This window comes from Bradyrhizobium sp. LVM 105, assembly GCF_003957705.1.
Taxonomy (GTDB): domain Bacteria; phylum Pseudomonadota; class Alphaproteobacteria; order Rhizobiales; family Xanthobacteraceae; genus Bradyrhizobium; species Bradyrhizobium frederickii.
Genome location: NZ_QZMV01000002.1, coordinates 1 through 57,671, shown reverse-complemented (window position 1 = coordinate 57,671; position 57,671 = coordinate 1). Strand labels below are relative to the sequence as shown.

50 protein-coding genes (1 of these 50 running past the window's edge) are annotated in these 57,671 nt (G+C 65.2%); 43 read left to right on the top strand and 7 right to left on the bottom strand.

What is annotated here, in order from left to right:
- The 5 genes from D6B98_RS05620 to D6B98_RS05600 form a co-directional block, all read left to right on the top strand.
- On the top strand, positions 1-727 hold the 3' portion of the coding sequence (locus tag D6B98_RS05620; RefSeq protein WP_126255951.1) for a LysR family transcriptional regulator. Its footprint begins 197 nt before the window's first position; 727 of the gene's 924 nt are visible here — the last part of the coding sequence; its start codon lies off the left edge, out of view; the stop codon is at positions 725-727.
- Between the two features lie 13 nt (positions 728-740).
- Entirely contained in the window at positions 741-2,186 is a 1,446-nt protein-coding gene (gene xylB / locus D6B98_RS05615) for a xylulokinase (protein WP_126255950.1), read from the top strand.
- Positions 2,187-2,324: 138 nt separating this feature from the next.
- On the top strand, positions 2,325-3,848 hold the full coding sequence (locus tag D6B98_RS05610; protein WP_126255949.1) for a sugar ABC transporter ATP-binding protein: 1,524 nt from the start codon (positions 2,325-2,327) through the stop codon (positions 3,846-3,848).
- A complete protein-coding gene (locus D6B98_RS05605; protein WP_126255948.1) occupies positions 3,841-4,881 on the top strand; it encodes an ABC transporter permease subunit in 1,041 nt (346 codons plus the stop codon). The genes D6B98_RS05610 and D6B98_RS05605 overlap by 8 nt, the downstream gene beginning before the upstream one ends.
- Before the next feature lie 123 nt (positions 4,882-5,004).
- A complete protein-coding gene (locus D6B98_RS05600) occupies positions 5,005-5,952 on the top strand; it encodes an ABC transporter substrate-binding protein (protein WP_126255947.1) in 948 nt (315 codons plus the stop codon).
- 97 nt (positions 5,953-6,049) lie between these two features.
- Here D6B98_RS05600 and D6B98_RS05595 read toward each other — a convergent pair whose 3' ends face one another.
- The 3 genes from D6B98_RS05595 to D6B98_RS05585 form a co-directional block, all read right to left on the bottom strand.
- On the bottom strand, positions 6,050-7,585 hold the full coding sequence (locus tag D6B98_RS05595) for a glucosamine inositolphosphorylceramide transferase family protein (protein WP_126255946.1): 1,536 nt from the start codon (positions 7,583-7,585) through the stop codon (positions 6,050-6,052).
- 29 nt (positions 7,586-7,614) lie between these two features.
- Positions 7,615-8,790: a glycosyltransferase family 4 protein gene (locus D6B98_RS05590; protein ID WP_126255945.1), complete on the bottom strand. Its 1,176-nt coding sequence runs from the start codon at positions 8,788-8,790 to the stop codon at positions 7,615-7,617.
- A gap of 226 nt (positions 8,791-9,016) precedes the next feature.
- Positions 9,017-10,363, bottom strand: coding sequence for a lipopolysaccharide biosynthesis protein (locus tag D6B98_RS05585; protein WP_126255944.1), 1,347 nt, complete (start codon positions 10,361-10,363; stop codon positions 9,017-9,019).
- A gap of 420 nt (positions 10,364-10,783) precedes the next feature.
- On the opposite strand from D6B98_RS05585, the gene D6B98_RS05580 reads away from it, so the two are divergent.
- Positions 10,784-12,001 (top strand): FAD-dependent oxidoreductase, encoded by a 1,218-nt coding sequence (locus D6B98_RS05580; RefSeq protein ID WP_164718420.1) that lies wholly within the window; start codon positions 10,784-10,786, stop codon positions 11,999-12,001.
- A gap of 26 nt (positions 12,002-12,027) precedes the next feature.
- Here the strand turns inward: D6B98_RS05580 and D6B98_RS05575 are convergent, their stop codons facing one another.
- Positions 12,028-13,164, bottom strand: coding sequence for a GNAT family N-acetyltransferase (locus D6B98_RS05575; RefSeq protein ID WP_126255943.1), 1,137 nt, complete (start codon positions 13,162-13,164; stop codon positions 12,028-12,030).
- 242 nt (positions 13,165-13,406) lie between these two features.
- On the opposite strand from D6B98_RS05575, the gene D6B98_RS05570 reads away from it, so the two are divergent.
- Complete coding sequence (locus D6B98_RS05570; RefSeq protein ID WP_126255942.1) at positions 13,407-14,402, top strand: Bug family tripartite tricarboxylate transporter substrate binding protein; 996 nt, start codon at positions 13,407-13,409, stop codon at positions 14,400-14,402.
- Between the two features lie 749 nt (positions 14,403-15,151).
- Positions 15,152-16,414: a c-type cytochrome gene (locus D6B98_RS05565; RefSeq protein ID WP_245481264.1), complete on the top strand. Its 1,263-nt coding sequence runs from the start codon at positions 15,152-15,154 to the stop codon at positions 16,412-16,414.
- Between the two features lie 104 nt (positions 16,415-16,518).
- On the opposite strand, the gene D6B98_RS05560 is transcribed toward D6B98_RS05565, so the two are convergent.
- Both D6B98_RS05560 and D6B98_RS05555 read right to left on the bottom strand, forming a co-directional pair.
- Positions 16,519-16,818 carry a hypothetical protein gene (locus D6B98_RS05560; protein WP_245481262.1) on the bottom strand — a complete coding sequence of 100 codons (300 nt, stop codon included), beginning with the start codon at positions 16,816-16,818 and terminating at the stop codon, positions 16,519-16,521.
- 48 nt (positions 16,819-16,866) lie between these two features.
- Complete coding sequence (locus tag D6B98_RS05555) at positions 16,867-18,837, bottom strand: 4Fe-4S binding protein (RefSeq protein WP_126255940.1); 1,971 nt, start codon at positions 18,835-18,837, stop codon at positions 16,867-16,869.
- 164 nt (positions 18,838-19,001) lie between these two features.
- On the opposite strand from D6B98_RS05555, the gene D6B98_RS05550 reads away from it, so the two are divergent.
- The 10 genes from D6B98_RS05550 to D6B98_RS05500 all read left to right on the top strand — a co-directional run bounded on the left by D6B98_RS05550 (position 19,002) and on the right by D6B98_RS05500 (position 28,156).
- Positions 19,002-19,742 (top strand): biotin/lipoate--protein ligase family protein, encoded by a 741-nt coding sequence (locus D6B98_RS05550; protein ID WP_245481260.1) that lies wholly within the window; start codon positions 19,002-19,004, stop codon positions 19,740-19,742.
- Positions 19,739-20,278 carry a DUF6505 family protein gene (locus D6B98_RS05545; RefSeq protein WP_126255939.1) on the top strand — a complete coding sequence of 180 codons (540 nt, stop codon included), beginning with the start codon at positions 19,739-19,741 and terminating at the stop codon, positions 20,276-20,278. Before D6B98_RS05550 ends, D6B98_RS05545 begins: the two co-directional genes overlap by 4 nt.
- On the top strand, positions 20,275-21,282 hold the full coding sequence (locus tag D6B98_RS05540; protein ID WP_126255938.1) for a DUF6352 family protein: 1,008 nt from the start codon (positions 20,275-20,277) through the stop codon (positions 21,280-21,282). The genes D6B98_RS05545 and D6B98_RS05540 overlap by 4 nt, the downstream gene beginning before the upstream one ends.
- Complete coding sequence (locus D6B98_RS05535) at positions 21,279-21,794, top strand: DUF3305 domain-containing protein (protein WP_126255937.1); 516 nt, start codon at positions 21,279-21,281, stop codon at positions 21,792-21,794. The genes D6B98_RS05540 and D6B98_RS05535 overlap by 4 nt, the downstream gene beginning before the upstream one ends.
- Complete coding sequence (locus D6B98_RS05530; protein ID WP_126255936.1) at positions 21,791-22,396, top strand: DUF3306 domain-containing protein; 606 nt, start codon at positions 21,791-21,793, stop codon at positions 22,394-22,396. The genes D6B98_RS05535 and D6B98_RS05530 overlap by 4 nt, the downstream gene beginning before the upstream one ends.
- 132 nt (positions 22,397-22,528) lie before the next feature.
- Entirely contained in the window at positions 22,529-23,308 is a 780-nt protein-coding gene (locus D6B98_RS05525) for a molecular chaperone TorD family protein (RefSeq protein WP_126255935.1), read from the top strand.
- 29 nt (positions 23,309-23,337) lie between these two features.
- Positions 23,338-23,547 carry a twin-arginine translocation signal domain-containing protein gene (locus D6B98_RS05520; protein WP_008553089.1) on the top strand — a complete coding sequence of 70 codons (210 nt, stop codon included), beginning with the start codon at positions 23,338-23,340 and terminating at the stop codon, positions 23,545-23,547.
- A gap of 14 nt (positions 23,548-23,561) precedes the next feature.
- On the top strand, positions 23,562-26,504 hold the full coding sequence (locus D6B98_RS39720) for a formate dehydrogenase subunit alpha (RefSeq protein ID WP_164718419.1): 2,943 nt from the start codon (positions 23,562-23,564) through the stop codon (positions 26,502-26,504).
- A 13-nt stretch (positions 26,505-26,517) separates the two neighbouring features.
- The gene (gene fdh3B / locus D6B98_RS05505) at positions 26,518-27,114 is read left to right on the top strand and encodes a formate dehydrogenase FDH3 subunit beta (RefSeq protein ID WP_007592757.1); all 597 of its coding nucleotides are present in this window, start codon (positions 26,518-26,520) and stop codon (positions 27,112-27,114) included.
- 40 nt (positions 27,115-27,154) lie between these two features.
- On the top strand, positions 27,155-28,156 hold the full coding sequence (locus tag D6B98_RS05500) for a formate dehydrogenase subunit gamma (protein WP_126255933.1): 1,002 nt from the start codon (positions 27,155-27,157) through the stop codon (positions 28,154-28,156).
- Positions 28,157-28,184: 28 nt separating this feature from the next.
- Here D6B98_RS05500 and D6B98_RS05495 read toward each other — a convergent pair whose 3' ends face one another.
- Entirely contained in the window at positions 28,185-28,388 is a 204-nt protein-coding gene (locus D6B98_RS05495; RefSeq protein ID WP_235884665.1) for a hypothetical protein, read from the bottom strand.
- A 599-nt stretch (positions 28,389-28,987) separates the two neighbouring features.
- Here D6B98_RS05495 and D6B98_RS05490 point away from each other — a divergent pair.
- From D6B98_RS05490 to D6B98_RS05370, 25 genes are all read left to right on the top strand, one after another.
- A complete protein-coding gene (locus D6B98_RS05490; RefSeq protein ID WP_205680458.1) occupies positions 28,988-31,279 on the top strand; it encodes a TonB-dependent receptor in 2,292 nt (763 codons plus the stop codon).
- Between the two features lie 276 nt (positions 31,280-31,555).
- A complete protein-coding gene (locus tag D6B98_RS05485; protein WP_126255930.1) occupies positions 31,556-32,635 on the top strand; it encodes a HoxN/HupN/NixA family nickel/cobalt transporter in 1,080 nt (359 codons plus the stop codon).
- Positions 32,616-34,925 (top strand): TonB-dependent receptor, encoded by a 2,310-nt coding sequence (locus D6B98_RS05480; protein WP_126255929.1) that lies wholly within the window; start codon positions 32,616-32,618, stop codon positions 34,923-34,925. Before D6B98_RS05485 ends, D6B98_RS05480 begins: the two co-directional genes overlap by 20 nt.
- A gap of 108 nt (positions 34,926-35,033) precedes the next feature.
- Entirely contained in the window at positions 35,034-36,353 is a 1,320-nt protein-coding gene (locus tag D6B98_RS05475; RefSeq protein WP_126255928.1) for a DUF3422 domain-containing protein, read from the top strand.
- 66 nt (positions 36,354-36,419) lie between these two features.
- Positions 36,420-37,436 carry an NADH-quinone oxidoreductase subunit B family protein gene (locus tag D6B98_RS05470; RefSeq protein ID WP_126255927.1) on the top strand — a complete coding sequence of 339 codons (1,017 nt, stop codon included), beginning with the start codon at positions 36,420-36,422 and terminating at the stop codon, positions 37,434-37,436.
- Positions 37,433-38,872, top strand: a complete 1,440-nt coding sequence (locus tag D6B98_RS05465) for a nickel-dependent hydrogenase large subunit (protein ID WP_126255926.1) — start codon at positions 37,433-37,435, stop codon at positions 38,870-38,872. The genes D6B98_RS05470 and D6B98_RS05465 overlap by 4 nt, the downstream gene beginning before the upstream one ends.
- A 197-nt stretch (positions 38,873-39,069) precedes the next feature.
- The gene (locus tag D6B98_RS05460; protein WP_126255925.1) at positions 39,070-40,161 is read left to right on the top strand and encodes a hydrogenase small subunit; all 1,092 of its coding nucleotides are present in this window, start codon (positions 39,070-39,072) and stop codon (positions 40,159-40,161) included.
- Positions 40,162-40,190: 29 nt separating this feature from the next.
- Positions 40,191-41,981, top strand: coding sequence for a nickel-dependent hydrogenase large subunit (locus D6B98_RS05455; protein WP_126255924.1), 1,791 nt, complete (start codon positions 40,191-40,193; stop codon positions 41,979-41,981).
- A gap of 9 nt (positions 41,982-41,990) precedes the next feature.
- On the top strand, positions 41,991-42,734 hold the full coding sequence (gene cybH / locus D6B98_RS05450; RefSeq protein ID WP_126255923.1) for a Ni/Fe-hydrogenase, b-type cytochrome subunit: 744 nt from the start codon (positions 41,991-41,993) through the stop codon (positions 42,732-42,734).
- Between the two features lie 17 nt (positions 42,735-42,751).
- Positions 42,752-43,330: a HyaD/HybD family hydrogenase maturation endopeptidase gene (locus tag D6B98_RS05445; RefSeq protein ID WP_126255922.1), complete on the top strand. Its 579-nt coding sequence runs from the start codon at positions 42,752-42,754 to the stop codon at positions 43,328-43,330.
- Between the two features lie 27 nt (positions 43,331-43,357).
- Positions 43,358-43,654, top strand: coding sequence for a HypC/HybG/HupF family hydrogenase formation chaperone (locus D6B98_RS05440; protein ID WP_126255921.1), 297 nt, complete (start codon positions 43,358-43,360; stop codon positions 43,652-43,654).
- Positions 43,655-43,922: 268 nt separating this feature from the next.
- Positions 43,923-44,369, top strand: a complete 447-nt coding sequence (locus D6B98_RS05435) for a thioredoxin domain-containing protein (protein WP_126255920.1) — start codon at positions 43,923-43,925, stop codon at positions 44,367-44,369.
- Positions 44,366-45,229 (top strand): hydrogenase expression/formation protein, encoded by an 864-nt coding sequence (locus D6B98_RS05430; RefSeq protein ID WP_126255919.1) that lies wholly within the window; start codon positions 44,366-44,368, stop codon positions 45,227-45,229. Before D6B98_RS05435 ends, D6B98_RS05430 begins: the two co-directional genes overlap by 4 nt.
- A complete protein-coding gene (locus D6B98_RS05425; RefSeq protein WP_097659208.1) occupies positions 45,226-45,435 on the top strand; it encodes a rubredoxin in 210 nt (69 codons plus the stop codon). Before D6B98_RS05430 ends, D6B98_RS05425 begins: the two co-directional genes overlap by 4 nt.
- Positions 45,432-45,941, top strand: a complete 510-nt coding sequence (gene hybE, locus D6B98_RS05420; protein ID WP_126255918.1) for a [NiFe]-hydrogenase assembly chaperone HybE — start codon at positions 45,432-45,434, stop codon at positions 45,939-45,941. The genes D6B98_RS05425 and hybE overlap by 4 nt, the downstream gene beginning before the upstream one ends.
- Positions 45,938-47,026, top strand: coding sequence for a nickel-dependent hydrogenase large subunit (locus D6B98_RS05415; RefSeq protein ID WP_126255917.1), 1,089 nt, complete (start codon positions 45,938-45,940; stop codon positions 47,024-47,026). The genes hybE and D6B98_RS05415 overlap by 4 nt, the downstream gene beginning before the upstream one ends.
- Positions 47,019-47,360 (top strand): hydrogenase maturation nickel metallochaperone HypA, encoded by a 342-nt coding sequence (hypA, locus tag D6B98_RS05410; RefSeq protein WP_126255916.1) that lies wholly within the window; start codon positions 47,019-47,021, stop codon positions 47,358-47,360. Before D6B98_RS05415 ends, hypA begins: the two co-directional genes overlap by 8 nt.
- Positions 47,360-48,277 carry a hydrogenase nickel incorporation protein HypB gene (gene hypB / locus D6B98_RS05405; RefSeq protein ID WP_126255915.1) on the top strand — a complete coding sequence of 306 codons (918 nt, stop codon included), beginning with the start codon at positions 47,360-47,362 and terminating at the stop codon, positions 48,275-48,277. Before hypA ends, hypB begins: the two co-directional genes overlap by 1 nt.
- The gene (gene hypF / locus D6B98_RS05400; protein WP_126255914.1) at positions 48,274-50,535 is read left to right on the top strand and encodes a carbamoyltransferase HypF; all 2,262 of its coding nucleotides are present in this window, start codon (positions 48,274-48,276) and stop codon (positions 50,533-50,535) included. The genes hypB and hypF overlap by 4 nt, the downstream gene beginning before the upstream one ends.
- A complete protein-coding gene (locus D6B98_RS05395) occupies positions 50,535-50,771 on the top strand; it encodes a HypC/HybG/HupF family hydrogenase formation chaperone (protein WP_126255913.1) in 237 nt (78 codons plus the stop codon). Before hypF ends, D6B98_RS05395 begins: the two co-directional genes overlap by 1 nt.
- Positions 50,768-51,910: a hydrogenase formation protein HypD gene (gene hypD / locus D6B98_RS05390; RefSeq protein ID WP_126255912.1), complete on the top strand. Its 1,143-nt coding sequence runs from the start codon at positions 50,768-50,770 to the stop codon at positions 51,908-51,910. Before D6B98_RS05395 ends, hypD begins: the two co-directional genes overlap by 4 nt.
- On the top strand, positions 51,907-52,947 hold the full coding sequence (hypE, locus tag D6B98_RS05385; protein WP_126255911.1) for a hydrogenase expression/formation protein HypE: 1,041 nt from the start codon (positions 51,907-51,909) through the stop codon (positions 52,945-52,947). The genes hypD and hypE overlap by 4 nt, the downstream gene beginning before the upstream one ends.
- Before the next feature lie 9 nt (positions 52,948-52,956).
- The gene (locus D6B98_RS05380) at positions 52,957-54,657 is read left to right on the top strand and encodes a hydrogenase maturation protein (protein WP_126255910.1); all 1,701 of its coding nucleotides are present in this window, start codon (positions 52,957-52,959) and stop codon (positions 54,655-54,657) included.
- Positions 54,654-56,090 (top strand): sigma-54-dependent transcriptional regulator, encoded by a 1,437-nt coding sequence (locus D6B98_RS05375; protein WP_028135622.1) that lies wholly within the window; start codon positions 54,654-54,656, stop codon positions 56,088-56,090. The genes D6B98_RS05380 and D6B98_RS05375 overlap by 4 nt, the downstream gene beginning before the upstream one ends.
- Positions 56,083-57,450 (top strand): sensor histidine kinase, encoded by a 1,368-nt coding sequence (locus tag D6B98_RS05370; protein WP_126255909.1) that lies wholly within the window; start codon positions 56,083-56,085, stop codon positions 57,448-57,450. The genes D6B98_RS05375 and D6B98_RS05370 overlap by 8 nt, the downstream gene beginning before the upstream one ends.
- The last annotated feature ends 221 nt before the right edge of the window (positions 57,451-57,671 follow it).

Genomic DNA, 57,671 nt, shown 5'->3' with positions numbered 1-57,671 from the left:
GCAACGCTGCGGCCCGCTGCTGAACGAACTCGCCGAAGCCGAGGACGCCGTCTCCGACCGTGCGCTGTCGCCGAAGGGTATGCTGCGCGTCACCTCCTCGCTGTCCTTCGCGATGATCTACCTCGCACCGATGTTGCCCGCCTTCCGCGCGCTCTATCCCAATCTCAACGTGCAGATCATCAGCGCAAACCGCTATCCGGACTTCATCGAAGCCGGCATTGACGTCGCGATCCGCACGCGCGAGCACGAGCCGGATTCTAACATCATCGTCCGCCGCATCGGCCAGATGCACCGCGTGCTCGCGGCGGCGCCGTCCTATCTGGAGAAGCACGGCCGGCCCGAGCATCCCGCCGATCTCGCCCGTCACGACATGCTGGTCTACAATCTCGCCAACGATCCCTATTCGCTGCGGCTGAGCCAGGGCAGCACGACGCAGACGGTGCGGATCGCGCCGACGCTCGACAGCAATGACGGCCAGATCATTTGCGGCGCGGCGCGTGCAGGGCTCGGCATCCTGATCCAACCGCTCTATATCGTGCAGGGCGATATCGCGGCCGGCCGGCTGGTGCCGGTCCTGAGGGACTGGCAGCTGCCGCTGCTCACCATGAACATCGCCTACCAGAACCGCGTCAGGCTGCCGGCCAAGATCCGGGTCTTCTCGGACTTCCTGGTCAGCCACATCCGCGAGCATTCGGAGCCGGGGATCTGGATCGACGCGGCGAAGTGAGCGGGAAGCATCCATGTATCTCGGCATCGATCTCGGCACCTCCGCAGTCAAGACCGTTCTCGTCGACGACGCCCAGCGCGTGATTGCAAGCGCGAGCCGGCCGCTGACGATCGCCTCGCCGCGGCCGGGTCATTCCGAGCAGGATCCCGCGCAATGGATCGAGGCGACCTTCGCCACGCTGGATGCCCTGAAGGCGAGCCATGCCGGCGCGCTGGCGGCCGTCGAAGGCATCGGGCTGTCCGGCCAGATGCACGGCGCCACGCTGCTCGATGCGAGCCTAAGACCCTTGCGGCCTTGCATCCTCTGGAACGACGGCCGCGCCGCCGCGGAGTGCCGTATCCTGGAGCAGCGCTGGCCGGCCTTGCGTGCGACGACGGGCAACAAGGCGATGCCGGGATTCACCGCGCCAAAACTGCTCTGGATCGCGACGCACGAGCCCGACACCTTTGCGGCGACCAAGCTTGTGCTGCTGCCAAAGGCCTATCTGCGCCTGGTGCTATCGGGCGAGGCCGTCGAGGACGTCTCGGATGCATCGGGATCGCTGTGGCTCGACGCCGCGCGCCGGGACTGGTCGGACACCGCATTGGCCGCGACCGGCCTGACGCGCGAGCACATGCCGCGTCTGGTCGAGGGCTGCGCGCCCGCCGCAAGGCTGCGCGGTGAGCTCGTGCGGCGCTGGGGCATGACAAAGCAGCCGGTGATCGCGGGCGGTGCCGGCGACAATCCGGCGGGCGCCGTCGGCATCGGCGCGATCCAGCCGGGAACCGCGTTCGTATCTTTGGGGACGTCGGGTGCGCTGCTTGCACCGACCGCCACGATTGCCGCCAACCCGGACCGCGCGGTGCATACGTTCTGCCATGCCATTCCCGGCATGTGGATTCAGGCCGGCGCGATCCTGTCGGCCGCCTCGTGCCTGGCCTGGGCCGCGCGCCTGTTCGGCGTCGCCGAGGCCGAGTTGCTGGCACCGCTGGGATCGCGCCCGCAGGCACCGTCGCCCGTGAGCTTCCTGCCTTATCTCGCCGGCGAGCGGACGCCGCACGACGACCCCGCTGTGCGCGGCATGCTCGATGGCTTGAGCCATGGCACCGATCGCACCGCGATCGTGCAGGCGGTGCTCGAAGGCGTTGCCTTCGCGCTGGCCGATTGCCGCGACGCGCTCGCGGCTGCCGGCATTGCGATTGCGGAAGCCGACGCCATCGGCGGCGGATCGCGCTCGCCATTCTGGCTCTCGGTTCTCGCAAACGTGCTGAATGTTCCGATCCACCGCTTTGCCGGCGGCGAGACCGGCGCGGCGTTCGGTGCGGCGAGATTGGGGCGACTTGCTGTCACGGGTGAGGCGATCGCCGCCGTGTGCACGCGGCCGCAGCGCATCGAGACGTTCGAACCTGACGCCGGGCTGATCGAGGCCTACGCCCAGCGGCTTCCCGCCTGGCGCGAACTGTATCGGCCGCGCCACTAGCTGGCCCAATCTGGTTTGCATACTTCGGTATACTCGCCTTCGGTATTGCCCTGCGTCACCCGCTTTTGTTTAATGACCAAACCGCGCTGCCGAGAAACGAGACGCGGGTGGGAAACGCATTGTGCGCCGGGAGGCACGATGAACGATCCGATCCTCGAGATGCGCGGGGTCTCAAAATCCTTCTTTGGCATCAAGGCGCTGCGTGCCGTCGATCTCACCGTCTACGCCGGCGAGATTCACGCCTTGATGGGTGAGAACGGCGCCGGCAAGTCGACGCTGATGAAGATCCTGTCCGGCGCCTACAGGCCTGATCCCGGCGGCGAGATCCGCATCGAAGGACATCCGGTACGGATCGAAGGCCCGCTCGGCGGCCGCGCGGCGGGCATCTCCATCATCTATCAGGAGCTGTCGCTGGCGCCCAATCTCAGCGTGGCGGAGAATATTTATCTCGGACGGGAGATCTCGCGTTCAGGACTGCTGGCGCGCGGGGAGATGCGCGAGGGCGTCGGTCCCATTTTGAAGCGGCTGGGCGCAGACTTCCTGCCGTCGACGCTGGTGGCGCATCTGTCCATGGGCCAGCGGCAACTGGTCGAGATCGCGCGTGCGCTGCACGCCAGATCGAAAATCCTGATCATGGACGAGCCGACCACCGCGTTGTCGGCCGGCGAGAGTGCGCGGCTGTTCGCGCTGATCCGTCAGCTCAGGGCGGAGGGGCTTGCCATCATCTACATCTCGCATCGCATGGACGAGGTCTATGCGCTCGGCGACCGCGTCACCGTGCTGCGCGACGGCCGGCTGGTCGGCTCGCTCGACAAGCCCGAGATCCGTGCCGACACCATCGTGCGGCTGATGGTCGGGCGCGACGTCTCGTCGTTCTACAAGAAGGATCACGATCCCGATGCGGGGCGCGGACATCCCGTGCTCGCCGCGATCGACATGGCCGACGGCCAGCGCGTCAGGGGCTGCTCGCTCACCGTGCATGCGGGCGAAGTGGTTGGCATGGCCGGCCTGATCGGCGCCGGCCGCACCGAGCTTGCCCATCTCATCATCGGCGCGCTGCCAAAAACTTCCGGCCGGCTCGAGCTGGAGGGACGTCCGGTCGAGATCCGCAACCCCGGTGAGGCGCTCGAGGCCGGCATCGCCTATCTGACCGAGGACCGCAAGGCGCTCGGCCTGTTCCTGGACATGTCGTGTCTGGACAACATCAACCTCGCGGTGCTCGGCCGCGACGCAAAGCTCGGCTGGTTCCTGGATCGCGACAAGGCGCGCGAGCGCGCCGACAGGGCCTTCGCAGGCCTCAGCATCCGCGCCGCCAATGTCGGCGTTCCCGCCGGTGGACTGTCCGGCGGCAATCAGCAGAAGCTGCTCTTGTCGCGGCTTCTCGCCATCGGGCCAAAAGTGCTGATCCTCGACGAGCCGACGCGTGGCGTCGATGTCGGCGCCAAGTCCGAGATCTATTCGATCATCGACAATCTGGCCAAGGCCGGCACCGCCATCCTCGTCATTTCGTCCGATCTGCCCGAGATCATCGGCATTTGCGACCGTGTCGTCGTGATGCGGGCCGGCCATATCGCCGGCGAGGTGAGGCGCGGACCCAATTCGCCGCTGACACAAGAAGACATCATGGCGCTTGCCACGGGGATGGAGCATCTCGATGCCTGACAACGGTGCTGCGGAGGTTCAGTCCGCCCCGACGACGACCAACGGTGCTGCCGCTGAGACCAAGCGCCAGCGGGTGAGGATGCTGATCAGCGCGCTCGGCATGCTGCCGGTGCTGCTGATCCTCTGCATCGGCTTCCATTTCCTGTCCGAGGGACGCTTCTTCACCGGACAAAATCTCGGCATCGTGTTGCAGCAGGCCGCAGTGAACACCGTGCTGGCCGCAGGCATGACCTTCGTCATCCTCACCGGCGGCATCGATCTCTCGGTCGGCTCGATCCTGGCGGCCGCCGCGATGGCCGGGCTGACTTTGTCCAAGCTGCCGGAGCTTGGCGTGCTGTGGCTGCCGGCGGCGCTGCTCACCGGCCTTGTCTTCGGCGTCGTCAACGGCGCGCTGATCGCGCTGCTCCGCCTGCCGCCTTTCATCGTCACGCTCGGCTCTCTCACGGCGGTGCGCGGCCTTGCGCGACTGCTCGGGGCCGACACCACCGTGTTCAATCCGTCCATTCCCTATGCCTTCATCGGCAACGGCTCGCTGACGCTCGTTCCCGGCGTCGCGTCGATCCCGTGGCTCTCGGTGATCGCCTTGCTCGTCATCCTGGTCTCGTGGCTGGTGCTGCGCCGGACCGTGCTCGGCGTGCACATCTACGCGGTGGGCGGCAATGAGAGCGCGGCGCGGCTTGCGGGCATCAAGGTCTGGGGCGTGCTGATCTTCGTCTATGGCATCTCCGGGCTGTTCGCCGGGCTCGGCGGCGCGATGCAGGCGGCGCGGCTCTACGCCGCCAACGGCCTGCAGCTCGGCCAGTCCTACGAGCTCGATGCGATCACCGCCGTGATCCTGGGCGGCACCTCGTTCGTCGGCGGCATCGGCTCGATCTGGGGGACGCTGGTCGGCGCGCTGATCATCGCGGTGCTGTCGAACGGCCTCATCCTCGTCGGTGTCTCCGACATCTGGCAATATGTCATCAAGGGCCTGGTGATCATCGGCGCCGTGGCGCTCGATCGCTATCGGCTGCAAGGCTCCGCCAGAACCTGAAAGGCTCCGCCAGAACTTGAAAGGCTCGGCCAGAACTTGAAGGCTCGGCCAGAACTTGAAAGCTTCCGTTGCGGCAACTGGTCTGCCGTGCCGGGAATGAAGACAGACCAGGGAGGGAAGTCCATGTTGAAGACGATCATGCTCGCCGGCGCCGCGACGGCGCTTGTTCTTAGCACCGCGCCATCCTCGGCCAAGGAGCTCAAGTCGATCGGCGTCTCGCTGGGGTCGATGGGTAACCCGTTCTTTGTCGCGCTGTCGAAGGGCGCCGAGTTCGAGGCAAAGAAGACCAATCCCAACGTGAAGATCACCGCGGTCGGCTTCGAATACGATCTCGGCAAGCAGGTCACCCAGATCGACAATTTCATCGCCGCCGGCGTCGATCTGATCCTGCTCAACCCCGGCGATCCCAAGGCGATCGGGCCGGCGATCAAGAAGGCGCAAGCCGCGGGCATCGTCGTCGTTGCGGTCGACACCGCGGCCGAAGGCGCCGATGCCACCGTGACCACGAACAACGTGCAGGCCGGCGAGATCTCCTGCCAGTACATCGTCGACAAGCTCGGCGGCAAGGGCGACGTCATCATCGAGAACGGGCCGCAGGTCTCCGCCGTGATCGATCGCGTCGTCGGCTGCAAGAACGTCTTTTCGAAGAATCCGGGCATCAAGGTGTTGTCCAGCGACCAGGACGGCAAGGGCTCGCGCGAAGGCGGCCTCACCGTCGCGCAGGGCTATCTGACCCGCTTCCCCAAGATCGATGCCATCTTCGCCATCAACGATCCCCAGGCGATCGGCACCGACCTTGCGGCGCGCCAGCAAAACCGCAGCGGCATCATCATCACCGCGGTCGACGGCGCGCCCGATATCGAGGCCGCGCTGAAGGATCCGCAGTCGCCGCAGATCCAGGCCTCGGCTTCGCAGGACCCGTTCTTCATGGCGCGGCGGGCCGTGCAGGTCGGTGTCGGTATCCTCAACGGCCAGAAGCCGGCCTCGACCGTCGAGCTTTTGCCGTCCAAGCTCGTGACGAGGGACAACGTCGCCCAGTACAAGGGCTGGACCTCGGATCGTTCGCAGTAAGCTTCCCTTGCTGAGGCTGCAAACTACGAAATCGCGGGCGGTGTGTCTGATTCACGCCGCCCGTGGCGTCATGGCCGAAGGCTCGCGCTGATCCGCGTCAGCGCGCGGCGGAAGGATTGGTTCGCGCGGGCAACATGGTCGACAGAGACTTGCTGGCAAAAGCGCTCGTCTTGGGTTGGACGCGCGAGCCGTCGATCACCTCGAGCCGGCCGCAGCGATTGAGGGTGTGGAGCTTCCTGCCGGGCCATGCCGGTCCGGGCTTCAGCCAATGGCGCACGGTCTGCCTGAAGGCCGTCGGCGACAGCTCGACCACTTCCGCCAGGGCGAGCGCCGCGCCGTATCCGTCGGCGCAGTTCTGGACCGGGCGCCACAATTTATCGTTGATCGTGACGAAATTCCCTGCCGGCCGCGCGCTCGCGCGGTCGATCAGGACCGGATTGCTGGCATGCGGCAGCCAAGGCCCCAGGAGGTGCTCCGCGTAATAGATCGCCAGCGAATCCGAGTAGCCGCCGGTCCCGTCGCGCCAGGCGCCGAACAGATAATGCAGGCCATCGTGCCGCGTGATCGTCACGTCGGCCAGCTCGAGGCCCGACAGCAGCGTCGCGTGCCGCTCCCATTTGTCCGGGAAGCGGACGCATTTGTAGAGGGCGACGTCACCATTGGTCGAGCTCTCGGGGATCATCCACAAGGCGCCATCGTGTTCGATCAGAAACGGATAGGAGAGATGCCACGGCTCCTCCAGCACCGGCACGGCCTCGCCGACCGGTCCGTTGTCACGGAACTCGACCGCCGAAATGATGCCTTTTCCGACGCGGTGATCGAGGTCTTCGAAGAAGACGAATGTTCGTCCCTGCCACGTGATCGGAAACGGATCGGCGTAGAAGTGGTTTCCGGGATCTTTCAGAACGTTCCAGCTCGGACCCGACAGATCGCCGGTCTGCCAGACGCCCGCTCCGTCATTGAAGCGCCATCCGATATGCCAATGCGGGGCATAGCAGCAGAGACGATAGATCTCCTTGGCGATCGATACGGCGAGGCCGCGCACGACATAGGCCGTCGGCTGCCGGCTGACGCCTGCTCCGGCGGGGCGCGCCAGTTGCGGCACGATGCGCGGTCTTCCCGACAGGATCGCCGCCACCATGGTCAGGGTTCGCGCCATGACGGTTTCGAGCGCGCCGCTGAGGCCTGCGGCAATTTCGCCGGATGGATGGCCGCGATCGACGACCGAGCCGTCGACCTCGTTGACGATCTCGATCACCGGCAGGTCGCCGGCCAGAATGGCGGCGAGCGCGGCATTCTCGCCTGCAACTCCATTGAACAGCGGACGGAGATACAGCCGGGCGGCGCTGCCCGGATCGCGCGCGGTACCGGTGAAATCGACGATGACGTCGGCGGTCTCGGGATGAGCCCGCGTGCGCTCCGGAATGCTGTCGAGCCTGTTGGCACCGCTGGGCTTGCCCTTGTGCAACACCAGACGTTCGAGCTCGAAGAGAGTGTCGAGACCCGCGGGCCGCGGCTCGGCATTTGCCGTCCAGGCGATTTGAACCGGAACATCCCGGCCGTCGATCGACAGCGTCTCGCGGCGCATCCACCGCCGCGCGTATTCTCGTTCACAGCGAAACTCGATGATCATGTCGAGCCAATCTGTTCCGACGTATCAGGTCAAACGACCCGGTCGAGAATTCGGACGTATTCCTCGACCATGGCATCTACCGAATAGCGCAGCCGCAGGCCTTTGGCGTTTTGTCGCAGCTCGTCACGTAATTGCTTGTCGGTTACCAGCCTGGAGACCGCCGCGGAGAGCTTCGCATGATCGGAGGCATCGACGAAGAGTGCAGTCGGTCTGCCCTCGTAGGACAACACTTCGCGCAGGACGGGAAGATCGGTCACGACTGAGGGAACACCGGCGTTTGCGGCCTCCACCGCGGCCAGACCGAAGGTCTCGGCCTGGGTCGGAAAGACGAACACGTCGAGACAAGCGAGGAAGTCGGCCATCCGGCCGGGAGGGATCTCCCCCAGCAGATGCAGGCGGTCCGAGACGTTCAAGTCGTTCGCCAGCCGCCTCAGCCGCGCCTCGTCGGCTCCCTGGCCGGCCAACGCAAGATGCCAGGTCGGTTGATCGGGCAGCAGACCTATCGCCAGATCGAGTCGCTTGTGCGGATGCAGCCGTGCCGCGCAGCCGAGCAGGACGCGCTCCGGCGGCAGATTGAATTGACCTCGTGCAGTCTCCTTCGACAGGGTGAGGGCCTTGTCGTCGAAGCCGTGCGGCACATGCACCATGCGCGACCGGTAGGCGGCGGGATAGCGCGAATATTCGCGCTCCATGTCCTGCGAATTGAGCGTGATGCAGTCGAAGAAGCCGAGGCTGCCCATGGCGATGTCGGCGGTGCGGACCGGCCAGCTCATCGCCAGCGCGGATGAAACCTGATTGGCGACGACGGGTGCCCGGCTGACGAGGCGCGTGACGCCGGCACCGATGACGTTGCCGAAATGCTGGAAGGTCAAGACGGCGTCGGGCCTGGTGGTTCTGATGTGGCGGCCGAGCGTCCACAGCATCCGCAGCAGCGCCAGCGGATTGCCCGGCCGGCTCGGCGCGCAGTAGAGCGTGGCGGGCGGCTCGTCAAAGGAGTCCGATTTGCGGAAGAAGAACAGATTGGTGACCCGGTGACCGCGCGCGGTCAGCCCGGCGCCGAGCAGCCGGGAGATCTCCTGTGCACCGGCGTTCTCGGCCTGGGTTTGCGCAAGAAGCACGTGGAGTTTTCGCCCATTGCCGTTCGGCCGCGCAGGTGCCGTCGCGCTCGTCTCGCCCAAGTCCTTGTTCGGCTGATAATGGAGCACGGATCCCGACCCGCTAAAGCAACGAAATCTTCACCTTCTTAACTCCGTACCTATCATGCGGGCATCCCGCGGACACCGGCTAGCAACAAACGGAGTTAATGCGACCTCATTGCGACGCCGTGGTTCGCGCAGCATTTCCGCTGGCTTGCGACTGGCGCACAGAAGGCGCGTTAACCAATCGATCCTGCGCGCAACTGCTGATAACGCGAGCGGCGCGTGACGACACCTAGTCACGCGAGTCCGCGCTGCGAACTGCGTAATTGCCACGCCTCGATGCAGGGAAGCGCAAGAGCACGAGAACTGAGGGATCCACCCCGCTGCGCCGGCGGCAGAGGACGTTCAGGGCGATGGTCGCGAGCGCGAGCGACACGGTCGTCGAAATCGCCGCGCCAAGCACGCCGAGGAAGGGGACCAGGACGAGAAATCCGACGAGCCGCAGCGCGACGTTGGCGGCGACAACCGGCACATAGATTCGTTCATGGCCGGTCAGCTGCAGGATCGCAGCAGCCGGGCCGCCCGCCGCCTGGATGGCGGTTCCGATTGCGAGCACGATCAGGACCGAATGCTGCTCGGCGAAATGAGGTCCGAACAGGTTGAGGAGATAGGGGCCGCCGATCCAGATCGTGGCGAGACCGGCGACGACGCACAGCGCAGTCACTTCCGCCATCAAGCGCGAGGTCCGCTCGAATTCTCTGAGGTTCTTGCTGAAATACAGCGACGGGAGCCGGCGCGCACCGAACGTGTAAAGCGCCGCGGAAACCATGGCGAAAATGTTGGCGAGGCGCGAGGCGGCAAAGTAGACTCCTGCGGTCGTCGGATCCAGCATCCAGTAGACCAGGATGACGTCGAGATACTGGCTGGCGACTTCGAGGATCGATGCGATCCAGAAGTGCAGGGCACTCGATCGCCAGCGTGACGTCTCCGAGCGCGCCGGCGTCCTGCGCAGATCCGGCAGCACGCGCGCGACGGATACGATCTGTGCGACAAGGCCAACCGACATGGCGATCGTCATCGCCGCGAACATCTCGGCTGGATCGAGTTGGCGATGGACGAGCAGCATGACGAGCAGGAACAGGACGACGATGGCCCGCCAAAGGAACTCGCGGTTTCCTTCGCCCATGAGAATGCTGACCAGCGAGCGCGCGATCTGGCTTCCGAGCATCAATCCGGCATTGACGGCCGTGTAGGCCGACACCGCAAGGATCAGCAGCCACCAGTTGCCTCTCATGCTCGCGACGATCGCGATCCCGCCGATCACGATCAGCATTGCGAGCGAGGCGATCTTCAAGCTCGATTTAAGGACGCCCTTGGTAAGGTCCGGCCTTTCGCCGACCTGATATTCGTTCAGGAATCGCACCAGCAAGGATTCCTGGCCCACCAGTCCCACGACGGCTGCAATCTGCGCGACCGAAAGCCAGGTCGCAAAGATGCCGAAGCCGTCAGGCGACATCGTCCGCGCCGCCAGCGAGAACAATGCGAACGCGAGCACGCCGCTGCCAACCTTGAGCAGGATGGTCCCGGCAACACCGCGCGTGACGTCGCGCCGCATGAACTGGAGAATGGATGCGATCATGGAAGGGTTAAGGGGCTGCGCTTCCCCTGACGAGACATGTTCCGATACCGGCGAGAACCTAGCATGTCGAGCAAACGCGAGTGTTAATGGACGAGCTGGAGGATTTCGGCGGTCGCGGCGATATCGCAGTGATGCCGGTTGCTTCGTTCTGGAACATCGCTGTCTCCATTGTCCAACATCTGCGAGTTCCAGGTCGCGCGACTGACGGCATGGCGCCGCATCGACGACTGAGAAGGCGCGATCTTGGGCTCGCGCGCAGAATGGATTCGGGACAGCAAGACGCGTGCCGCGGCGAGTCGGCGAACTGGGCGCTTCCGGTCATTAACCTCAATCTCAGGAAATGTTCGCACCTCGTCCTGCGATGCGACATCAGGCGAGAGAATTGCACTGCAGACGCCGTTAACCGTGGGAGCCGGAGCCATGACCAGAACCGTGACCGAGCCGGTCGACGGGGGCGAGACCGCAACCATCGACTCGGACGTCGCAATCGTCGGTGGCGGCCTTGCGGGATCGCTTGCGGCAGCCGTGCTGGCGCGGGCAGGGCATCGCGTCGCTCTGATCGACAAGCGCGCGGTCTATCCGGACGAATTCCGGGTCGAGAAGATCGGCGGGCATCAATTGGCGATGCTCCGCAAGCTGGGCTTCCTCGACGCGCTCGACAAGGTCGCCTGTCGATATGATCAGGTGCTCAATATCCGGGAAGGCAAGGTGGTCGATGTCAGCGTCGGCCAGGCCTACGGGTTTCCCTATGCCGATCTCGTGGCCATGGCTCGTAGCCAGATGCCCGATTCATCCGGCCTGATCGTCGACGAGGTCACGGCGATCAGCTGCAGCGACGACGTCCAGCATCTCGAACTGGCCTCCGGACGGCAAGTGACCGCGCGCCTCGTCGTCCTGGCCACAGGCATGGCGGGAGCTCTCGCTTACAAGCTCGGGATCAGGCGGCGCGTGCTGGCCGAGCGCCATTCGGTGTCGTTCGGCTTCACGATTGTCCGCCAGGATGGTCGTCCGTTCGATTTCGAGGCGCTGACCTGCTATGGCGAGCGCACGGCGGACGGCATCGACTATCTCAGCCTGTTTCCCGTCCGCGCCGGCATGCGGGCCAATCTCTTCATGTTCCGCGACCCGACCGATCCTGTTATGCGCGAGTTGCGCCGCGAACCGGAGGCGACGATCTTGCGCCTGCTGCCGGGATTGCGGAGCTACCTCGGTGATTTCCGTGTGACCGATCGCGTCCAGAACTGGGTGATGGATCTGACCGTCGTCGAGGGGCATCTCCGGCCCGGAATCGTGCTCATCGGCGATGCGTTCCAGACCAATTGTCCCGCGGCCGGAACGGGTGTCGCCCGCCTGCTCGTGGACGTCGACCGCCTCTGCACCGAATACGTGCCGCAATGGCTCATGACCGCAGGCATGGGCCTGGAGAAGATCTCGCAATTCTATGCTGACCGCGACAAGATCGCGGCGGACCAGCAGTCGCTGAAGATGGCGCGCTTTCGCCAGGCCCTGACGTCCCGTAACGATATCGGCTGGGATGTCCGGCGCCGATTGCACTTCCTGCGGCGCAGCCTGACACACCGTGTCGATCAGATGCATCCGGGCTGGCTCGGGCGTGTTCGCGGCGCGCTGCGCGCCTGAGCCTGCGTCTTTCGCCCGCCGCCGGATCAGCGCGTAGGCGTCGGCGTGCGGGCAGGAGGGAGCCGCAAATCCGCTAGCCGCTTGGCCGCCAGCTTCAGCCAGGGCGCCTGATTCAGCGCGAACAGGGCGACGGCGCCTGCGGGGCTGCCGACCTGCGTGACCGCCCACATCGGCGACGGCTGCCCGCCGAACAATTTCTTGTATGGCTCGTCACCAATGGTGAAATCGAGCATCTGATCGCCGCGCTCGATACAGTCCCGCGCCACCTGCTCGAACATCAGAGCGCCGAGGGACTGGCTCTTGTACCCGGCAATGTCGAAGGCGCTCATGATGACGAGGAAGCTGTCCCGATGGCACAGTCCGAGCACGGCCGCGATCACTTCGCCGTCCATCTTCATGGCGTAGAGGCGTACGAAGCTGCCGAGACCACGAAGGGCCACGTCGGAATAGAAGCCGAAATACTCGGGACGCTGAAGCAGGTCGCCGTCGCCTTGTGCCTGAAAGCGCGGACCGCGAAACCTCTTCATCACCTCCATCGTCTCGAGCACGGAGGCGCTGTCGTTGCAGCATGAGAAGCTCAGCGCGCCCTTCTTCTGGAGCTGGCGATATTTCTTTGCAAGCTCCTTCTGATAGGAGCGATCGAGCGCACTGGCGCGCCATTGCTCGAACGGTGCGACGAGAACCGTCGCGTAGGCATTGGTGTCCATCGACACGCGGCGCGATGCAGCCAGGAGGTCTTCGATCGGAAGCCGGCTGTCGGGCAGCTTGGTCATTCGCAGCAGCTCGAAAGGGCGAACGAGGCGGCGGATCTGCGCGCATGCCTCCGAGTCGTCGAGCAGTTGCGAAAACACCTCCGGGCTGCAAACCGGTGCCAGGTAGTCGGAGACGCGCAGATCGGCAAACTCGACCGTTCGGATCGGACCGCGCCGGATCCGCAGCAGGGGCAGCACCATCGCAAGTGCCCCCGTCGCGCGGTGGCGGACCACGACGACCAGCGGTGCCGCGCCGGCATGCGAGGCGAGCCTGGCGTAGAGGCTGTGCAGCCAGATCGGATGCTGGAACGCGGTCGCGGCCGAGCGATCAAACAGCCCGGCATATTCCGGGGATAGAAAGTCGAACGACTGCTCGATGCCGACGTCGAACGTGTTGCTTAGCTTGTTCATGCGCAATCAAGGACACCAGGCAGTTCGCGAAGATCGATCGAGCCGTAGCTGCGCTTTATAGCAGGGTCGTTACGGGCGAGACACCGGCGGCGTGCGATTTGCATCAATGCGCTCAACCACGTTCGTATCGTTATCAAAGTCTTAAATCTCGGATCCGTCTGGATGTTGTTGCACGATCGCGGTGGATTTCCAGACCTCGTCATTCGTGTAACATCGCCGGCACAGTCCTGAATGCGCAGACAATGTCCCTCTTCTCACGACGAGAATTGCTCGATGCGGCGGCACGGATCGCGGCGCTGGCTGCCTGGCCCGCTGGCGCAGCCGCTGACGATTACCCCTCCCGGCCCATCAGGCTGGTCATTCCCTATACGGCCGGCGCCGCGGGCGATCAGATCGGCCGTCCCTGGGCCGACAGGACTGCCCCGCTGCTGGGGCCGATCTATGTCGAGAATATCGGCGGCGCGGGCGGCGCGATCGGCTCCGCCGCGGTGGCGCAGAGCGCACCCGACGGCTATTCGCTTCTGCTCGGCAATGGCAGCACCCAAGTATTGATCCCGCTGTCTTCGGCTCAGCCGGCCTATGACGCGGTTCGTGATTTTCGCGCCGTCTACCGCCTGATCACCAGCACGCTTGCATTCGCGGTTCATCCGTCCCTGCCAGTGAAGGATCTGCGGGAGCTGACAGCTTTTGCCAAGGCCAATCCGGACAAGCTCTCCTACGGCACGCCGGGGCTCGGCACCGGCAATCATCTCGTCGGGGAGATGTTCAGACGGCAATCCGGCCTCGGGGCGGACTTCATCCATGTCCCCTATCGGGGCATGGGGCCCGCGACCAACGACCTGGTGAGCGGCCAGATTTCTTCGGTGATTGCGGTGGTCTCGAGCCAGATCCTGCAATTGCATCATGCGGGCAAGTTGCGGCTGATCGCCGTGACGAGCGATCGGCGGTTGATCGGCGCGCCGGACATTCCGACGGTGATTGAGGCCGGCATGCCCGGCCTCGGATACGCCGGCTGGTTCGGCTTGTTCGCTCCAAGAGCGACCCCGGATACGGTCGTGGAGCGGATCGCTGCGGCGACCCGTACGGCGATGGCCGATCCAAAGTTGCAGGAAAGCTATCGTTCGCAAGGTCTGGAGCCTGACGTCGATTCAGGTCCCGACAAGTTTCAGCGCCTGGTCGAGGACGAACTGGCCCGCCTGGCTCCCGTCGTCAAGGCGATCGGGCTGAAGCGTGACTGAGATGAGCTTGCCGACGTCATAATGTGGGCTTTAGAGCGCTCGTTCCGACATGAGCCCGGACCGCATGGCGCTCGGATTCGATCCAGCCATGTTGGCGCGATGTCAGAGACGCACGCCGGTCGTAGCGAACGCTTGGGCGACGGGCTCCTGGACTCCGTTCAAGACCACCATCCCCGCAATCGCCATCAATAAGGCCACGACACAGCCAAGCAAAAAGGCCTTCATCTTCAGACTCTCTCGATTGGAACATCAAGCCATCTATACGATACATCCTTGGTGTGACCAGTTGGAAACTAGTCCGGGCGATGCCAAAAGTCGGTTATTGCGGTGCACGCTTCGGAACGGAAGGCGGCTTGGCCCATTTCAGTACGGACATGGGAGGATTCCGCGTGAAATTGCTGACAACGTCCTTCTTCGCAGCACTTTGCCTTTCCGGAAGCGTCTACGCGCAGCCCGCACAATCCGGCTCATCGGCTGCGCAAACCCCGCCCGAGGACAAGGGCCAGCGACAGCCGCAAGGCTGGACCGGCCCGATCAATACGGGGTCGGGTGGCGCCCCCGCCGAAAGTCCGCAAGGTCAGAGTCCGCCTGGAATGCAGGCTGCGCCAGAGGGATCGTCGAAAACCACGACGGCGCCGGCCAAGTAGGCCGGTTCCGATATTCATCTCTGCCGGCGCTTCTGGCAATCTTGAGAGCGTGCATGTGACCAGGGCCGGCCGGGAATGACCAGATCACCTTTGTGCGCGACGATGGCTGCCGCACTGTGGGCCGTCTTTGCCGTCGCATCCGCGCAGGCCGACCTGGCGGGACACGGTGGCCCCGTCCGGGCGCTTGCCGTTTCCCCCGACGGCGACGAGCTTCTGTCCGGGAGCTTCGACACGTCGGCCATCCATTGGTCCCTCAGGACGGATAGCGCAGAGCAAGTGCTTAGGTATCATGCTGATGGCGTCAATGCGGTCGTCCTGCTGACGAACCGCCGCATGATAACGGCCGGCGCGGACGCACGGATTGCGATTTGGACGGCGGGCCGGCCGCAGCCGGACCGCGTGCTGGAGGGACATGTCGCGCCGATCGTGGCGCTTGCCGTGTCGCCCGATCGATCGCTTCTCGCATCGGCATCGTGGGATCGGACGGTGCGGCTCTGGTCGCTATCGGACGGCACGTCGCGTGTGCTCGAAGGGCATTCGCAGAACGTCAACGGCGTCGCCTTCACGCCGGACGGCAGGCTTGTCAGCGTCGGCTACGATCTTGCGCTGCGCATCTGGCATTTACCGGATGGCCAGCCTGAAACCGTGACGTTGCCGGCGCCGCTGAACGCCGTGGCCGTGGCGCCGGATGGTGAAATCGTCACCGCTGCGGTCGATGGCAGGCTGCGCATGCTGAGCAGGGAGGGCAAAGTCAGCGGCGAGGTCGCGGCCAGTCCCACGCCGGTGGTGGCTTTGGCAATGTCGGCGGACGGCACCTTGATCGCTGCGGCCGGCATCGGCGGCACGGTGGCGATCATCGATCGCAAGTCGCGCAGCCTGTTGCGAACGCTGGTTGGACCTGGTCTGCCGGTATGGTCGGTCGCCTTCCTGCCGGATCGCGAGACGCTGCTGACCGGTGGTGCGGACGGCAAGATCAGACGCTGGAATGCGCGCACCGGCGATCCCATCGGCTCGATCCTGGCAGGATTGCCGCCCGATCCTCTCGCCGCCTATGCCGGCGATCATGGTGCCGACGTGTTCCGGGCGTGCGTTGCCTGTCATACGCTGTCGGAGAAGGAGGTGCAGCGCGCGGGTCCGACGCTTGCAGGATTGTATGGCCGCAAGATCGCATCGCTGCCGGGCTACCGTTTCTCCGATGCCCTGAAGTCGATGGACATCATCTGGACGCCAGAGACGGTTGCAAAGCTGTTCGAAATTGGACCGAACGCCTACACCCCTGGCACCAGGATGCCGGAGCAGCGCATCGGCTCGGCCGAGGATCGCCGCGCGCTCACCGATTTCCTTGGCCGCGTGACGTCGCGCTAAAGCATGATCCGGAAAAGTGCGCAGCGGTTTTCCGGATCATGCTTGAACAACAACCTAAAGCGCGATGACGATTCATCCCAGTCGCATCGCGCTTTAGCCGCCGCTCAGATCGAATCCCAATTGTCCATCGGAAGATCCCTCATCTCCTGATGTTGCTTGAGGATCTGAATGACGTCGATGCCGGGGTGCTCCTTGAGCGCCTCCGCGACGCAATGGTTGACGTATTTGCGGCGCGACAGCCATGCGATCTTCTTGCCCTTGGCCTCGGCTTTGCAGCCGACGATCGCCTGCTTCACGGCGACCTTCTGCGCCTTCGTCAGCGGAGGAGCGGCAGCTTCGGCCGCTCCTCCGCCGAGAGCGATGGAGATCATGCACGTCGACAGAGCTGCGATCAAACGAGACATGGTGATGCTTCCCCCTGGTTTCCTGCCCCTTGAGTCTGGTGGTCTTGTCTAGTCCTTGCCCTCGCGCTGGCGCAGGTAGTCGTCCGTGGTGCGCGGCGGTGTTCGTTCCGGAACGCCCTTGAATGGATCGAATTGCTGCTCGCTGGTGACGATGACGCGGCAGTCGGCGCACATCCTGAGCGTCTCGATCCGTTTGTCGCCGGCCGGATACATCCAATGGCGGCCTTCAAGCTTGGCTGCGATGCGGTCGATCGTGCTCTTCACGCCGAACGGCGTGCCGCAACGAACGCAGAGCGCGGGCTCCTCCTCCTTGAGAACAGCGGCGGGCGCGCGGGCGGCGCGGAAATCGATTTGCGGCACGAGGCTGATGACCTTCTCGGGACAGGTGCTCTCGCACAGCCCGCATTGCACGCAGGCGTCCTCGATGAACTTCAGCACGGGCCGGTCGGGATCGTCCCGTAGCGCGCCGGTCGGGCAGGCCGAGACGCAGGAGAGGCACAGCGTGCAGCCGCTGGCATCGACGCGGACCGCGCCGATCGGCGCGCCCTGCGGCAGCGCGATCACGTCGACCGGCTTCGGCGCCAGACGATGCAGCTCGCTCAATCCGAAGCGCAAGAGGTCGCGCCGCTTGCCCACGGTCTTGAAGGTCGCGGGCGTCGCGACGGCCGCGAGCGTGCCGATGTCAGTCAAATGCTCGCCGAGCGCATCGGGATCGTCTGTTTCGATGGTGGCGAGGCGGCGGCCGGCAAATCCGAGACCGTCGAGGATCGCCTCGGCCATGTCGATCGTCTGCAACAGTCCAGTGACGTCGTGGCGCGGCTTGGCGCGCAGCAGATAGCGCACGGCGGAGACGCCATAGGCGAAGGCGCCGACGATCGCCTCGAGCCCGAGCTGGGTCAGCTCGTTCACGGCAAAGGGAAGCACGTTCGCCGGCAGGCCGTCGCCGTGACGCGCCAGCGCATCGATCAGCGGCGTGCCGTGCGGGCTGTCGTGAAAGAGCAGCACGGCGTTCGCGCCGCCGGCCTCGCGGTAGGCGAGCAGCATGGCGCGAATTCGCTGCAGCTGCGTATCGGCGGGCGGCAGCGCGTAGGATGCAGCGCCGGTCGGGCAGGCGGCCGCGCATTGGCCGCAGCCCGCGCAGATGTTCGGGTCGATCGCGACATGATCGCCGACGGGGGTGATCGCCCCGGTCGGGCAGAGATCGAGGCACCGATGACAGCCTGTGCGCTTGGAGCGCGAATGGGCGCAAAGAGCGGGCGTGACATTGACATATTTCGGCTTGTCGAAGCTGCCGACGAGATCGCGGGCAGTCAGCACGGCGCGCAGCACCGCAGCGGGATCTTTCGTGTCGGCGCGAAGATAGCCGTCGCGCAGGTCGTGAGCGGGAAACAGCGGTCTATCGCCGGAAAGATCGAGCACGATGTCGCAGCGCGAGGTGACGCCGCTTCGCGCCGCATCCAGCACGAAGCGATCGCGCGAGGAGGGGCGGGGACGCGCATAGTCGTCGATCGCAAGCTCGAAGGCGCCGAAATGCCCCTTCGCGGAGCGGATCGTCCCCTTCACGATCGGGAAGACCGTCGCCGCCGGCGGCGCCATGTCGTCGAGCTGCTTCAGCATCACCGTGACGTCGAGATGATCGGCCAGCAGGCGGCCGGCCTCGATCGCGGCCTCATCGCGCCCATAGATCAGGACCACGCCCTCGCTCGACAAGGTGACGAGCGGATAGTCCGGTGCCTGGACGGAAGCGGACGCGAGCAGGGCGGCCATCTTCGGGCCGGCGCGCGCGCCATCGCGCGACCAGCCGGCAGCTTCGCGGATATTGACGAAACTGATCGCATCGGGCCGGTCGCCGGCCTCGTCCGAGAATTGCGCAGCCTGCTGCGTGCAGGCGACGGTCAAGGCGCCTTCTGTCGCCGCGATCTTGCGGAAATGATCGAGCTCCGCACCGCAGAGATGGCTGAAGCTCTTGATCTCGCTGCTCGGACATCCGCGCCGGATCGCGGCCGCGTCGAGGCGCATCGTGCCTTCGCACGAGCAGATCAGGACGGTCTTCGCTGGCTGCTCCAGGTTAACCCCTCCGCCATTCGGGCGCCGACGATGGACTCGCGCCGGCCCCTTGCCTCGTATAGACATTATCCATCGGGAAGAAAAGGAAAGCGGAGGACGGTCTGCCGTCGACCCCAGTGAGCCATGTTTCCCTGGCGGAACCGATCCGCCTGCCGCCGCCGTTCACGTTGGTGCGGCTGCGCGAGAGTGGCGACGCTTTTGCCCACGCATGCCGCATTGCACCGGAAAGCGGCGCCGGTACGCTCGTCTATGTCGGCCGCTTCGACCTCGCAGAGTTCGCCGTCGTGCTCGAGCCGGCCGAGCCCTTGCGCAGCGCGCGGCGCGCGTTCTACGCCGGCATGGTCGCGCTCACCGATGCGCTTCGCGCCTATGCGCCGCCGAGCAAGCCGATCACGATCGGCTGGCCCGATGCGGTCAGGATCGACGGCGGGTTGGTTGGCGGCGGCCGGATGGGATGGCCGTCCGATGCCGACGAGGATGCGCCGCCGCCCTGGCTGGTATTCGCAGCCATGATCCGGACGGTGGCCATGAGCGATGACGATCCCGGCGTTCACCCGCTGGCCTCGGCCCTGGATCAGGAAGGCTTTGGCGAGGTCGGCGCCGTGCAGATCACGGAGAGCTTCGCCCGGCACCTGATGCTGGCGCTGGATCGCTGGCGGGTCGACGGCTTTGACAGCCTCGCGCGCGACTATCTCACCCGGATGCCGCGCGAACGGCAGACGATGCAGCGCATCGACGATCGCGGCGATGTTCTGACACGCCGCATCGGGACGGATCGGGTCGAGCGAAGCGACCTCGTGCAGGCGCTCGCGACGCCGTCCTGGCTCGATCCCTCACTTGGAGGACCGCGCCTGTGAAGCTCCTGCGCACCATCGCGCTCGATCCCTCCGACACCTTCGTGTTCGACGTGGCCGCGGAGCCGGGCGAATGGGCCGTCTCCGGCGCCTTCCGCTTCTGGGACCGCGACGGCGCCCGGCTCGAAGGCAAGGAGCGCGCGGCGTTTCGGGGCGGCTTCCTCGGGGTGCAATCCTGGGGCTGGTCGACGCTGGCGCAAATCGTGCCGGCCACCGCGGATGACTGTCACAGTCTGATCGAGCTCCTGGCCAGGCAGCTGGTCGATCGTTTCGGCGCGCCGGACATGGCTGCCGCGAGGACAGCCGCGGAAGAAGAGGTCGCATTCGCCCAGTCGCTGTGCAGCCATCCGATCAGCTCGCTTATTGCAGTGCACCGCAGCTCAAGCGATGGCGAGGTGCGCGAATCCTTCCGCCGGCTGCAGCTCCGCGACGGGCAGGGCCACGGCAAGGCGTTCTCGTTCATGGAAATGGAGGACGACGTCCAGCCCGACGGCGATCTCAAGCTTGCGGATCTGGGCCGGGAGCCGACCGACAGATGAACGATTTCTGGATCGCGTGCGGTCATCACCTGCTCGATCGCGACGAGGGCGGCGGGCTCCGCGTCACCGATGAGTTCCTCAAGGCCTATTTTGCCCGTCCGGAACTGATGCCGCCGGAGGACGCGTGCCCGGTCGAACGCCGGCTGCACCGCGAACTGCTCGCCGAGCCGCGGCGCCTGGTCAGCGCTGACGAGATCGCCGGGATCGTCGACGCCGATGCCCGGGAGAATTGGCGCTTCGTGCTGGCGTTTCGCGATCTCCTGGTGCGGCATCCGACGCTCGAAGCCGCCTATCTGGCATTCGTACGATCCGGAGCGAACGATCTGCCGCCGCTGTTCGTCAACCAGCTCGTGCACGTCATCCTGCGCAACGCGCTCGATGGCTGCGACGATCCGTTCGTGCTGCGCGCGGCCGAGCTGTTCTTCCGGATCCAGCGCGTCCTGCCGCATGAGCAGGCCCTGTTGCTCGGCGACGAGGAGATCGTCGGCGGCCGGAGCCCGACCCCGGTGCTCTCTCTGATGTCGATGCTGGGGGCGACCATCGATGCGACGGTCGAGGTGTTGAGCGAGGATAATGCGCAGGCCTATTGGCAGCGCAGCGACCAGTTCGACATGGCGCTCGACCTCACGCCAGACGGGCGTGGACCAGCGGCGCTGGCCCTGGCGATGACGCGCTGGGTATCCCATCTGCTCGGTATCGACGTGACGATCGAGCCGCTGCGGGCACTGCAGGACGCCAGGCTGACCTGGTATGTCGGACTCGACGCCGACGCCACCAGGCTTGGCGACCGTCTTTGGCGCGGCGAAGAGCTCGACGAGCGCAGCGCCGACCGCGTGCTTGCGCTGTTCCGGCTGACCTTTGCGGATTCCAGCCAGGCGCTCGACGATGTCGGGGCTGAGCCCGTCTACTTGATCCTGTCGATGACGCCCGATCAGAAGCTTCGGTTGAAGCCGCAGAACCTGCTGACCGGGCTGCCGGTGAAACGTCTGGAGATGGCGACATGAGCCCTGCGGCGTTGCCGACCCTCTCGATTCCCGTCGGCGTCGTGGTCGAGCGGCGCAAGGCTGCCTCGCCCTGGGTCGACTTCGTCTGGCGCGGGATCGCCGTGCTGCCGAACGAGCCGGCCACAACACCCTGGACCGTGCTTCGCGAGCAGGACGACACCACCCTGTTCTATGCCGGAAGCGCCGCCATCGAGCTTTATCCCTCCGAAACGGCGCGCTATCGCGACAATCTCGCGTCAGGCAATCCAAGCCTATGGACCGTGCTGTCGCCATCGGAAGGCGTCTGGCCCTATGCGGTTGCGGCGGTGACCGCCGATCCTGCGGAGGGTGAGGGCTTTACCGAAGCCGGCGACAATCTGGTCGAGGCGGTGCCGATGCCGGAGGCCCTGCTTGAGACAATTGAAAAGTTCGTTGCCGAGCATCATGTCGAGCGGGAGTTCGTCAAGCGCAAGCGGCGCCGCGCCGACCCGGAGGCGCTGGCGCGGCGCGAACCTGAAGGCGGACAGGAATGAGCGAGGAGGAGTTCCTTTCGCGGTGGTCCCGCCGCAAGCGCGAATCGCGAGCGGAGCCGGCGAAGCCTGCCGAGACACAGCCCACGCCGGCGGCCGAGACCGGGAACGCCGAGAGCGAGCTTGATCTCTCCAGCCTGCCGTCGATCGACGACATCAATGCGGCGACCGACATCACCGCCTTCCTGCGCAAGAACATTCCACAGGAGTTGAGCCGTGCGGCTCTTCGCCGCGCCTGGGCGACCGATCCCGCCATTCGCGACTTCGTCGGGCTTGCGGAGAATGCGTGGGACTTCAACGACCCGACTGCGATGCCCGGCTTTGGGCCACTGGATTGCTCCTCGGAGGAGCTGGCCGCGCTGGTCGATCGCGTCGTCGGCGGCGTGCGTGAGGCACTCCAATCCGCTCCCGAGGTCGGGGCAGCGGATTCTTTGCCGCAATTGCATCAAGCCGATGCCGCAGCGACCGCCGATGTCACCGAGCCGTCGGACGCGACCGACCCATTGGCAATTCCTGTTGCAACGCAACCGGCGGCGGTTGACCGGTTGGCCGACCTTGCTGAACCGATCAGGACTCGCACGCATGGTGGTGCGTTGCCGCGCTGAGCAACGCGACCAAAGGCTATAGGCTAAGCCTATGAGGAGCGATTGACCGCCCGCGGAACCAGGATTACGCTTACCTAGTGCTTTGTAACAAAAGCGATAATCAAGCAGACGGGACTTGGATGGGAGGTCCACGTGCGTGATGACGGGCTTGATCGCGCGATCGATGCCGCGGGCGGCATCGCTCAACTTGCGCGTAAAATAGGCATCAGCCAGCCCTCGGTGTCGAATTGGACCCGCGTACCCGCACAACGGGTGGTTGTAGTCGAATCCGCCACGGGCGTCTCCCGGAATGATCTGCGGCCCGATCTCTATGGCGAACAAGCCGGTTCGGCCGAACTCGTCGATCCCATCGACGCGGCGCGCGCGCAGGAATACGCGCTGCTGGCGACGCTGCTGTCTGCGCCTCCGTCGAAACGTCTGCTCGATCGTCTCGCGGCGCTGACAGGTGACGCAACGCCGCTCGGGCGCGCACACGCGGCGCTGGCCGATGCCGCCGCGAGCGCGGTCGCAGCGCAAGTCGAGCGCGAGTATTTCGATCTGTTCGTCGGGCTAGGCCGCGGCGAATTGTTGCCCTACGCCTCCTATTACCTGACGGGCTTTCTGAACGAACGACCGTTGTCGCGCCTGCGCGCCGATCTGACGGCGCTCGGCATCGAGCGGCTCGCCAACAATTCCGAACCCGAGGATCACGCCGCCATCCTGTGCGAGGTCATGTCGGGACTTGCCGACGGCAGCTTCGATGCTTCGCCCGAGGCGCAGCGCGCATTCTTCGAAAAGCACGTGTCACCTTGGATGGGGCGGCTGTTCGCCGACATGGAGAGTGCCGGCAACGTCAACTTCTATCGGACGGTCGGCGCGCTCGGGCGCACCTTCATCGAGATTGAGACGGAAGCATTCACATTCGCCAACTGATCGACGCGGGTCGGTCCGGGAGAGATGCGATGAGTGACGAGACGAAAGCAAAGGTCGGACGCCGCGATTTCCTTCGCAAGGTCGGCATCGGCACGGTCGGCGCCGGCGCGACGCTTGCGACGCCGCTCGTCGGGTCCGCGCAGGCGGACAGCGAGAACAACGATGAAAAGCGCAAGGCGCGCTACAAGGAATCCGATCACGTCAAGACGTTCTACCGCGTCAACCGTTATCCGGCCTGAGAGGGAGGCTGCCCGTGCTTATCAAGCGAACACACCAGCGGTCCGATCGCCGCGGCTCCGTCGCCGAATCCCTGGCGGGCCAGGGCGGCGGACTTGACCGCCGTACGTTCCTGCGCAGGTCCGGCCTCGCCGGCGGCGCTCTCGCCGCGCTGGGTGCCATGCCTGTCGCCAGCGTGCGGAAGGCGGAAGCGGCCGCTGCCGGCCCGCTCGCGGCTGGCGCCGTGGTCAAGAAGAGCATCTGCACGCACTGCGCGGTAGGCTGCACCGTGACGGCGGAAGTGCTCAATGGAGTCTGGATCGGGCAGGAGCCGAGCTGGGATTCGCCGATCAACCGCGGCTCGCATTGCGCCAAGGGCGCCTCGGTGCGCGAGCTGGTGCACAGCGATCGCCGGCTGCGCTATCCGATGAAGCTCGTCAACGGGCAGTGGACGCGTGTGTCGTGGGACACCGCGGTGAACGAGATCGGCGACAAGCTGCTTCAGGTCCGGGAGAAGTCGGGCAGCGATTCGGTCTACTGGCTCGGCTCGGCCAAGATGACCAACGAAGGAGCCTACCTGTTCCGCAAGCTCGGCGCGTTCTGGGGCACCAACAACACCGACCATCAGGCGCGAATCTGTCATTCCACCACCGTCACCGGCGTCGCCAACACCTGGGGCTACGGCGCGATGACGAACAGCATCAACGACATGCGCAACTCCAAGACGATGCTGTTCATCGGCAGCAACGCGGCGGAAGCGCATCCCGTCAGCATGCAGCATTTGCTGGAATCCAAGGAGCTCAACAAGGCGAACTTCATCGTCTTCGATCCGCGCCTGACTCGCACCGCGGCGCATGCCACTGAATATGTCCGGATCCGTCCGGGCACCGACATTCCCGTCCTCTACGGCATGATGTGGCACATCCTGAAGAACGGCTGGGAGGACAAGGAGTTCATCGCCCAGCGCGTCTACGGTTTCGACGACCTGCGCAAGGAAGTCGAGAAGTGGAATCCGCAAGAGGTCGAGCGCGTCACCGGCGTGCCCGCCGCGCAGCTCGAGCGCGTCGCCAAGACGTTCGCGACGGTCAAGCCCGCGACCATCATCTGGTGCATGGGGCAGACTCAGCACACCGTCGGCACGGCCAATGTGCGCGCGAGCTGCATCGCGCTGCTGATGACCGGCAACGTCGGCAAGGCGGGCGCCGGCGCCAACATCCTGCGCGGCCATGACAACGTGCAAGGCGCGACCGACGTCGGCCTCGATATCGTGACCTTGCCGTTCTATTACGGCCTTGCGGAAGGAGCCTGGAAGCACTGGTCGCGGGTCTGGGAGGTCGATTACGAGTACCTGGTCTCCCGCTTCGACGAGAAGAAGCTGATGGAGACCCCAGGCATCCCGCTGACGCGGTGGTTTGACGCCGCGCTGTTGCCGAAGGCCGACGTCGCGCAGAAGGACAACGTCAAGGCCGTCTTCGTGCAAGGCCATGCCAGCAACAGCATAACCCGTATTCCCGAATCGCTGAAGGGCCTGAAGGCGCTGGAGCTGCTGGTGATCGCGGATCCGCACCCGACGACGTGGGCGTCTCTGGCGGTCGAGGCGGGACGCAAGGATGGCGTCTACATTCTGCCCGTCGCCACGCAGTTCGAATGCACGGGATCGCGCGTCGCCTCCAATCGCTCGATGCAGTGGGGCGAGCAGATCGTCAAGCCGATCTTCGAATCCAAGGACGACCTCGAGATCATCTATCTGCTCGCGAAGAAGTTCGGCTTCGCCGACAAGATGTTCAAGAACATCAAGGTCGAGAACAATCTCCCCGTCGCCGAGGACGTGCTGCGCGAGATCAACCGCGGAAGCTGGTCGACCGGTTATTGCGGCCAGTCGCCGGAGCGCATCAAGGCGCACATGAAGAACCAGCACAAGTTCGACCTGGTGACGATGCGCGCGCCGAAGGACGATCCGGAAGTCGGCGGCGACTATTACGGCCTGCCTTGGCCGTGTTGGGGCTCACCCGAGGTGAAGCATCCCGGCTCGCCGCTGCTCTACAACAACAACCTGCATGTCATGGATGGCGGCGGCGCGTTCCGCCCACGCTTCGGTATCGAGCGCGAGGAAAAGCTGCCGGACGGCACGACGCGGAAGGTGAGCCTGCTCGCCGACAAATCCTTCTCCAAGGGCTCGGAGATCGAGGACGGCTATCCCGAGTTCACGCTGGCGAGCCTGAAGAAGCTTGGTTGGGACACGGATCTGACCGAAGCCGAAATGGCGACGATCCAGAGGGTCAACCCGGCCAATCCGGATGCGGTATCCTGGGCGCTCGACCTTTCCGGCGGCATCCAGCGCGTCGCGCTGAAGCACGGCTGCGTGCCCTTCGGCAACGGCAAGGCGCGCATGAATGCGTTCGGCTTGCCGGACCCGATCCCGGTCCATCGCGAGCCGATCTACACGCCGCGCGTCGACCTCGTCGAGAAATATCCGACGTTGCCCGATGCCAAGCAGTTCCGCCTGCCCAATATCGGCTTCTCCGTGCAGAAGGCGGCGGTGGAGAAGGGCATCGCAAAGCAATTCCCGCTGATCCTCTCCTCGGGACGCCTCGTCGAATACGAAGGCGGCGGCGAGGAGACCCGCACCAATCCCTGGCTCGCCGAATTGCAGCAGGACATGTTCATCGAGATCAGCCCGGCTGATGCCGCCGATCGCGGCATCAAGGACGGCGGCTGGGTCTGGGTGAGCGGCGCCGAAAACAATTCGCGCGCCAGGATGAAGGCGCTGGTGACCGAACGCGTCGGCAAGGGCGTCGCCTGGATGCCGTTCCATTTCGGCGGCTGGCTCGGCGGCGCCGACCTGCGCAAGAACTATCCCGCCGGCACCGATCCGATCGTGCTGGGCGAGAGCGCCAACACGATCACGAGCTACGGTTACGATCCTGCAACGGGCATGCAGGAGCCGAAGGTCACGCTTTGTCAGATCGTCGCAGCCTGAGAGGAGCACGCACATGGCTCGGATGAAATTTCTCTGCGACGCTGATCGCTGCATCGAGTGCAACGCCTGCGTCACCGCCTGCAAGAACGAGCACGAGGTGCCGTGGGGCATCAACCGGCGCCGCGTCGTCACCATCAACGACGGCAAGCCGGGGGAGCGATCGATCTCGATGGCCTGCATGCACTGCACGGACGCGCCCTGTGCGGCCGTGTGCCCGGTCAACTGCTTCTACACCACCGCCGACGGCGTCGTGCTTCACTCCAAGGATCTCTGCATCGGCTGCGGCTATTGCTTCTACGCCTGCCCGTTCGGCGCTCCCCAATATCCGAAGGTCGGCAACTTCGGCTCTCGCGGCAAAATGGACAAATGCACCTATTGCGCCGGCGGTCCGGAGGCCGACGGCAGCAAGGAGGAATACGAGAAATATGGCGCGAACCGGCTGGCCGAAGGCAAGCTGCCGCTGTGTGCCGAGATGTGCTCGACTAAGTCGTTGCTCGCAGGCGACGGCGAGATCATTGCGCAGATCTACAAGGAGCGCGTCATGAAGCGCGGCTACGGCTCGGGCGCCTGGGGCTGGAAGACCGCATATCGCGAGACGATCGAGTCCTGACATGGGCAGTCGAAGGGCGCGCAATACCGGGGAGGACGTCATGGCGTCGTTTGGAAGGTTCGTTCGTCTGGCGTTGGGCGCCTGGGCGCTGCTTCTCTTGGTCATGGCGGTGCCCGCGGGCGCACAACAGGTCAATCCGACCGCAAGCGCGGTCAAGGAGCAGCAGCTTCTTCAGGAGCTCAACCGGATTCAGGGACGCGTCAGCATTCCCGATCAGCGATCGGGCGTTCTCGAGCAGCCGCAGGGACGGGAGTGGCGGGAATTCCGCAACGTGACGCTGCCCTGGATCGGCGGCATTGCCATCCTCGGCATGATTGCGGCCATCGTGATCTTCTATCTCACCGTCGGGATGGTGCGTCTCGAAGCCGGACGGTCGGGCCGCACCATCGTGCGCTTCAACGCGTTCGAGCGGTTCGTGCACTGGCTGACGGCAAGCTGCTTCATCGTCCTTGCCATTTCCGGGCTGAACATCACGTTCGGGCGGCCGTTGCTGTTGCCGCTGATCGGCTTCGAGGCGTTCTCGGAATGGTCGCAATGGGCCAAATACGCGCACAATTATCTGAGCTTCCCGTTCACCATCGGCGTCGTCCTGATCTTCCTGATGTGGATCGGCGGCAATATCCCGAGCAAGGTGGATATCGAATGGGCGAAGCGCGGCGGCGGCCTGATCGGACATGACCATCCTCCGGCCTACCGCTTCAATGGCGGACAGAAGATGATCTACTGGATCGTCGTGATCGGCGGCGGACTCGTCGCAGCGTCCGGCTATGCGCTGATGTTCCCGTTCTACGGCACGGGGATCGAGGGCATGCAAATGGCCCAGATCGTCCACTCGATCGTGGCGGTCCTGTTCGTCGCGGCGATGATCGCGCACATCTATATCGGCACCATCGGGATGGAAGGTGCGTTCGAGGCCATGGGCTCGGGCGAGGTCGACGTCAACTGGGCGCGCGAGCACCACAGGCTCTGGCTCGAGGAGCAGAACGCGCGAACGGGACCGAACGACGGACAACCGCAGCCCGCAACCGCGGCGGCGGAGTAGGGCGCGCAGCCTGAAACCGGGCAGCCGGCTATGGGGCCGGCGCTTTGCCAAACAAGACGGAACGGTCCTGGATGTCCTGTTCGGGGAGCCGGGCCGCTTGACCTCTCTGCATGTCTTGAATGGAGGCCATGCCGCTCTGAGCGGAGCCGAACAGGGCGTGCGATTTGAGCATGGTGCTGGCCGCTCCGGCCAGAACCAGGGCTGCAATGAGCGAGAGCATGACGCGTTTCATGCGCATCTCCGTCTGCCATTTCCACCCGGCATGACCAATACATCCGGATTGTCCTTTTCGATGTGAGCCACTTCACAACGATCGGTTCCATGTTCGTTGAGGCGGCCAACATGCTCCGCGCAGGGCATGAGGATTCGAGCTTCCGATGCAGACGAAAACCAAATCGAAGTTCACCGCAGGCGAGCGCCGAATGTCGGACTTGAGCTCAGCCTCAGAGTAGGTTGCTCAAGCCTAAGAGAATCCGTCCTTGACGATCGCGCTCTCTATTCTCTCTGCGAATTTCAACAGCGCTGATTTGGAATCTTTCAAGGAAGAGCTTTGGAATCTTTCCAGGCCGCAACTCGACGACATCGCAGATGATCGAGACATTCTAAATCGCCATGCACGCATTTGCGTTGCCGTCACGAGAGCATCTTTCTAAAGAGGCGATGCAGATTGCTGGCAATCGGATGGGCTGACAAGACAAAGGCCATCAATGCGAAGTGCGAGCCTGCAAAGGAATTGAGAGACGGGCCATGGGGTCGAACTCGGATGCGAAGAGTGAATCTTCGATCCGTGATCGCCGCTGGCCGCGCGTGATCCGCTTCACGGCGAACCACATGCTATTGATAAAGGACTTTCTTGAAATGCGACGTACGGGTGGGGTCGGTACGGTAGCTCGCTTTGCTGCGGCGCTGCTGGGTGGTGTGGCGTTGCTCGCGTGGTTCGAATCGCCTGCTCGATCCCAAACGCCGCAAGGCGGTACCTCGCTTCCACCCGTGACCGTCGATGCGCCGGCGCAACAATCGGCGCGCCGTGCGCCAACAAGGCGAAACGACGCCCGGGTCCGATCGACGCCGCGGCGCGCGCCGCAGGCCCCAGCCGTCGCTGTGCAATCGCAACCGAGTGTCGTCCCCGAATATGCCGGCGGTCAGGTCGCTCAAGGCGCGCGCCTCGGACTGCTCGGAAATACCGGCACGATGAAGTCGCCGTTCAACGTGACGAGCTACACGGACAAGTTCATTCGGGATCAGCAGGCGGCGACGGGCGCGGACGCCTTGATTCTCGATCCGTCGGTCCGACGCTCGCACCCGACGGGCGGCGTGGTGGACTCCTTCAACATTCGTGGATTTCCGATCAACGAAGGCAACAACGGTGAATTCGCCTTCGAGGGTCTTTACGGAATCGCGCCGACATATCGCATCTTCACAGACTACGTCGAGCGCATCGAGGTGCTCAAAGGTCCCTCAGCCGCGCTCTCCGGGATGGCCCCCAATGGCGGCGTTGGCGGGGTCATCAATGTCGTGCCCAAACGCGCGGAAGAGGACCTGACCCGCCTGACCGCAAGCTACGGCTCGACTGCACGTTTCGGCGGGCACTGGGATGTTGCGCGGCGCTACGGCGACAGCAAGCAATGGGGCGTGCGCGCCAGCGGGAGCGTCCGCGACGGCGACACGCCCATCGATCGCCAATCCGAGACGACAGGTGTCGGATCGTTGGCTCTCGACTATCGGGGCGAACGCTTCAGGTCCTGGCTCTACCTGATCGCGCAGGCCGACCGGTTCGACGCGCCGTCACGTCCCTTTCTGATGGCTCCCGGCCTGCAGGTGCCGAAGGCGCCGGACGGCCGGCTGAACGTGACCCAGCCCTGGGAATGGTCGCGCATCACCGACCAATCCGCCTTGCTGCGGACCGAGTACGATGTCAGCGACCAGGTCACGCTGTTTGCGGATGTCGGCGGGTCCCGGACCAACGTCGAGCGGTTCTTCGGCCTTCCGACGATCGTCAACAGCAACGGCAACACGACCTCGACGCCCCAATTCTTCGGACTTGGCATCGATCGAAGCACCTATGATGGCGGTGTTCGCGCCCGCTTCGACACCGGCTTCGTTCATCACGCCGTGGCCTTCCAGGCTTCGGTTTACCATGACGCGCTGCACCGGCGGCTGACCAACGGCAGCCCGGTCACGTCGAACATCTACAATCCGACCGTCGCGCCGATCCAGTTCGCCAACGAGATCAGCGATCGCCCGCGGCTCTCGGACAGCGAGCTCACGGGGCTCTCCATTGCCGACACCTTGTCGGTGCTCGACGAGCGTGTGCTGCTGACCCTGGGCGTCCGGCGCCAGGGCATCGAGGCGCACAACTACCTCTCCAACGTCGGAACGCTGACGTCGTCCTATGACAGGAGCGCGGTCACCCCGGTGGTCGGCCTCGTCGTCCGACCCGTGGAGAACATCTCCCTGTACGCGAACTACGTCGAAGGCCTCGCACGAGGCGACGTGGCGCCGCAGCAGCCGGGCGTTTCCAATCCCGGCGAAATTCTCCCGCCTTACGTCGCCAAGCAGTACGAGGCCGGCATCAAGGTGGATTTCGGCCGGATCGCAACCACCTTCAGCGCCTTCGAGATATCGAAAGCGAGCGGCGAGCTGTCCGCCGGGCGCTTCGCGGCGACCGCCGAACAGCAAGTCCGTGGGCTCGAGTTCAACGTCTACGGCGAGCTCATGCCGGATGTTCGCGTCCTCGGAGGCGTTTCGCTGCTGGACGGCACGCTGACGAAAACTGCCGTCGCGGCGAATGTGGGTCACACGCCGATCGGCGTTCCGAACATTCAGGCCAATATCGGCGTGGAGTGGGACCTGCCGTGGATGAGAGAGCTCACGTTGAACGGGGCCGTCATCTACACCGGCAGGCAGTTCGTCGACACCGCGAACAAGCAGCCGATCCCGGATTGGACGCGGCTCGATCTCGGCGCCCGCTACACCACCGCGATCAACGGCAGGAAGACGGTCTTCCGCGCAAACATCCAGAACGTGACCGGTGAGAGTTATTGGTCCAGCGTGGCCTCGTTCGGAACGTTCTTCCTGGGAGCGCCACGCACATATCTGCTGTCGATGACCGTGGACATGTGAAGCGCCTCCGGCCGCTCGTGAAGACGCGGCCGTGGGAGTCGTTGGCAGCGCGTCCGCAGACCGGTCAACCTGGTCGGCAAAGTGGATACTTGCTTGCCAATCCGAGCACCTCATCCCACGCCGGCGTGGCATCGCGCCGGATCGAAACTCTCTGTTGAATCAATGAGGTGGCTTTCCTTTCCGGGTGCCTTTCGACCTGTGGGGCGAAATTGGCGCGGCTCTTGCTCTTGCCAGTATGAGGGTTCTTGATAAACGTCATACTGCGGGATGGGGCGGATGGAGCAAGCGGTGAGGCGGACTTTGCGGGCGATCGAATCCGGCACGCTGGTGCTGTTCGGCGGGCTCGTCGCCGCCAACATCGCGGCATGGGCCTGGGCCTTCGCCCTGTTCGGCGATCGGCCGACGGTGCTGGCGACTGCGCTGCTGGCCTGGGTGTTCGGTCTGCGCCACGCCGTCGATGCCGATCACATCGCCGCCATCGACAATGTCGTGCGCAAGCTGATGCAGACAGGTGGCGCGCCGCAGAGCGCGGGCCTCTATTTTGCGCTCGGCCATTCGACAATTGTCGTGGTCGCCACCATATTGCTTGCGCTCGGCGTGGTGAGCCTTGGCGGCGACAGCCTGCTCAGGGAGATCGGCGGCCTGATCGGCACATCGGTGTCGGCGCTGTTCCTGCTCGTGATCGCGGCCATCAATCTTGTCATCTTCGCCGGCCTGTGGCGGACGTTTCGCGCTGCACGGGAGCAGGGTGTTCACGACGCCGAAGGGCTCGAGAGGCTGCTCGCCAATCGCGGCGTCCTCACGCGGCTGCTCGGGCCGCTGTTCCGCCTGGTCACAAGACCCTGGCACATGTATCCGCTCGGATTCCTGTTCGGCCTCGGCTTCGACACGGCGACCGAGATCGGCCTGCTCAGCATCTCCGCGACCGAAGCCGCGCGCGGCGCTTCGGTCGCGGACATCCTGGTTTTCCCTGCGCTGTTCGCGGCCGGCATGGCGCTGGTCGACACTGCCGACTCCGCGCTGATGGTGAGCGCCTATCGATGGGCGTTCGTCGATCCCCTGCGGAAGCTCTGGTACAACCTCACGATCACCGGCGCCTCCGTGGCGGTCGCGCTGCTCATCGGCGGCATCGAGGCGCTCGGCCTGGCCGCCGACCGGCTCGGCCTGTCGGGGACTATGTGGACGCTGGTCGACGGCCTCAACGAGTCGCTCGCCAATGTCGGCTTCGCCGTGATCGCGTTGTTTGCGATCGCCTGGCTCGTCTCGGTCGTGCTCTATCGTCGCATCTTCGAGAGCGGCCGGCCGCAGGGCGCAACGAAAGCTCTGGAATGCGCCGATGCGACCGAAGCGGCGTGAGCCGGGTCGCGGCGGCGCGCTGACGGTACTCTCGGCCCTGGTGCTGCTCGCCGACGACGGCCGCGCCCTGGCGCAGAGCAGTCCAGCCTCACGCGAGCTGCCGCCCATCGAGATTGGTGGCAGCGAAACGCCGGCGCGAAAGAAGCCGGTTGCATCGCGCCGCACCGGCAAGCCGCCCGCGGCCGGCCACCGCATCCTTGTGTATCCAGCGGCAGTGCAGGGCTCGGATGTCCGCAGCGCTGCCTCGGGTGCAAAGAGCCAGCCCAGCATGGCCAGCGAGATCACCATCCCGGGCGAAGAGCTCAACGCCCGCCCTTTCACGCGGCCGGGGGAAGCGCTTGAAGCGGTGCCGGGTCTCATCGTGACGCAGCATTCCGGTGAGGGCAAAGCCAACCAGTATTTCCTGCGCGGCTACAATCTCGACCATGGGACCGACCTCGCCATCAGCGTTGACGGCGTCCCCGTCAACATGCGCACCCATGGGCACGGCCAGGGCTATGCCGATCTCAACTGGCTGATCCCGGAAACCATCGCGGCGGTGGATGTGCGCAAGGGTCCTTATTTCGCCGACGAGGGCGATTTCGCCTCGGTTGGCAGCGTCCATATCGGTCTGATCGACCGCACCAAGGGACTGGCGCAGGTCACCGCCGGTAGCTTCGGCTACCGTCGCCTGCTCGGCATGGACTCCGCCGAGGTCGGCGACGGCGCGCTGCTCGTGGCCGGCGAGATCGGCACCTACGACGGTCCGTGGGACAATCCGGACAATGTGCGAAAGCTCAACGGTCTCGTGCGCTACAGCCAGGGCACCGCGACCGACGGCGTGTCCGTCACCGGCATGGCCTACACGAACGCATGGAATTCGACCGATCAGGTGCCGCAGCGCGCGATCAGAGCTGGCTTGCTCGACCGGTTCGGTTCGGAAGACCCCAGCGACGGCGGCAACGCCAACCGTTTTGCATTGTCGGGCCGCATTGCGCAAACCGACGAGCTCGGCTCGTGGCGAGCCAACGCCTATGTGGTGAAGAGCCAGCTCGATCTCTTCAACAACTTCACCTACTTCCTCAGCGATCCCGTGCTCGGCGACCAGTTTCACCAGCACGACGATCGCCTGATGGCCGGCGCCAATGTCTCGCGCACGCTGAACGGTTCGTTTGCCGGCCTGCCGATGCAGACCATTATCGGCCTGCAATCGCGCTATGATGCGATCGACCTCGCGCTCACCAACACCTTCCGGCGGGGTTTCCTCTCCAACGTCCGCAGCGACAAGGCCGGCGAGGGCAGCGTCGGCCTCTATGCCGAGAACACGGTGCGCTGGACCGACTGGCTCAGAACGACCGTGGGCTGGCGCGGCGACTATTATGCCGCCGACGTCACGTCGCGGTTCAATGCCAACAATTCCGGCCGCGCCGACTCCGCGCTCGGCAGCCCGAAATTCAGGATGGTGCTCGGTCCGTTCAGCCAAACCGAGTTCTTCTTCGGCGCCGGCTACGGCATGCACTCCAACGACGCCCGCGGCGCGACCACGACCGAGGACCCCAGCGATCCCGCGACCAAGCTCACGCCATCGCCGCTCCTGGTGCGGACCAAGGGCGCGGAGGTCGGCGTGCGCAGCAGGGTCGTTCCCGGCCTGGACACCTCGCTCAGCGTCTTCATCCTGGATCAGGATTCCGAGATCCTGTTCGCAGGCGATGCCGGCGACACGTCGGCGACGCGCGCCAGCCGCCGCTACGGCTTTGAATGGACCAACCATTATCGGCCGAGATCGTGGATCGACATCGATGCCGATCTCGCCATGACCCATGCGCGCTTCCGCGGCTACGACAGCGAGCAGGCCGAGGTCTATGCCTCGCTCGCCGGCTATCCCGAGGCGCAGCTCGGCAACGCACCCGGCAATTACATTCCGAACGCGCCGGCGATGGTGGCGTCAGCCGGCGTCACGCTGGGCGAGAAGACCGGCTGGTTCGGAACCTTGCGCTGGCGCTATCTGGCGTCGAGCCCGCTGACGGAGGACAACGCGTTCCGCTCCTCGGCGACCAGCATCTTCAACGGCCGTCTCGGCTATCGCATTGACAACGGCTGGCGCCTCCAGCTTGACGTGCTCAATCTTTTCAACACGAAGGCGAACCAGATCACCTATGCCTATGGCTCGCTGCTCAAGACCGATACGCTCTACAACCTCTGCACATCAGGCACCGCGCCGACTTCAGTCTGTCAGAACGGCGTGATGGACTATGTGCTGCATCCCGTGGAGCCGTTGACGTTCCGGGTTACCATCGCCGGGGCGTTCTAGGTTTGCTCGGGTCGCGCATCCGGGATTGCTGGAACATGGGTGTGTTGTGGTAGTGAACGGCCAGGTTGGCGGCACGTCGCGGCCTGAAAGCGCAGCAGGGGACCGTCGATGAACCGTGACCTCGATCTCGCCGAGTTTGAATTGCATCCGCAACGCGGTGCGGTGCTGGCCGAGGTGCATGCTCGCCCTTTCACCCGGCTGACGGCGCCGGTCACTGTGCTCCGCTTTGCCTTTCTCGGCCAGGGCGAAGTCGCGGCGGCGGACCGGCAGGCGTTCGTGGCATTCTGCATCTCGCACGGGCAGGCGCCGCCGGACGCAGGGACCAAGCATCACCAGGTGACGATCGATGCCACCCAGCTCCGCTGGGAGCAGCATTCGGAGTTCAGCACCTTCACCTGGATCCTGGGCGGCTCCGAGGCGCCCGCTCGCCGGTTCGGCGAGATCGGAGAAGAGCCCGCCGCGCTGATCCGGTCGCTGCGGCAGTCCGGGCAATTGCTGGTGGCGGTCAAGCTCGAGGTCGAGCAGACCTCGGCGGCCCTGGAGCGTGCGCAGCAGCTGTTCGAAAGAGGCAGCCTCGCCATCGCCGCGGTCCGCAGCGGACCTGCGGTCGTCGCATCCGACTTTCGCACCGACGATCAGGGCTTCGTCCGTATCCTCGTCTGCAACGACGGCTTGTCGCCGGGTCGGCTCGGCGCCCTCGTGCAGCGCGCGCTGGAGATCGAGACCTATCGCACGCTGGCGCTGCTCGGTCTGCCCGCTGCGCTCGAGCTTGCGCCCTCCGTCGATCATATCGGCCGGCGCCTCGTCGAAGTGCTCGAGGAGATGCAGCGTGCCGAAGACCTCAAGCTCAACAATCATCTCTTGACGGAACTGACCGCATTGGCGGCTTCGCTCGAGAAGGGCGCGGCCGGCAGCCTGTTTCGGTTCGGCGCCAGCCGGGCCTACAACGAGATCGTGCAGGCTCGCCTCGCCGTGATCGAAGGCGGCGAGATCGCGGGCTATCCGACCTGGTCCTCCTTCCTCGCCCGCCGCATGGCACCCGCCATGCGCACCTGTGCGACGATGGAGGACCGGCAGGCCGACCTGTCGATCAAGCTCGCGCGCGCGGCGGACCTGTTGCGGACACGCGTCGACGTCGAGCTCGAGGAGCAGAACCGCGATCTGCTGCGCTCGATGGACGACCGCACCCGGTTGCAATTGAGGCTGCAGAGCACGGTCGAAGGCTTGTCGGTGGCGGCCATCGGCTACTACGTCGTCAGCCTGTTCGGCTATCTCGCCAAGGGCGCCCATGACGGCGGCCTGCATGTCGAGCCTTCGCTGGCAACCGCGATCTTCGTGCCGATTGCCGTGGCGGTGATCTGGATCGTCACCCGCAATATCCGCAGGCGGCACTTGAAGCATGACGAAATATCCGGCGCCCACGACTGAGGCGCAAACGAGCCCCTTGCGCTTCGCCGACGAGCGGTTGAAGCTGGGGCGAGCAGGAGACGTCAGATGAGCCGATCCGATGCAATGACCAACGTGCTCTGGCTGCAGGGCGCCAGTTGCGGCGGCTGCACCATGTCGATCCTCGAAAGCGGCGCCTCGGGCTGGTTCGACGAGCTCCGGCAGTTCGGCGTCAATCTGCTGTGGCATCCGTCCGTCAGCGAGGAGACCGGCGAGGAGGCGGTCGACATCCTGCAGTCCGTGCTCGAAGGCAGGGTGCGGCTCGACCTTCTCCTGCTGGAAGGGTCCGTCGCCCGTGGACCGAACGACACCGGCCGCTTCAACATGCTCGCGGGCACCAACCGTTCCATCTACCGCTGGATGTTGGATCTCGCGCCGCACGCCGGCTATGTGATCGCGGTCGGAAGTTGCGCGGCCTATGGCGGCGTGCCGGCCGCAGGATCGAATCCGACCGATGCCGTCGGCCTGCAGTTCGAGGGAACTGATAGCGGCGGCGCGCTGGGGGCGGCGTTCCGCTCGCGGCTCGGCCTTCCCGTCATCAATGTTGCGGGCTGTGCGCCGCATCCGGGCTGGATGATGGAAACCATATTAGCACTGACCGCCAGGGATATCGCAGCGAGCGATCTTGACGGATACGGGCGGCCGAAATTCGTCGCCAATCATCTGGCCCATCATGGCTGCTCTCGCAACGAGTTCTACGAGTTCAAGGCAAGTGCCGAGACCATGTCGGAGCGCGGCTGCCTGATGGAGCATCTCGGCTGCAAGGCGACGCAAGCGGTGGGCGACTGCAACCAGCGCTCCTGGAACGGCGGCGGCTCCTGCACCAAGGGCGGTTATGCCTGCATCGCCTGCACGTCGCCGGGATTCGAGGGGGCTCAGAACTTCCTGGCGACCGCGAAGCTTGCAGGCATTCCGGTCGGCTTGCCGACCGACATGCCGAAGGCCTGGTTCGTTGCGCTCGCCGCGCTGTCGAAATCCGCGACGCCGCGGCGCGTGCGGCTCAACGCAACAGCCGATCATGTCGTCGTGCCGCCGGGCCGCGCGACGACCAAGACCAAGCCATGACCCGGATCACGATCGGGCCGTTCAACCGCGTCGAGGGCGATCTCGAAGTCCGTCTCGACGTCGAGAGCGGCCGCGTCATGCGGGCCGAAGTGACGGCGCCGCTCTACCGCGGGTTCGAGCAGATCTTGGAGGGCCGCCCCCCGCTCGACGCGCTGGCGCTGGCGCCGCGGATCTGCGGCATCTGCTCGGTGTCGCAATCGGTTGCCGCAGCCGCGGCCCTGCGCGAGGCCATGGCCATCGAGGCTGCGCCCAATGGACTGCTCGCCACCAACATCGCGCATGCCGCGGAGAACGCGGCCGACCACCTGACCCATTTCTACATCTTCTTCATGCCGGATTTTGCCCGCGAGGCCTATGCCGGCCATGACTGGCACGAGGCCACGCGCGAGCGCTTTGCCGCGACCCGCGGCAGCGCGGCCCGCGACGCCCTGCCGGCGCGGGCGCGGCTGCTCGAGACCATGGGCATCATCGCCGGGAAATGGCCGCACAGCCTCGCATTCCAGCCCGGTGGTACGACACGTGCGATCGATCTCGGCGAGCGTGTCCGGCTGCTGTCGATCACGACGGCGTTCCGGAGCTTCCTCGAGCGTATCGTCTTTGCGGATTCGCTGGAGAACGTGCTGGCGATCGCCAGCGCCGACGAGCTCGATCGCTGGCGAGACGGCCGTGGCGGCGACTTTGCCCATTTCCTGCGGCTTGCGGACAGCCTCGCGCTGAGCGCGCTCGGCAGAGGTACGGGCCTGATGATGAGCTACGGCGCCTATCACGGCAGCGACGGCGAGCTGTTTCCGCGCGGCCTGTTCGGCCCGCGCGCCGCGATCGAGCCGCTGCCGTTGACGCAGATCACGGAAGACGTCTCGCATGCCTGGATGCGGGAGTCCTCCGTCGATCCCGCCCATAGCAGCACGGTCCCGGATCCCGACAAGCCGGCCGCCTATAGCTGGTGCAAGGCCCCGCGGCTCTCCGGTCAGCCGATCGAGGTCGGTGCCATCGCGCGCCAGACCGTGGCAGGGCAGGCGCTGATTGCGGATCTCGTATCGGTCAGCGGGACCAATGTACGCAACCGCGTGATCGCGCGGCTGATCGAAACCGCGCGCATCGCGCTCGCCATGGAGCAGTGGACGCGCGCGCTCCGTCTGTCGGAGCCGTTCTGCCACAATTCCCGCGACATCCCCAACGGCAGCTATGTCGGACTGGTCGAGGCCGCGCGCGGCAGTCTCGGGCACTGGATGGCGGTACGAGACGGCAGGATCGAACGCTACCAGATCATCGCACCGACGACCTGGAATTTTTCACCCCGCGATTCCTTCGACGTTGGCGGACCGCTGGAGCAGGCGCTGGTCGGCACCGATGTCGGTGATGCCGGCGCGCGCGCGGTTGCGATCCAGCACATCGTGCGTTCGTTCGATCCCTGCATGGTGTGCACCGCGCACTGACCGGAAACTTCGTTGCCGAGTGCAAATCGAATTGTTTCCGCTTCTCTGATTTTGTCGTGCCCGCCCGTCCTCCATCACAGCGATTCAAATACGTAACGTTCTGGAATCTCTCTACATTTGAATCGCTCCAGGCTGTTGGCCTGCTTCTTGCTGTCCTTGGCGTCATCGAAAAGTCAAAGCCGACGGCGGGAGGATTCATGGGCACGGCGACGGAAACGTTTTACAGCGTGATCAGGCGGCAAGGCATCACGCGTCGGAGCTTTCACAAGTTCTGCAGCCTGACGGCGACGAGCCTCGGGCTCGGGCCGCTGGCGGCGAGCCGCATCGCGAACGCGCTCGAAACCAAGCCGCGCGTACCCGTCATCTGGATGCACGGGCTCGAATGCACCTGCTGCTCGGAGAGCTTCATCCGCTCCGCCCACCCGCTGGTGAAGGATGCGGTGCTGTCGATGATCTCGCTCGACTACGACGATACCATCATGGCGGCGGCGGGCCACCAGGCCGAAGCCATTCTCGATGAGACCCGCGCCAAGCACAAAGGCCAGTACATCCTTGCGGTGGAAGGCAATCCGCCGCTGAACGAAGGCGGCATGTTCTGCATCGACGGCGGCAAGCCGTTCGTCGAGAAGCTGAAGTTGATGGCCGAGGACGCGATGGCGATCATCGCCTGGGGCGCCTGCGCGTCCTGGGGCTGCGTGCAGGCGGCAAAGCCGAATCCCACGCAAGCGACGCCGATCGACAAGGTGATCACCAACAAGCCCATCATCAAGGTGCCGGGATGCCCCCCGATCGCCGAGGTCATGACTGGCGTCGTCACCTTCATCACCACCTTCGGCAAATTGCCCGAGCTCGACCGCCAGGGCCGGCCGAAGATGTTCTATTCGCAGCGCATTCACGACAAATGCTACCGCCGCCCGCATTTCGATGCCGGCCAGTTCGTCGAGGAATGGGACGACGAGGCCGCGCGCAAGGGCTACTGCCTCTACAAGATGGGCTGCAAGGGCCCGACCACCTACAACGCCTGCTCGACCGTGCGCTGGAACGGCGGCGTCTCGTTCCCGATCCAGTCCGGTCACGGCTGCATCGGCTGCTCGGAGGACGGCTTCTGGGACAAGGGCTCGTTCTACGACCGTCTCACCACCATCAAGCAGTTCGGCATCGAGAAGAACGCCGATCAGATCGGCATGGTGGCAGCCGGCGCAGTCGGTGCCGCGGTGGCCGCGCATGCGGCAGTGACGGCGGTGAAGCGGCTCGCGTCGAAGCGCGAAGACGTCGACCACAACAGCTGAGCAAAGAGATAGATCAGGGTAGGGCAATTATGGGCATCCAGACTCCCAACGGCTTCAATCTCGACAATTCCGGCAAGCGCATCGTCGTCGACCCCGTGACCCGTATCGAAGGTCACATGCGGGTCGAGGTCAACGTCGACGCCGACAACGTCATCCGCAACGCGGTCTCGACCGGCACGATGTGGCGCGGCATCGAGGTGATCCTGAAGAACCGCGACCCGCGCGACGCCTGGGCGTTCACCGAGCGGATCTGCGGCGTCTGCACCGGCACGCACGCGCTGACATCGGTGCGCGCGGTGGAGAATGCGCTCGGAATCGCCATTCCGGAGAACGCCAACTCGATCCGCAACCTGATGCAGCTCGCCCTGCAGGTGCACGACCACATCGTTCATTTCTATCACCTTCACGCGCTGGACTGGGTCGATGTCGTGTCCGCGCTCTCGGCCGACCCGCGCGCGACCTCGACGTTGGCGCAGTCCATTTCGAACTGGCCGCTGTCCTCGCCCGGCTACTTCAAGGATCTGCAGACCCGGTTGAAGAAGTTTGTCGAGTCCGGGCAATTGGGACCGTTCAAGAACGGCTACTGGGGAAGCAAGGCCTACAGGCTGCCGCCCGAGGCCAACCTGATGGCGGTGGCGCACTACCTCGAGGCGCTCGATTTTCAGAAGGAGATCGTCAAGATCCACACCGTTTTCGGCGGCAAGAATCCGCACCCGAACTGGCTCGTGGGTGGTGTGCCCTGTCCGATCAACGTCGACGGCACCGGCGCCGTCGGCGCCATCAACATGGAACGGTTGAACCTGATCTCCTCGATCATCGATCGCCTGATCGAGTTCAACGAAATGGTCTATCTTCCCGACGTGGCGGCGATCGGCTCGTTCTACAAGGACTGGCTGTACGGCGGCGGCCTTTCGGGCAAGAGCGTGCTCAGCTATGGCGACGTGCCCGAGCATGCCAACGACTATTCCGCCAAGAGCCTGAAGCTGCCGCGCGGCGCCATCATCAACGGCAATCTGTCGGAGGTGTTTCCGGTCGATCTCGCCAATCCGGACGAGATCCAGGAGTTCGTGGTGCACTCCTGGTACAAATATCCCGATGAGACCAAGGGCCTGCATCCCTGGGACGGCGTCACCGAGCCGAACTACGTGCTGGGCGCCAATGCCAAGGGCACCAAGACCGCGATCGAGCAGCTCGACGAGGCCGGCAAATATTCGTGGATCAAGGCGCCGCGCTGGAAGGGGCACGCCATGGAGGTCGGTCCCCTGGCGCGTTGGATCGTCGGTTACGCGCAGAACAAGGCCGAGTTCAAGGATCCCGTCGACAAGTTCCTGAAGGATCTGAACCTGCCGACGTCGGCGCTGTTCTCGACGCTCGGCCGCACCGCGGCCCGCGCGCTCGAATCGGTCTGGGCCGGTCGCCAGATGCGCTACTTCCAGGACAAGCTCGTCGCCAACATCAAGGCCGGCGACTCTTCGACCGCCAATGTCGACAAATGGAAGCCGGAGAGCTGGCCCAAGGAGGCCAAGGGCGTCGGTTTCACCGAGGCGCCGCGCGGCGCGCTCGCGCACTGGATCAAGATCAAGGACACCAAGATCGACAATTACCAGTGCGTGGTGCCGACCACCTGGAACGGCTCGCCGCGCGATCCCAAGGGCAATATCGGAGCCTTCGAGGCGTCGTTGATGAACACGCCGATGGTCAATCCGGAGCAGCCCCTGGAGATCCTGCGCACGATCCACTCCTTCGATCCGTGCCTTGCCTGCTCGACTCACGTCATGAGCCCGGACGGCCAAGAGCTCGCCAAGGTCAAGGTCAGGTAGGAGGAAGCCATGATGGACGCCATTGCTCCCGGCTCGGACACAAGGCCGGACCTCGCGGCGCTCGCAGCCGATGCTTCCGGAGAACGGGCGGTGGGTCGACCCACCGTCTATGTCTACGAAGCGCCGGTGCGGATCTGCCACTGGGTGAACGCGTTCTCGATTCTCGTGCTGATGGTGACCGGCTACTTGATTGGAGCGCCGCTGCCGACGGTCGCAGGCGAGGCGTCCGACAACTTCGTGATGGGCTACATCCGCTTCGCCCATTTCGCCGCCGGACAAGTGCTCGCGGTCTTCTTCCTCACGCGTATCCTGTGGGCCTTCGTCGGCAATCACCACTCCCGGCAGATCTTCTACATTCCGGTTCATCGCAAGCAGTTCTGGAAGGAAGTGCTGCATGAGATCCGCTGGTACGCGTTTCTTGAGCGGGAGCCGAAGATGTATGTCGGCCACAATCCGTTGGCGCAAACCGCGATGTTCACGGGGTTCACGCTGTTCGTGGCCTTCATGATCATCACCGGCTTTGCGCTCTATTCGGAAGGCGCGGGGATCGACAGCTGGCAGCACAAGCTGTTCGGCTGGGTGTTCGCGATCTGGCCGAACAGCCAGGACGTTCACACCTGGCACCATCTGGGCATGTGGGCGCTGGTCGTGTTCGTGATGGTGCACATCTACGCGGCGATCCGCGAGGACATCATGTCGCGCCAGAGCATCATCTCCTCGATGGTCTCCGGCGAGCGGCAATTCCGCGATTGAAAACGGGAACCTGACCGATGCCGACATCTTCGCAACGCGACCGCATCCTGGTGCTCGGCATCGGCAACATCCTGTGGGCCGACGAAGGCTTCGGCGTGCGCACGGTGGAGGAGTTTCACCGTCGCTACGCTGTGCCCGACAACGTCACCATCCTCGACGGCGGTACCCAGGGTCTCTACCTCGTGAACTATCTGGAAGAGGCCGACCGCCTGATCGTGTTCGACGCCATCGATTATGGCCTCGCGCCCGGCGAATTGAAGCTGGTGCGCGACGACGAGGTGCCGCGTTTCACCGGCGCCAAGAAAATGAGCCTGCATCAGACCGGTTTCCAGGAAGTGATCAGTGCAGCCGACCTGCTCGGCAGATGCCCGAAGCATCTCGTGCTGATCGGCTGCCAGCCGCTCGATCTCGAAGACTGGGGCGGGCCGCTGACGCCACCGGTGCGCGACCAGATCGCGCCCGCGATAGATCTCGCCTGCCGGATATTGGCCGAGTGGGGCGTCACGGCGAGCCGCCGCGGCGTGCCGTTGGCGGACACCGAGCGGTTGCTCGCCAACGACATCGACCACGCCAATTACGAGATGCGGCCGGCCTGACCGGCTGGCCTTTTTGGAGCAAGCGCGATGTGCCTCGGCCTGCCGATGACGATCGTCGAGACTGACGGAACGTCGGCGCTGTGCGAATTTCGTGGCGGGCAGCGGCGCGTCTCCATGCTGCTGCTCTCCAATCCGCCAGTCGGCGCACATGTGCTCGTCTATATCGATACCGCGATCCGGCTTCTGGATGAGGAAGAGGCGCGCCTGATCGGGGCTGCGATCGACGGGCTTGGCGCCGCGCTCGATGGCGAGGATTGCGACCGCTTCTTCGCCGATTTGATCGACCGCGAGCCGCAGCTGCCCGCTCATCTCCGGTCGGAATAAGCGAACCTCCTGCAACTGTGACCGCCGCGCCCGCCGCCGGATCGGCCCCGCCGGGCCGAGGCACTGGCTGGAAGTGGTCTTTCCATCTGCAAAGACAGATTCCATCAAGATTGGAAGGTATCTTATCGTTGCTGGATGCGTTGTTCCGAACGTTTGAAAATCAATGATCTAAATCAATGAGATAGCTCTCAAGAACTGCTGGAATGTCCTGGCATGTGCCTTGCTAATCCTGTCCCGAGCAAAATCATAAGCTTGTCAGGGAGGTCTGATGGAATTCCAGGTGGCGAAGCAGGATCTGACGCGGCACGGCCTGACCGAGGTCAATGCCGCGACGGTCGATCGTTTTCTTGGCGCGGCCGATGAGGCCGGCGCGGTCGCGGTGCTGCTGTCGGCAGGCGATCCCAACCGTTTCCCCGAGGCGATCGACGTCGCCGTGGTGTTGCCGGAGTTGATCACCGCGTTCAACGGCCGGCTGCGCGGCGCGATCATTGCCCGCGGCGACGAGAGCGCGCTCGGCCAGCGCTTTGGCGTGCGGGTGCAGCCGACGCTGATCCTCGTCGCCAAGGGCGAGACCCTGGGTCTGATCGCCAAGATCCAGGACTGGTCGGTCTATATCGACCGCATCACCAAGCTGATCGACCGACCGCGCGGCCAGACCGCCGCGGTCGCCGTCACCATCGTTCCCCAGCATCGCGCGCAAGGTGTCGAGCTATGAAGGTCGGATTCTGGGATGCGCCCGAAGGCGCCGAGCAACCGGTCAGCGTGTTTCCGATCGGCGAGGAAAGTCTCAATGCATCGAAAGGCAGCCTGACGGCGGCCGGAGCGCTGGCAAAGCTTGCAACGCTCGACAGCGTGGAGCTTGCCGAGCGCTGCCCGAACGCGGTCGCGCTGCTCTCGAAGATCGCGCAAGCCATCGCGGGCCAGAAGGCCGATGCCCCCACCCAATTGTTCCGGCTCGCCAATCTCAACGAGCTCGAGAGCAAGCTCATAGCCGACGTGCTAGGCGAAGGCGAGGTCGGCGGGGTCGTTGCGCTGCCGGACGGATCGCTGGCCCAGATCCAGGAATCGGTCCTGGCGGGAATCTGGCGCGTGCGGCTCGAGACCGACGCTGCTTCCGAATATCTCGAACTCGGCGCCATCCCGGAGATCGTCAAGCGGGCCGCCGCCGATCTGACGTCCGCCGATTTCGAGATCGGGCCGGTGCCGGAAGGCGCCATGAACGTGCTGCCGGTGCTCGCCGAGATCCGCGAGCGCGCGCTGGCCTGGCGGCCCGGCATCCGCTCGCAGATCATCAACTTCACCCTGTTGCCGATGAGCCCGGTGGACATGAGCTTTTTGCAGGACACGATCCGCAACGGACCGATCCAGCTCGTGTCGCGCGGCTATGGCACCTGCCGGGTGCTGTCGACGGGCATCCGCAATGTCTGGTCGGTGCAGTTCTTCAACGCCATGGACACCATCATTCTCGATACGCTCGAGGTCGGCGGCGTGCCGACCGTGGCGCTGGCCGCGGACGAGGATTTCGAGGATTCCGCCGAGCGGCTGCACGAAATCATCGAGGCCTATTTCAAATGAGCGCCTTCGAGAACTTCGGCGTGCGCCAGGACGTCACCGAGGCCACGCGGCTGGAATGCGGCATCTGCTGGACCGTCTACGATCCGGCGGATGGCGATGAGGTAGCGCAGATCGCACCGGGCACGCCATTCGCGGCGCTGCCGGAGGAGTGGCACTGCCCGAACTGCGACGCGCCAAAATCCAAGTTCATGGCGATCGAAGCATGACGGGAGCCGCGCCAGATCCCGGTGCCGCGGACGCCGTCGCGTGGGGCGAGCTTCTGGCCGCAAGCTATCGGGACATCGGCGATCGCGCGATGCGCGATCTGCCGATCTACAACGATGCGCTCGGCGTCGAGGCGGTCGGCTTCCGCCGGTTCAATGGCACGATAATCGGCATCATGGTCACGCCATGGTTCATGAACGTCGTGATGCCGGCGGGCGCCATGCGAGCGACGTCGGGCACGAGCTTGCGAATTCGTTTTCCCGCAGGCGACATCGAGTTCGCCCTCAGCGAAGTCGGGCAGATCGGGCCGATCGCGAGCTGCTCGCTGTTCTCGCCGATGTTCCAGTTCGCCGACATGGCTGCCGCGCGGGCGACGGCCGAAGCCGCGCTTGCCGAGCTGATGCTGCCTGATGACAGCGAGGAGGCGGTTCGCCGCCGCGAGCCCGCGACAACCCCGATCGATCGGCGTAGCTTCCTGCGCGGCACCTTGGCGGAGCGGCGCGGATGAGCCTGGCGTTCCGCAACGAGATCGACATCACGGTGTGGCTTGCCGGCGGCACCATCGCCGACGTCGCGATCCAGCCGCGCAGCCGGCCGCCGCTGACGCGGTTGTTCGCGGGAAAGCAGGCCTCGTCCCTGCTTCCGGTGCTGCCGCGGCTGTTCTCGCTCTGCTCGGTCGCACATCAGGTGGCGTTCCTGTCGGCGGTCGAGGCCGCGCAAGGGCAGCAGGCGACGCCAACTGCGGCGCGCAGCCGCGTTACGGCGGTCGTCGCCGAGCGGCTGACCGAATTGCTGCGCAGCCTGTTCGTCGGCCGGCTCGCGCTCGACGGCGCGAGCGCTGCCGCCGTGCGCGCCATGATGCAGGCGAGCATGGTCCTCGGCGGCGCCAGCGAAGGCGTCTCGGAAACCTTGCGGCGTGAGGCCGTGGCCCAGATCAAGGCCGCGCTCGCAGGCTTGGGGATTGCCGGCGAAGGCCAGGCTCTCGCGCCGGGCAGCGCGCTCGCTGTCCATGTCGAACGCTGCGAGGGTGAGGAATTGTCGCCGCCGTTGGTCGAGCAATCGTTCCTGACGGCGGCCGACGATCTCGACGTCGTTACACGTCTGCTTGCGGGTGGGGCCGCCTATTCCGACGCGCCGGAGCTCTGCGGTAAAATTCCGGAAACCGGTGTCTGGGCCCGGTGGGCGCGGCGCGGACCCGTCTTGCCGGCGGCGGGCTCGGCCGCGCGACTCCAGGCGCGCATCGCCGAGGTCGCGCGGCTCTGCGCCTGGCTCGAGCGCGGCGACGAGGAACTCGACGATGGCGTCGTCGCGAGCTATCGGCTCGCTGCGGGCAAGGGGGCCGCGGTGGTCGAATGTGCACGGGGCCGGCTCTACCACGCCGTCGTCCTCGACGAGGCGGACCGCATCGTCAATTTCGAGTTCCTGGCGCCGACCGAGTGGAATTTCCACGCCCGCGGACCGCTGGTCCGGAGCCTCAAGGGAGCGGTGCTGACTGCCGGCCGGCGCGGCCAGGACGCGGTGCGCGCACTGGTCGGCTCGTTCGACCCTTGCGTCGGTTTCAATCTCGACTTCCGCGAGGTGGGCCATGCATGAGATGGCGCTCTGCGAAGGCATCATCGGCATCGTCGAGGAGGAGGCGCGCAAGCGCTCCTTCGCCAAGGTGAATGTGGTCTGCCTCGAGATCGGTGCGCTCAGCCATGTCGCGCCGGAGGCGATGAAATTCTGCTTCGAGGCCGTCGCCGCACAGACCATCGCGCGCGGCGCAACGCTCGAGATCGTCGAGACCCCGGGAACGGCCTGGTGCATGGCCTGCTCCAGGAGCGTCGAGATCAAGCAGCGCTACGAGCCGTGCCCCTGCTGTGGCGGCTATCAATTGCAGGTGACGGGCGGGGAAGAGATGCGCGTAAGGGAACTGGAGGTCGACTGATGTGCACGGTCTGCGGCTGCGGCGACGGCAAGGCGTCTATCGAACACGCGCATGATCATCATCATGCTCATGCTCATGACCATGACCATGGTCACGGCGGGCACCATCATCATCACGGTCATGGGCACGGCCACGACCATGTTCACCCTCATCACCCTGACCACGCCAAGGACGAGGCGGGGGTGCTCGATTGCGGCGCCAATCCGGCTGGTCAAGAGATCGCCGGCATGAGCAGCGACCGCATCATCCAGGTCGAGCGCGACATTCTCGGCAAGAACGATCGGCTCGCCGCCGACAATCGCGCGCGCTTCCTTGCCGACGACGTGCTTGCCTTCAACCTGGTGTCGAGCCCGGGCGCCGGAAAGACCTCGCTGCTGGTTCGCGCGGTCTCGGAATTGAAGGACAGCTTTCCGATCGGCGTGATCGAGGGCGACCAGCAGACCTCCAACGATGCCGAACGCATCCGCGCCACCGGCGTCGCGGCGATCCAGGTCAACACCGGAAAAGGCTGTCATCTCGATGCCGCCATGGTCGGCCAGGCCTATGACCGGCTGCCCTGGCTGAACGGCGGCATCCTCTTCATCGAGAATGTCGGCAACCTCGTGTGCCCCGCGGCGTTCGATCTCGGCGAGGCCTGCAAGATCGTGGTGTTCTCGACCACCGAGGGCGAGGACAAGCCGCTGAAATATCCTGACATGTTCGCGGCGGCGTCCTTGATGCTGATCAACAAGATCGATCTCGCGCCGGTGCTTGATTTCGACCTTGCCAGGACCGTCGAATATGCCCGGCGGGTCAACCCTGGCATCGAGGTGATGACGGTGTCGGCGCGCACGGGCGAGGGGTTTTCGGCGTTCTATGCCTGGATCCGCAAGCGCCGGGCCAAGGCGAAGCGGGCCGAGATGGCCATGCAGGGATGACGATGGACGGTGGGACGAACGTGCCCGAGGTGAGGAGACTGCGTCTGCACGTGCGCGGCGCGGTGCAGGGCGTCGGCTTTCGCCCCTATGTCTACGGCCTCGCCACGCGCTATCGTCTCGGCGGCTTCGTCGCCAACGATCCGCACGGGGTCATCATCGAGGTCGAGGGCGAGCGCGCCGCCGACTTCATCGCGGCGCTGCCGCTGGAAAAGCCGCCGCTTGCCCGCATCGACGACATCTCGGTGCATCCGGTCGGGACGTTGGCGAGCGAGGGGTTCTGCATCCGCGCCAGCGAGCAGGGCAGGGTGTCGACCCGCATCGTTGCCGACGCTGCGACCTGCAAGGAATGCCTGCGCGAGCTGTTCGACCCGAGCAGCCGCTTTCATCGCTATCCCTTCATCAACTGCACCCATTGCGGCCCGCGCTACACCATCGCCGAGCGGCTGCCCTACGACCGTTCGGCCACGGCCATGAAGGGCTTTGCGATGTGCAGAGCCTGTGCGGACGATTATGCCAACCCCGACAGCCGCCGGTTCCATGCCGAGGCGATTGCCTGCCCGGCATGCGGCCCAAGGCTCAGTCACGAGATTGCGGACATTGCCGCAGCGATCGCCGGTGGCAGGATCGTCGCGATCAAGGGGCTCGGCGGCTATCAGCTGCTCTGCGATGCGCGCGATAACGAGGTCGTGCGGCGGCTGCGGCAGCGCAAGCAGCGCGACCAGAAGCCGTTTGCCGTCATGGTCGGTTCGGTGGACGCGGTTGCCGATCTCGCCGACGCCGAGACCGCCGAGCTTGCGCTGCTGGAAAGCTCGCCACGCCCCATCGTGCTGCTGAGATCGCGCGATCGGCTCGCGCCGGCCATCGCACCGGAGCTGTCGCGTCTCGGCGTCATGCTGCCGGTCGCGCCGCTCCATCACCTGATCTTCGCTGCACTGAATGCGGCGCATGCGCGGGCCGGCGCAAGCTGGGCGATCGTCGCCACCAGCGCCAATCCCGGCGGCGAGCCGCTCCTGATCGACAATCGACAAGCCGAGCGATGCCTTGCCGGCATTGCCGACCTCGTCATCACGCACGACCGCGACATCGTCACCCGTGCCGACGATTCCGTCGTGGCAGTGGTCGCGGGCCGGACGCAATTCATCCGCCGCGCCCGCGGCTACGTGCCCGAGCCGGTTCGCCTTGCGCGGTCGGTGCCGCCGATCCTGGCGGTCGGCGGGGCCTTGAAGGCGACGGTGACGGTCACGCGCGGCAACGAGGCGTTCGTCTCCCAGCACATCGGCGACCTCGACACTGCGGCAGGCGTTCGCTTCTTCGAGGAGACGGTGGACCATTTGCTTTCGACGCTAGACATCGAGCCGGTCGTCGTCGCCCACGACCTGCATCCGAACATGGCCTCGACGCGCTTCGCCGAGGCCAGCGGCAAGCGGCTGATTGCGGTCCAGCACCACCACGCCCATGCGGCCTCCGTGATGGCCGAACATGGCATCGCAGGATCGGCGCTGGCCCTGGTGCTCGACGGCTTCGGCTACGGCAGCGACGGAGGCAATTGGGGCGGCGAGCTCCTCGCATGCGACGGCGCTACTTTCCGGCGGCTCGGACATCTGGCGCCGATGAAGATGCCGGGCGGCGACCGCGCCGCGCGCGAGCCCTGGCGCATGGGCGCGAGCGTGCTGCATGGCATGAGACGCGGCGATGCGATCGCGACGCGGTTCGATGCGCAGCCGCAGGCCTCGCGCCTTGGCGCCGTGCTGGACCAGCCCGGCGTGCCGACGACGACCAGCGCCGGCCGGTTGTTCGATGCGGCCGCGGGGCTGTTGGGCCTCTGCCCGGTGCAGAGCTACGAGGGCGAAGCCGCGATGAAGCTGGAGGCGCGGGTGCGCACGCCGCGCATCGCGCAAGACGGCTGGGTGATCGAGCGCGGCGTGCTGTCCCTGGCTCCGCTGTTCGAGCGCCTGGCCACCGGGACCATCGATCCGGTCGAAAGCGCCGAATTGTTCCACGGCACGCTTGCCGCGGCCTGCGTCGACTGGATCGGCCGCGCGGCGCGCGCGACGGGCATCAGCACCGTCGCCTTGAGCGGCGGATGCTTCCTCAACGCGATCCTGTCGCACGAGATCGAGCGCGGCTGCATCGCAGCCGGCCTCTCGCCGCTGCTGCCGCGCCAGATGCCGCCCAACGACGGCGGCCTCAGCCTGGGCCAGGCCTGGATTGCCGCGCTGGGACTCCTCGAACAGCAAGATCTGGAAGGAACCGCCTGATGTGTCTCGCGATACCCGCGGAGGTCACGCAACTCCTGCCCGACGAGATGGCCATCGTCTCGATCGACGGCGTCAGCAAGGAGATCTCGGTCGCCCTGATCGAGAACCTTGCGGTGGGGGACTACGTGATCATCCATGTCGGCTATGCCCTGACCAAGATCGATCCGGAAGAGGCGCGGCGCACGCTCGAATTGTTGCGCGAGCTGAGCCTCGAGGGGCAGGGAGTGGCGCCATGAAATATGCCGACGAGTTTCGCGACAAGGAGATCGCGCTGGGGCTCGCGAAGACGATTCGCGCGGAGACCCATCCGGGGCGGCCGTATCGTTTCATGGAGTTCTGCGGCGGCCACACGCACGCGATCTCGCGCTACGGCCTGGAAGACATGCTGCCGAACAACGTGCGGATGATCCACGGACCCGGTTGCCCGGTCTGCGTGCTGCCGGCCGGGCGCATCGACATGGCGATCCGGCTTGCAGAGCGTAGCGAGGTGATCCTGTGCGTCTATGGCGATCTGATGCGCGTCCCCGGCTCGCAGGGCGCCTCGCTCCTGAAGGCGAAGGCACGGGGCGCCGACGTCCGCATGGTCTATTCCACGATCGACGCCGTCAGGATCGCGCAGGAAAACCCCGAGCGCGAAATCGTGTTCTTCGCCATCGGCTTCGAGACCACCACGCCGCCGACCGCGGTGATGATCCGGCTGGCCGAGAAGAAGCAGCTTTCGAACTTCAGCGTGTTCTGCAATCACGTGCTGACCCCGCCCGCCATGCAGAACATTCTGGAGAGTCCTGATATCCGCAACATCGGCCGCGTCGAGATCGACGGCTTCGTCGGGCCGGCGCATGTCTCGACCATCATCGGCACGGCGCCTTACGAGTTCTTCGCCGAAGAGTTCGGCAAGCCGGTGGTGATCTCGGGCTTCGAGCCGCTCGACATGATGCAGGCGATCCTGATGCTGGTGCGCCAGGTCAACGAGAACAGGCACGAGGTCGAGAACCAGTACAGCCGCGCGGTCACGCGCGACGGCAATCTGCGCGCCAAGGAGGAGGTCTCCGACATCTTCGAGCTGCGCGACCAGTTCGAATGGCGTGGGCTCGGGCAGGTTCCCTATAGCGGGCTGAAGCTGAAGCGCGCCTACGCGCAATACGACGCCGAGGCCCGCTTCGGCATGAACGAGCTTTGCGTCGACGACAACCCGGCGTGCGAATGCGGCGCCATCCTGCGCGGCGTGAAGAAGCCGGTCGACTGCAAGCTGTTCGGCACCGTCTGCACCCCGGAGACGCCGATGGGATCCTGCATGGTCTCCTCGGAAGGCGCCTGTGCCGCCCATTGGACCTACGGCCGCTTCCGCGACCACCAGCAGAGGCGGGCGTCATGAAGGCCTATCAGCGCAAGCTCGATATCAAGAACGGCTGCGTCGACCTGTCCCACGGCTCGGGCGGCCGCGCCATGGCGCAGTTGATCTCGGGGCTGTTCCACGAGGCCTTCGGCAATGAATGGCTGGCGCGTGGCAACGACCAATCGGCCTTCGACGTCGGCGCCGGGCGCATGGTGATGACCACCGACGGCTACGTGGTCTCGCCGCTGTTCTTTCCCGGCGGGAATATCGGCTCGCTCGCGGTTCACGGCACGGTCAACGACATCGCCATGGCCGGTGCAAAGCCGCTTTATCTGTCGGCAAGCTTCATCATCGAGGAGGGATTTCGCTTCGCCGACCTCAAGACGATTGCGGACTCGATGGGGGAGGCGGCGCGCACGGCCGGCGTTCACATCATTACCGGCGATACCAAGGTGGTCGAGCGCGGCAAGGCCGACGGCTTGTTCATCTCGACATCCGCGGTCGGGATTGTCCCCGACGGGCTCGATCTGTCGGCCGAGAACGCGCGCGCCGGCGATCGCGTCCTGATCTCGGGCACCCTGGGCGATCACGGCGTGGCGATCATGTCGAAGCGGCAGAATCTCGCCTTCGAGACCGAGATCGTGTCGGATTCGGCGGCCCTGAACGATCTCGTCGCCGGGATGGTCGAAGCCGGCGGCGCCGGTATCCGCCTGATGCGGGATCCCACCCGCGGCGGGCTCGCCGCGACGCTGAACGAGATCGCCCAGCAATCGAGGCTCGGCTTCCACCTTCGTGAGGAGGAGATCCCGGTCAAGCCGGGCGTGGCGGCGGCCTGCGAATTGCTCGGGCTCGATCCGCTCCATGTCGCCAACGAGGGCAAGCTGGTCGCGATCGTCGCGCCCGAAATCGCCGCTGCCGTGCTTGCCGCGATGCGGAGACATCCGCTCGGCCGCGATGCCGCCGACATCGGCGAAGCCGTCGCCGACGACCATCATTTCGTGCAGATGGCGACGAGCTTCGGCGGCGGGCGGATCGTCGACTGGTTGTCGGGCGAGCAATTGCCGCGGATTTGTTGAGGGATCCCGATGCGTATCCTGCTGCTATCGCATTCTTTCAACAGCCTGACGCAGCGCTTCCATATCGAGCTCCGCGAGCGCGGCCATGAGGTCTCGGTCGAGCTAGACATCCACGCCGACGTCACGCGGGAAAGCGTGGCGCTGTGCCGGCCGGACCTGGTGATCGCGCCGTTCCTCAAGCGGGCGATTCCCGAAGATGTCTGGCGCAGCGTGCGCTGCCTGATCGTGCATCCCGGCCCGCCCGGCGACCGCGGCCCGGCCGCGCTCGACTGGGCCATTCTCGACGGAGCAACCGAGTGGGGCGTCACCGTGCTACAGGCGGACGGCGAGTTCGATGCCGGTCCGGTCTGGGCGTTCCGCACGTTTCCGATGCGGCGCGCTGCGAAATCCAGCATCTACCGCAACGAGGTGACCCAATGCGCGGTTGAAGCGGTGCTGGAAGCCCTCGACGCGATCGAAGCGGGACGGCCGACGCCGCAGCCGATGCGTGCGAACGACGCGCGCATTCGCGTGCGCGGTCCCTGCCGCCAGTCGGACCGGGCGATCGACTGGCAGCACGACACGACCGAGACCGTGCTGCGCAAGATCAACAGCGCCGATGGCATGCCGGGCCTGGTCGACAGCCTGTTCTTCCAGGACGTGCGGCTGTTCGACGTCCATGAAGCGCGGGATATCTCCGGCATTCCTGGCACGATCGTGGCCCAATGCGATGGCGCTTTGGCCCGTGCGACGGTCGACGGAGCAGTCTGGATCGGCCATGTGCGGCAGCTCGCGCCGAAGAGCCTGAAGCGATCCGCGGCAAAGGTTTTCGCCGGACAGGCAGCCTGCCTGCCGCGGCGGCCGGATTGCGGCTATGCTCCGATTCAATATCGCGAGCACGGCGAGGTCGGCGAGTTGCAGTTCTCCTTCTACAACGGCGCCATGTCGACGGATGATTGTGAAGCGCTGCGGGATGCCTACCGCGCCGCGCTGGCGCGCCCGACCAAGGTGCTGCTCCTGACCGGTGGTTTCGATTATTGGTCGAACGGCATTCATCTGGCCGAGATCGAGGCCGCCGACAGTGCCGCCGATGAATCCTGGCGCAACATCAACGCCATCGACGATCTGGCGCGCGCGATCATCGAGACCACGGACCGGCTCGTGATATCGGTCATTCGCGGCAACGCGGGGGCGGGGGGCGTGTTCCTGAGCCTGGCGGCCGACGAGGTCTGGGCCAGCGATCAGATCGTGCTCAATCCGCATTACAAGGACATGGGCAATCTGTTCGGCTCCGAGTACTGGACCTATCTGTTGCCGCGCCGTGCGGGCGCCGGGAACGCGACCCGGATCACGCAGTGCCGGCTGCCGATGGGCGTCGCCGAGGCGCAGCGCCTCGGTATCGTCGACCGCGTCCTCGCACGCGACGAGCTGGCACGCGAAAGCCTCGTCAAGCTCGCAGCTGCTGCAGGCGCGGATCATGGCTTCGCGGCCCGTCTCGCCGACAAGAAAAGGCGCCGCGCGGCGGACGAGGCCGAAAAGCCCCTGCAAGCCTATCGTGACGAGGAGCTGCGGCGGATGAGGCTCAATTTCTACGGCTTCGATCCGAGCTACCACGTCGCCCGCTACAACTTCATCCACAAGGTGCCGAAGTCGCGCACGCCTCTGACCATCGCCAATCACCGGGCGCGGCGGACGACCGACCGGCAGAGAGCCGTGGTGGTGCCCTCATGAGCGTTCTGGGAACCATTCTCGTCGTCGACGACGAAGTCCGTTCGCAGGAAGCGCTGCGCCGCGTTCTCAGGGAGGATTTTGAGGTGCTGTGCGCCGGCAATGCGGCCGATGCGGAAAAGCTGCTGGAAGGCGAGATCGTCCACGCCATCCTGTGCGACCAGCGCATGCCGCACGAGTCGGGCGTGAGCTTCCTGAAGCGCGTGCGGGAGCTGTGGCCCGATCCGGTGCGGATGATCATCTCCGGCTATTCCGATTCGGAGGATATCATTGCGGGCCTCAACGAGGCCGGCATCTATCAATACATCACGAAGCCCTGGCAGCCGGAGCGGCTGGTCGACATCGTCAAGGAGGCGGTGCAGCTCTATCGCCTGCAGAAGGAGACGGAAACCGCCGGCGTCGACGTCAAGGCGACGCCGGGGCATATCAAGAAGGTCGTCTCGGTCAAGCGCGGGGTCGCCAAGCAGCTCTATGATTTCGACCGCATCGTGCATTCGCCGGAAAGCCCCATGCACAAGGTGATCGAGCTCGGCAGGCGCGCCGCAGACTACGACATCTCCGTGCTGATCACGGGCGAGTCCGGGACCGGCAAGGAGCTGCTTGCACGCGCGATTCACTACGGCTCGGCGCGCGCCAACAAGGCTTTCGTGGTCGAAAATTGCGGCGCGTTGCCGGACGAGCTGCTCGAAAGCGAGCTGTTCGGCTGCAAGAAGGGCGCCTTCACCGGCGCCTATCAGGACAGGATCGGCCTGTTCGAGGTCGCCGACGGCGGCACCATCTTCCTCGACGAGATCGGCGAGACCTCGCCGGCATTCCAGGTCAAGCTGTTGCGCGTTCTGCAGGAGAGCGAGATCAGGCCGCTCGGCGCGCAGCGGGTGCGCAAGGTCGACGTCCGTGTCGTGGCGGCGACCAACCGGGATCTCGAAGCCGAGGTCGAGGCCGGCCGCTTCCGGCGCGATCTCTACTATCGCCTGGCGGCGTTTCCCGTCCACATGCCGGCCTTGCGCGAGCGCCCGATGGATGTCTCGTTGATCGCCGAAGGGGTGCTGTCATCGGTGAAGACCTCCTTCAACCGGCCGGGCCTGCGCTTTGCCGCGTCCGCGCTCGAAGCGTTCGCCAGGTACCATTGGCCCGGCAACGTCCGCGAGTTGCAGAACGAGATCCAGCGCATGGTGGTGCTGGCGGACGCGGATGAATTGCAGGCGCCGCCGTTGCTCGGCCGGCGCAACGGCAAGCCGCCGGCGGCGGCGATCCAGGGCAAATTGAACGGCTCGGCGACCCTCAAGGACAAGGTGGAGGATCTGGAGAAGGCGGTTATCATCAGCACCCTGGAGCGGTACGAAGGCAATATCAGCCGGGTCGCCAACGAGCTCGGGTTGTCGCGTGTCGGGCTCAGGAACAAGCTGTCCAGGTATGATTTGAGGAAGAATGCCTGAGGTGACGCACCCCCCTGGAGCCAGCGAGCCCGAAACGCTGCTCAAGCTGATCGCCAAGCGTGGCGCGATGGAGCTCGATCAGGAGCGCGAGGGCGCCTGGATCGAGGTCATCCGCAAGATGGACGAGGTCTATTCCGACCTCCTCCGCTACGAGGTCGACCTCGAGCACAAGAATGCGGAGCTGGAGGAGGCGCAGGCCTTCGTCACCAACGTCATCGAATCCGTCTCCGACATCCTCATCGTCTGCGACGCGAAAGGACTGGTGCAGCAGGTCAATTCCGCCTTCCAGCACACGCTCGGCTGCAGCGTGACGGACATCGTCGGCAGGAACATCGCCGACGTCATCGATATCAAGGACAGGGCCAAGCTGATCCCGCTGCTGAAGCCGCGCAGCGCCTCCGATGTCGTCGACGGCGAGCTGCGGTTTTCAGCCGAGAGCGGCAGCTCGGATCTGTTCGCCATCAACGCCTCTCCCCGCCACGATCATCGCGGACGCTTCATCGGCGTGGTGCTGACCGGCCGCCCGATCGGAGAGCTTCGCCGCGCCTATGAGGAGCTGCACAAGGCACATCACGAGTTGCAGCGTGCCCAGCGGCAATTGGTCGAGCAGGAGAAGATGGCCAGCCTCGGCCGTCTCGTTGCGGGCGTCGCGCACGAGCTGAACAATCCTATCAGTTTCGTCTATGGCAACGTCCATACCCTGATGCGCTACCGCACCGCGATCGCCGCCTATCTCGATGCGGTCCACGGCGAGGCCAAGGAGGACGACCTCGCGGCCAAGCGGCGGAGTCTGCGCATCGATGAGATCCTGGAGGATTTCGGTCCGCTGATCGAGGGCACGCTGGAAGGCGCGGTCCGCATCAGTGAAATCGTGAAGAATCTGCGCCGGCTGTCCTTCAGCAAGCTCGGCGAGGTCGAGCGCGTCAACATTGAACGGCTCATCAACACCGCGGTGCTGTGGGCCGTGCGCACCAAGCAGGTGCGCATCGACTTGCAGTTGGAGATCGAGCCGGAGCTCTGGGTCTGCGGCAACGAGGGGCAATTGCACCAGGTGATCGTCAATCTCGTGGAGAACGCGATCGACGCGATGCGCGGCACGGAAGCGCCGCGGCTGGTGGTCTCGGCGGTACGCAAGGGCAACGAAATCCTGTTCCGGATCTCGGACAACGGACCGGGAATCGACAAGGATCACATCAGCCACATCTTCGAGCCGTTCTTCACGACCAAGCGGGTCGGCGAGGGCACGGGACTTGGCCTCTGGATCAGCTACGGCATCGTGCGCGAGCACGGCGGCGAGCTGGTCGCAGGCTATGGGCCCGAAGGCGGCGCGACATTCTCGTTCGCGCTGCCGGCGGCCTAGGCGCGGGCTACGGGACCCGCGCCTGTGTCGCCCCGCTGTCAACCCGCTTCGCCGAAAATATTCCACTTTACCGAAATTCGGTTTTGGCGTATGTGTCGGCCATCCCGGCTCAACCAAGAGGGGCGATCTCGAGGTCGTCTTGAATCGCGAGCCGGGCTTGCGGTGGACGCGGCAGCGTCGGCACGAGATGGCGCGGGCAGGGCGGGTAGTCCCTGTGAGCC

Excerpts from the sequence above, each read along its gene's own strand:
- D6B98_RS05575 (WP_126255943.1), bottom strand. The coding sequence starts at position 13,164 with ATGAACAAGCTAAGCAACACGTTCGACGTCGGCATCGAGCAGTCGTTC.
- D6B98_RS05540 (WP_126255938.1), top strand. The coding sequence starts at position 20,275 with ATGAACGATTTCTGGATCGCGTGCGGTCATCACCTGCTCGATCGCGAC.
- D6B98_RS05585 (WP_126255944.1), bottom strand. The coding sequence starts at position 10,363 with ATGATCGCATCCATTCTCCAGTTCATGCGGCGCGACGTCACGCGCGGT.
- D6B98_RS05565 (WP_245481264.1), top strand. The coding sequence starts at position 15,152 with ATGGCTGCCGCACTGTGGGCCGTCTTTGCCGTCGCATCCGCGCAGGCC.
- D6B98_RS05470 (WP_126255927.1), top strand. The coding sequence starts at position 36,420 with ATGAGCCGATCCGATGCAATGACCAACGTGCTCTGGCTGCAGGGCGCC.
- D6B98_RS05535 (WP_126255937.1), top strand. The coding sequence starts at position 21,279 with ATGAGCCCTGCGGCGTTGCCGACCCTCTCGATTCCCGTCGGCGTCGTG.
- D6B98_RS05425 (WP_097659208.1), top strand. The coding sequence starts at position 45,226 with ATGAGCGCCTTCGAGAACTTCGGCGTGCGCCAGGACGTCACCGAGGCC.
- D6B98_RS05495 (WP_235884665.1), bottom strand. The coding sequence starts at position 28,388 with ATGAAACGCGTCATGCTCTCGCTCATTGCAGCCCTGGTTCTGGCCGGA.
- D6B98_RS05395 (WP_126255913.1), top strand. The coding sequence starts at position 50,535 with ATGTGTCTCGCGATACCCGCGGAGGTCACGCAACTCCTGCCCGACGAG.
- hypA (WP_126255916.1), top strand. The coding sequence starts at position 47,019 with ATGCATGAGATGGCGCTCTGCGAAGGCATCATCGGCATCGTCGAGGAG.
- D6B98_RS05605 (WP_126255948.1), top strand. The coding sequence starts at position 3,841 with ATGCCTGACAACGGTGCTGCGGAGGTTCAGTCCGCCCCGACGACGACC.
- D6B98_RS05480 (WP_126255929.1), top strand. The coding sequence starts at position 32,616 with ATGCGACCGAAGCGGCGTGAGCCGGGTCGCGGCGGCGCGCTGACGGTA.
- D6B98_RS05595 (WP_126255946.1), bottom strand. The coding sequence starts at position 7,585 with ATGATCATCGAGTTTCGCTGTGAACGAGAATACGCGCGGCGGTGGATG.
- D6B98_RS05455 (WP_126255924.1), top strand. The coding sequence starts at position 40,191 with ATGGGCATCCAGACTCCCAACGGCTTCAATCTCGACAATTCCGGCAAG.
- D6B98_RS05380 (WP_126255910.1), top strand. The coding sequence starts at position 52,957 with ATGCGTATCCTGCTGCTATCGCATTCTTTCAACAGCCTGACGCAGCGC.
- D6B98_RS05370 (WP_126255909.1), top strand. The coding sequence starts at position 56,083 with ATGCCTGAGGTGACGCACCCCCCTGGAGCCAGCGAGCCCGAAACGCTG.
- hybE (WP_126255918.1), top strand. The coding sequence starts at position 45,432 with ATGACGGGAGCCGCGCCAGATCCCGGTGCCGCGGACGCCGTCGCGTGG.
- fdh3B (WP_007592757.1), top strand. The coding sequence starts at position 26,518 with ATGGCTCGGATGAAATTTCTCTGCGACGCTGATCGCTGCATCGAGTGC.
- D6B98_RS05465 (WP_126255926.1), top strand. The coding sequence starts at position 37,433 with ATGACCCGGATCACGATCGGGCCGTTCAACCGCGTCGAGGGCGATCTC.
- xylB (WP_126255950.1), top strand. The coding sequence starts at position 741 with ATGTATCTCGGCATCGATCTCGGCACCTCCGCAGTCAAGACCGTTCTC.
- D6B98_RS05435 (WP_126255920.1), top strand. The coding sequence starts at position 43,923 with ATGGAATTCCAGGTGGCGAAGCAGGATCTGACGCGGCACGGCCTGACC.
- D6B98_RS05520 (WP_008553089.1), top strand. The coding sequence starts at position 23,338 with ATGAGTGACGAGACGAAAGCAAAGGTCGGACGCCGCGATTTCCTTCGC.
- D6B98_RS05555 (WP_126255940.1), bottom strand. The coding sequence starts at position 18,837 with ATGCGCCTCGACGCGGCCGCGATCCGGCGCGGATGTCCGAGCAGCGAG.
- hypD (WP_126255912.1), top strand. The coding sequence starts at position 50,768 with ATGAAATATGCCGACGAGTTTCGCGACAAGGAGATCGCGCTGGGGCTC.
- D6B98_RS05530 (WP_126255936.1), top strand. The coding sequence starts at position 21,791 with ATGAGCGAGGAGGAGTTCCTTTCGCGGTGGTCCCGCCGCAAGCGCGAA.
- D6B98_RS05415 (WP_126255917.1), top strand. The coding sequence starts at position 45,938 with ATGAGCCTGGCGTTCCGCAACGAGATCGACATCACGGTGTGGCTTGCC.
- hypE (WP_126255911.1), top strand. The coding sequence starts at position 51,907 with ATGAAGGCCTATCAGCGCAAGCTCGATATCAAGAACGGCTGCGTCGAC.
- D6B98_RS05445 (WP_126255922.1), top strand. The coding sequence starts at position 42,752 with ATGCCGACATCTTCGCAACGCGACCGCATCCTGGTGCTCGGCATCGGC.
- hypB (WP_126255915.1), top strand. The coding sequence starts at position 47,360 with ATGTGCACGGTCTGCGGCTGCGGCGACGGCAAGGCGTCTATCGAACAC.
- D6B98_RS05440 (WP_126255921.1), top strand. The coding sequence starts at position 43,358 with ATGTGCCTCGGCCTGCCGATGACGATCGTCGAGACTGACGGAACGTCG.
- D6B98_RS05490 (WP_205680458.1), top strand. The coding sequence starts at position 28,988 with ATGCTATTGATAAAGGACTTTCTTGAAATGCGACGTACGGGTGGGGTC.
- D6B98_RS05570 (WP_126255942.1), top strand. The coding sequence starts at position 13,407 with ATGTCCCTCTTCTCACGACGAGAATTGCTCGATGCGGCGGCACGGATC.
- D6B98_RS05485 (WP_126255930.1), top strand. The coding sequence starts at position 31,556 with ATGGAGCAAGCGGTGAGGCGGACTTTGCGGGCGATCGAATCCGGCACG.
- cybH (WP_126255923.1), top strand. The coding sequence starts at position 41,991 with ATGATGGACGCCATTGCTCCCGGCTCGGACACAAGGCCGGACCTCGCG.
- D6B98_RS05375 (WP_028135622.1), top strand. The coding sequence starts at position 54,654 with ATGAGCGTTCTGGGAACCATTCTCGTCGTCGACGACGAAGTCCGTTCG.
- D6B98_RS05475 (WP_126255928.1), top strand. The coding sequence starts at position 35,034 with ATGAACCGTGACCTCGATCTCGCCGAGTTTGAATTGCATCCGCAACGC.
- D6B98_RS05580 (WP_164718420.1), top strand. The coding sequence starts at position 10,784 with ATGACCAGAACCGTGACCGAGCCGGTCGACGGGGGCGAGACCGCAACC.
- D6B98_RS05500 (WP_126255933.1), top strand. The coding sequence starts at position 27,155 with ATGGCGTCGTTTGGAAGGTTCGTTCGTCTGGCGTTGGGCGCCTGGGCG.
- hypF (WP_126255914.1), top strand. The coding sequence starts at position 48,274 with ATGACGATGGACGGTGGGACGAACGTGCCCGAGGTGAGGAGACTGCGT.
- D6B98_RS05560 (WP_245481262.1), bottom strand. The coding sequence starts at position 16,818 with ATGTCTCGTTTGATCGCAGCTCTGTCGACGTGCATGATCTCCATCGCT.
- D6B98_RS05430 (WP_126255919.1), top strand. The coding sequence starts at position 44,366 with ATGAAGGTCGGATTCTGGGATGCGCCCGAAGGCGCCGAGCAACCGGTC.
- D6B98_RS05460 (WP_126255925.1), top strand. The coding sequence starts at position 39,070 with ATGGGCACGGCGACGGAAACGTTTTACAGCGTGATCAGGCGGCAAGGC.
- D6B98_RS05610 (WP_126255949.1), top strand. The coding sequence starts at position 2,325 with ATGAACGATCCGATCCTCGAGATGCGCGGGGTCTCAAAATCCTTCTTT.
- D6B98_RS05600 (WP_126255947.1), top strand. The coding sequence starts at position 5,005 with ATGTTGAAGACGATCATGCTCGCCGGCGCCGCGACGGCGCTTGTTCTT.